The sequence below is a fragment of the Kribbella sp. NPDC003505 genome, assembly GCF_040610875.1.
GTDB lineage: Bacteria > Actinomycetota > Actinomycetes > Propionibacteriales > Kribbellaceae > Kribbella.
The window spans coordinates 662,241-717,951 of the sequence record NZ_JBEXNA010000001.1 but is presented as its reverse complement, the minus strand read 5'-3'; the positions used below and the strand labels follow the sequence as shown (position 1 = coordinate 717,951).

Genomic DNA, 55,711 nt, shown 5'->3' with positions numbered 1-55,711 from the left:
GGGTAGGAGAATGGCAGGCGTGAACCAGTGGCAGCTGCCCCTTGGCGGGCTTGATCAGGCCCGTTCCCTCCACCGCATGCTCATGGAGCGCAAGTTCGACGGCCCGGCCGACGAGTTCTTCGGCAGTCCGCACATCGCGGCCATCCAACACAGCCTCGCCGACATGCTCGCCGCCGCTGAACCCCACAAGGACTGGAACTTGTGGCGTCGAGCCGAGCACCAACCCCACCGCGTGGAGCAGATCCGGGACCACCTCCGGCAGTCAGGGAGTTGGTGGCCAACCATGCAGCCCGAGACCCGCCGCCAGTACGTCCAGGACCTCCTCGCGCCGCTGATCCCCAGCGACGAGCTGCTCGACGAACTCGTCAACATCACCAACTCGTAGGGTCGTCGTCGTGCCGGCACCCGCGACCCGGAGACGCGGAGCCGCTGACATCTCTCCGTTGCTCGGCGTCGCGAACTGCTCCCCGAGCTGGCGGGGTCTCGAGCGTGGGTCAAGGTTCGGACCCCACGTGCGAGGCGCTCTGAACAAGTCCTCAATTCTGCAGATCCGTGCGTTGGCCGCCGCTCCAGGTGTGGTCGCCAGGCTTTCGCCTGTCGCGAATCAGTTGGCAGATGTGTCGTTGATCAACTGGCGGATCACAGACCGGGGAGCTAGGCGGAGTGGCCGAGCGGCACAGCGGCGACCGTCCGCCACTCGTACTTGCGGTTGTCGCGGTGCATCTCGATGAGCGACACGGCGTTGATGGTCAGGTCGGCCGGGTCGGCTGTGACTCGGTTGATCGCGTCGAGTGTGACGCTGGCGGGCTGCGGGGTGCTGACGTACGCAAGGCTGATGTGGGGTTGGTAGTGGTCGGCGTTGTCGGGGACGCCATCCGGGCCGAACACATCGGCCCGGATGGCATCCGGCGGAACGCTGAACACACCTTCTCGGATGAGACTTCGGCGGGGGTCTGGCTCACCCTGAGACAAACTGACCTCATCCGTGGTGAGTGGAACGGTCCTGACCTCGGTCGCATCCCGTTCGGCAACTTCGCGGCGAGCTGGATCGAAGAGCATGTGCTGAGTGAACGCACGCGGGAGTTGTACGCGACCTTGCTGCGGCTCCACATCCATCCGTTCCTCGGGCGGAAGGAACTCGCGGCTATTGGTCCCGAGACGATTCGCAAGTGGCGCAAGGAGCTGGCCGAGGAGGGGCAGTCGGCGGATGCTGTGGCCAAGGCGTACAGGCTGGTTCGGGCAGTCATGGCAACTGCCGTGGATGACGGGAGGATCAAGCGCAACCCGTGCCGTATCAAGGGTGCCGACACCGCCGCCCGGGCTGAGCGACCGGTCGCCAGCGTCAAACAGGTCTACGGGCTGGCTGAGGCGATTGGTCCACGCTTTCGAGCCTTCATCCTGGCTGCCGCGTTCACCGGCCTGCGCTGGGGCGAGCTCATCGCGCTGCGCCGGATCGATGTCGACCTGGACGACGCCAAAATCAGCGTGCACCGAAGCATCGCTGAGCTGAGCGGGGGCCGCCTGGTGGTAAAGCCGCCCATGTCGACAGCTGGTACCCGCAGGTCCCGATCCCGGCTGTGCTCGTTGAAGAGCTGCGGACTCATCTGTCGGAGCACGTGAAGGAAGGGCAGACGGCTCTCGTCTTCACCGGCCCGCGGTGGTCCGCCCAAGCGGGGGAGCTGGCGGTCAACCGTGAAGTGGACGGCCAAGGTCAAAGAGGCGGGCCTACCTGCTGGGTTCCACTTCCATGACCTGCGTCACACCGGTAACCACCTGGCGTCGAAGAGTGGTGCGTCCACCAAGGAACTCATGCACAGGATGGGCCACGGGACGATGCGAGCCGCGCTGATTTACCAGCACGCCACTGATGCACGGGCTCGGGAGATCGCCTCCGCCCTGAATGAGGTGGTTGAACGCGAGAACAGGCGGGATGACGACGACGGTGCCGCCGGGGTGCTGGTGCCGACCCCCTAATTGCACGGTAATTGCACGCGGCCTGATCGGGCCTCAGCGTGAGAGAAGGCCCGTAGCCGCGGATTCCCTGTGGCAACGGGCCTTCTGTCGTTCGAGCGGGTGACGAGAATCGAACTCGCGTAGCCAGTTTGGAAGACTGGGGCTCTACCATTGAGCTACACCCGCGGTGCTCGGACATGATTCCATACGGAGGCCTGGAGACTCAAAACGGGTTTTCGGGGGCCCCGGTGGCGCGAGCACTGGTTCTGGGCGGCTAGACTCGTGCGGTCACTGCGGGGCGTAGCGTAGTGGCTAGCGCGCCTGCTTTGGGAGCAGGAGACCGCAGGTTCGAGTCCTGTCGCCCCGACAAACCCCGTGCAGCACCGGCTGTGGCGTCGGCTGTCCGGCGTCGCAACATGTCACCGAATCAAGGAGAACCGCCACCGTGAAGAGCACCGTCGAGTCCTTGAGCCCGACCAAGGTCAAGCTCATCGTCGAGGTGCCGTTCGAGGAACTCAAGCCGAGCCTCGACGCGGCGTACAAGAGCATCGGCCAGCAGATCGTGGTGCCGGGCTTCCGCAAGGGCAAGATCCCGCCGCAGGTCATCGACCAGCGGGTCGGCCGCGGCCCGGTGCTCGAGGAGGCGATCAACGACGCCCTCCCGAAGTTGTACTCGCAGGCGGTCAGTGACAACCAGGTGAAGGCGATCGGCCGGCCCGAGGTCGACGTGACCGAGTTCAACGACAAGGAGAGCCTGCAGTTCTCCGCCGAGGTCGAGGTCCGCCCGGAGATCACGCTGCCGGACCTGGAGGGCCTGGAGGCCGAGGTCGAGGACATCGCGGTGTCCGACGACGAGGTGACCGAGCAGATCGAGGCGCTGCGCCAGCGGTTCGGCTCGCTGAACCCGGTCGAGCGCGCGGTCGCCGACAAGGACTTCATCACGATCGACCTGTCGGCCAGCAAAGACGGCGAGAAGGTCGAGGAGGCGCAGGCGACCGGCCTGTCCTACCAGGTCGGCAGCGGTCAGCTGCTGGACGGGCTGGACGAGGCGGTCATCGGCCTGACCGCGGGCGAGAAGAAGACCTTCGTCACCCAGCTGGTCGGCGGTTCGCTGAAGGGCGAGGACGTCGACGTCGAGGTGACCGTGACGGCGGTCAAGGAGCAGGAGCTGCCGGAGTTCGACGACGAGTTCGCGCAGACCGCGTCGGAGTTCGACACCGCCGACGAGCTGAAGGCCGACGTGCAGGGCCGGCTGGAGCGAGGCAAGCGGCTCGAGCAGGCCGGCGAGGCGCGCGACGCCGTGCTGGAGAAGATCCTGACGCTGGTCGACGTGCCGGTCCCCGAGGGCCTGCTGACCGACGAGCTGGCCGCCCGCAAGGAGAACCTGGAGCAGCAGCTCGGTTACTCCGGGATGACCATGGAGCAGTTCCTCGAGGGCGAGGAGCAGACCCAGGACGAGTTCGACGAGGACCTGAAGAAGCGCTCCGAGGACGCGATCAAGGCGCAGTTCGTGCTCGACCTGGTGGCCGAGCAGCAGGAGCTGAGCGTCAACGACCAGGAGCTCACCGAGCACATCGTCCGGCACGCGCAGCGTTCCGGCGTCAGCCCGGACCAGTTCGCCCAGCACGCGGTGGAGAACAACCTGGTCCCGAGCCTGGTGTCCGAGGTCGTCCGCGGCAAGGCGCTGGCCTACCTGGTGGAGAACGCCAAGGTCACCGACGCCTCCGGCAACACGGTCGAGCTGAAGACCCTGCAGCCGGACGGCACCTACGCCGACCCGGAGGCCGCCGAGGCCGAGGCCGAGGCGACCGCCGAGGAGCCGGAGCCGGCGAAGGCCTGACCCGCCGCGCGACCCCGCTAGACCGCGCAAGAACCCCGCAAGAACCCAGCAAGACCCCGTACGGCCCGGACCCCAGGTGGGATCCGGGCCGTACGCACGTTCGCCGCACGATCGCGACACGATCGCAAGAAACCTCGCCTACGGTGGCTGGTGAAACGATTTCAGGCGAGGGGACCGGGTGTGGCCGCGCTGCTGCAGGAGCCGGACGTACGACGGGAACCAGACCGGCCGGTGCCGCCGGAAGTACCTGACGAGGCAGCGGCCGACGAGCCCGGATCCGTTGTCCTGTGCGGCTGGTGAACGTGCCCGAATTCGCTCACAGCCGACGAACGGCGGGCGGGCGATGCGCCGTGAGCGAACACCTCCGGCCCAGCCTTAGGTCTGTCGCCGCCGACCAGTAATGTCGGGTTCGTGAACGAGACATTTGCAGCCAGCCCCACCGCCGCGGGCGGCAACGGATCCGGCGGACAAGACGACGACATCTACCGCGAGCTGCGCAAGAATCGGATCATCTTCCTGGGGTCCGAGGTTCGCGACGACAACGCGAACGCGATCTGCGCGCAGATGCTGCTGCTGAACGCGCAGGATCCCAACGCGGACATCTGGCTGTACATCAACTCGCCGGGTGGCTCGGTGGACTCCGGCATGGCGATCTACGACACCATGCAGTGGATCTCCAACGACGTCGCCACCGTCGGGATGGGCCTGGCGGCCTCGATGGGTCAGTTCCTGCTCTGCGCCGGCGCGAAGAACAAGCGCTTCGCGCTGCCGCACGCGCGGATCATGATGCACCAGCCCTCCGGCGGTATGGGCGGAACGGCGTCGGACATCAAGATCCAGGCCGAGCAGTCGCTGCACCTGAAGGCGCTGCTGTTCCGGCTGATCTCGGAGCACACCGGTCAGCCGCTCGAGCAGGTCGAGAACGACGCCGACCGGGACCGCTGGTTCACCGCCGACCAGGCGAAGGAGTACGGCTTCATCGACCACGTGGTCAGCAGCGCCGCTCAGCTCAGCCAGGGCAGCCCGAACTCCTGATCTCCCACTCCGTCAGTTAAGGACGCACCAATGAACTACTTCATCCCGCAGTGGGAGGAGCGCACGTCGTACGGCATGCGCCGGATCGACCCCTACACGAAGCTGTTCGAGGACCGGATCATCTTCCTCGGCACGCCGATCACCGACGAGATCGCGAACGCCGTGATGGCGCAGCTGCTGTGCCTGCAGTCGATGGACTCCGACCGCGACATCAGCATCTACATCAACTCGCCCGGCGGCTCGTTCACCGCGCTGACCGCGATCTACGACACGGTCCGCTACATCAAGCCGGACGTCCAGACGGTCTGCCTCGGCCAGGCCGCGTCGGCCGCCGCCGTGCTGCTCGCCGCCGGTACGCCGGGCAAGCGGCTCGCCCTGCCGAACAGCCGGATCATCATCCACCAGCCGGCCACCGAGGGCACCTACGGCCAGTCGAGTGACATCGAGATCCAGGCGAACGAGATCCTCCGGCTGCGTTCGCTGCTGGAGAAGATGATCTCCGAGGCCAGCGGCAAGGACCCGGAAGAGGTTTCCCGCGACATCGAGCGGGACAAGTTCCTGACGGCCGAGCAGGCGATCGAGTACGGCCTGATCGACGACGTCCTGCAGTCTCTCAAGGCCCCGGTCCCGGCCGGCGTCTGAACAAGTTCAGATCAGGCTCGGCCGGTCTGACCGGCTGTCAAGAGCTTGACGCGTTCGCCACCGGCGTAGTCACAACCCGGTGGCGAGCGCGGTTTTTCGGCCCCGGACGGGGTACCGTCGAAAACGGTCCGACTGCGCATAGAAGGGATCTGTCCCGGTGGCACGCATTGGTGACGGCGGCGATCTGCTCAAGTGCTCGTTCTGCGGCAAGAGCCAGAAGCAGGTCAAGAAGCTCATCGCCGGTCCCGGCGTCTACATCTGCGACGAATGCATCGATCTCTGCAACGAGATCATCGAGGAGGAGCTGAACGAGGGCTCCGAGGTCGGACTCACCGAGCTGCCCAAGCCGCGGGAGATCTACGACTTCCTCAACGCGTACGTCGTCGGTCAGGACGTGGCCAAGAAGGCACTCGCGGTGGCGGTCTACAACCACTACAAGCGGGTCCGCGACGGCCAGGGCGCGTCGAGCGCCGGCCGGCACGCGAAGGACGAGGCCGTCGAGCTGGCCAAGTCGAACATCCTGCTGATCGGCCCGACCGGCTGCGGCAAGACCTATCTCGCCCAGACACTCGCCCGGATGCTGAACGTCCCGTTCGCGATCGCGGACGCGACGGCGCTGACCGAGGCCGGGTATGTCGGTGAGGACGTCGAGAACATCCTGCTGAAGCTGATCCAGGCGGCGGACTACGACGTCAAGAAGGCCGAGACCGGGATCATCTACATCGACGAGGTCGACAAGATCGCCCGCAAGAGCGAGAACCCGTCGATCACCCGGGACGTCTCCGGTGAGGGTGTGCAGCAGGCGCTGCTGAAGATCCTCGAGGGGACGACGGCGAGTGTGCCGCCGCAGGGCGGCCGCAAGCACCCGCACCAGGAGTTCATCCAGATCGACACGACCAACGTGCTGTTCATCGTCGGCGGCGCGTTCGCCGGCCTGGACCACATGGTCGAGCAGCGGGTCGGCAAGAAGACCCTCGGCTTCAACACCAGCCGCGAGCCGGAGAAGCCGAAGGAGCTCGGCGGGTATGCCGACGTCATGCCGGAGGACCTGCTCAAGTTCGGTCTGATCCCCGAGTTCATCGGCCGGCTCCCGGTGATCACGACGGTGTCCCCGCTGGACCGCGAGGCGCTGATCAAGATCCTGTCCGAGCCGAAGAACGCGCTCGTCAAGCAGTACCGGCGGCTGTTCGAGATCGACAACGTCGAGCTCGAGTTCAGCGACGACGCGGTCGAGGCGATCGCGGACCAGGCGCTGCTGCGCGGCACCGGCGCCCGCGGCCTGCGGGCGATCATGGAGGAAGTCCTCCTGAACGTGATGTACGAGGTGCCCAGCCGCGAGGACGTCGCGAAGGTCGTCGTCACCGGCGAGGTCGTCCTGGAGAACGTGAACCCCACGCTGATCCCGCGCGACCAGATCGAGCGCAGCAAGCGCGACCGGCGCGAGAAGAGCGCCTGACACTCTCCACTCAGCGGGAGGCCGGGTCCGCCGTACGGCGGGTTCCCGGCCTCCTTCTCGTGGTGAACGCGACCGGAGGACCGGCTGACGAAGTGACGTGTCTGTACGCCGACGTGTACCCGGACGCGCGCAGGGTGACGGTCGAGGTGACCTGCGCCCAGGATCGCAAGCCGTTCGATCCCGTTCCTACAGGGAGGAAAGCACTGAGTCCGCTGCCGCAATAGTCTCGTCGACCTGGTCCGCGGTGTGCTCGGTGGACAGGAACCACAGCCCGCGCGGGACGATGTTGATCCCGGCAGCGAACAACCCCGCGTGGAACCGAGCCATCGCGGCCCGGTCGCAGGCAGCGAACGACCGATAGTCCGTGACGGCGGCCTGGTCCGTGATGTAGGTCTGGAACACCGGACCAGGTCCGTCGACCAGCAGCGGTACGCCGTGGCGCTCCGCCGCAGTCCGCAGGCCGGCCATCAATCGCTGACCCGTCGAGGTGAGCGGTGGGTAGACCGAGGCACGCTTCTCGTCGAGGTACGTCAGGACGGCGTCCGCCGCGGCCATCGCGACTGGGTGCGAGTTGAACGTGCCCGCATGCGCGACCTTGCCGTCGGCGATCGACCCCATCACCTCGGCCGAGCCGACGAGGGCGGACACCTGCATCCCGCCGGCCATCGCCTTGCCGAACGCGGCCAGATCGGGGACGACGCCGAGCAGCTCGCCGGCTCCGCCCGGAGCGACCCGGAACCCGGTGATGATCTCGTCGAAGATCAGCAACGACCCGTGCTGCCTGGTGAGCTCCCGCAGCCCTTCGAGATAGCCGGGGGCGGGCGTGATGCAGCCGGTGTTGCAGAGCAGCGGTTCGAGGATGACCGCGGCGATCTCGTCCCCGCACTGGTCGAGCACCGCGGCGACGGCGGGAAGATCGTTGTAGGGCAGGACGATCAGGTCGTCGGCGTCGTGGCGCGGCTGACCCGCGGTGCCGCCGACCGCGGTCGGGTGCTTCGCGTCGCCGGCCAGCGCGAGGTCGGGGTGCACGCTGTAGAGGACCGGGTCGAGCCAGCCGTGGTAGTTGCCCTCGAACTTCACGATCTTGGGCCGTCCGGTGTGCCCGCGGGCGAGCCGGATCGCGCCGTGCACCGCTTCCGAGCCGACGCTGTTGAAGCGGACCAGCTCGGCCGCCGGCACCATGTTGCACAGGCGTTCGGCGACCTCGGCCTCCAGTTCGTGCTGCGCCGCGTACGCGACGCCACGGCGTACCTGTGCGGAGACCGCGTCCGCGACGAGCGGGGCGGCGTGGCCAAGCAGGTTCGGGCCCTGCCCCAGCACATAGTCGACGTACCTCTCGCCGTCCACGTCCCACAGCTCGGCGCCACGGGCATGGTCGACGAACAGCGGCTTGTCGGCGCGCCGCGCGTCGCTGGAGACGCCGCCGGCGATCACCTTCTTGGCGCGGGCATAGAGGTGGTCGGCTTGTGTGGGCACAGCGTCCTCCTAGTCGAGCTTCTCGGTCAGTAGCCGGAACTGCTGGCGCGGCCGTCCGCCCCCGGTCGAGCGAGCCGGCGGTAGCGGCCAAGCGAGACCCGCCTCCACCAACTCCTTCAGCATCCGGCGTCCGGTGCGCTGGGTGACCTGCATGATCGCGGCGACGCTCTCGACGTCAACAACGACCTGCCGGCCCGGTGCGGGGCTCATGGCGGAAGCGATCGAGGTGACGATCTCCAGCGCCCGCTGGTCGAGCGGCGACGTACCGTCGACCGGTGCGGCGTCAGTCGTCGCAGGACCGGGCTCCAGGTCCAGCCGGTCGCTGCTGCCGTCCAGATACACCGCTACCTTGCCGCCGGCCGCAACAGATTCCTCAACGGCCATGAGCGCGCTTGCCTCGGCAGCACGGGCAGTCTGACCGGTGCCCGCGCCTACAGCGACAGGCACGCCGAGCTGTGCCGTCAACGTGCCGAGGAAGGGTGCGACGGCGAACTGCTCGGTCAGCCGCAGCAGAGCGCCGTACGTCGTGGTGACGAGGAAAAGTGTGTCGGAGCGACGCGTGACCGATGCACCGACCTGGCGGGCCTCGGACAGCAGCTTCTGGTGCGTCGACAACGCCAGCTCCTGCTGCCAGTAGTCACCTGACTCGGCACCGGACGGAATGACCTGGACGGCGATCATCGCGAGCTGGTGCGCACCCATCCGCGTGCCCTGCCCGAGCAGTACGGCGGTCTCCAGCGCGTCCCGCACACTCGACCGCGTCGGCGCGATCCGCAGCACAGGTACGCCGTCGGCGCGCAGCTGGCGCTCCACGGACAGGATCGTGGTCAGCGCGACGGTGGTGTGCTGACGCTCGAACTTCTCCCGGTGGAACGCCGCGAAGCCGGCCACCGACTCGGGCCCTTCGTACGGGACGTCGTACACCTGCGCTGTGTCGAGGCCGATCTCGCTGTACGCCTCGGAGACGTCCGCGAGGGAGAGCGAGTCGATGCTGACGCGGCTCAGGTCGACGTCCGGGATTGTCAGCGAGGCCCGCAGCAGAGCGGCGTACAGCGCGGCGCCGGTCAGCGGCAGATGCGTCGACGGGACAGTGAGCCAGTGGCCGGTCGTCGCCAGGTCGAACGCCCACGGGCCGGGAAACACCGCCGAGTCGATCCGGTCCCGCAGCCGGAGATAGCGCTCCTCGGCCTCGGACAGGTCGTCGTACCCGCCGGTCAGGAACCGCACGCCGTGCGCGGACCGCTCCGCGACCTCCTGGCCGACCTCCGACATGGTCTTGACCAGCCGGCGCGGCCCGAACAGACCGACCGTCACGGACGGCAGGCGCTCGCCGGACACCTGCTCGGTCTGCTGTGTCTCATCCGTCATAGGTCAACCCCTCGTTCTCCTGGCCCGTCCGGCAACGGCCGCCACCGGAACAGCTTGCGGGCGTTCCCGCTGAGAACATCTTGGCGTTGACTGTCCGACAGTGGTGCGCAGACCACCCGGCCCAGCGACATCCGCTGGTCGATGAACGGGAAGTCCGAACCGAACAGCACCCGGCCGCTGCCCACCTGGTCGACCATCGATCGGATCAGCGGCCCGGTCATCTGCGAACCGCAGACCTCGAGCCAGAGTGAGTCGTGGTGGCTCGCTGCCTCGATCGCCTCGTCCACACCGGCCGGTGTGATGCCGGAATGGCCGAGGATGATCGACGTCCCGGGGTACCGCTCCGCGACGGTCCGGAACAGCGCGGGAGCGTCGTACGGCGACTGGTGCTCGGAGTGGCTGAGGACGGGGCAGCCGGTGGATTCGGCGAATTTCCACACCGCGGCGTACCGCGCGCCGGTGACCGGGTAGCGGTGCAGGCTCGGATGCACCTTGATCCCGACGAACCGGTCGTCGCTCGCGACCCGTTCGAGCTCGCGTTCCGGGTCCTGCCACGGGTTGACGACCGCGTACGCCGCGATCCGGTCCGGGTACGCGTCGACCGCGGCGAGTGACTGGGAGTTGCCCAGGTGTGCGTCCTGCTGGATCGCGCGGTTCGCCGAGAGCACGGTGACGTCGGTGCCGGTCCGGTCCATCACCGCGACCATCGTCGCGGCGTCCGGCTCGGGGATGAAGAACAGCGAGTACGGGCCGAGGTGCGCGTGCACGTCGACGATCCGATGCAGCGGCCGGCGCCCGATCATGAGCGGACCCCGCTCCGGAACAGCCGGCCCGCGGTGCCGGAGCCGACCAGCCGGACCGTCGCGTCGTCGAGGCCCGACCACGCGAGCCGCACCACGCTCTCGCCGGGATCGCGGACGCCGAGACCGGTCGCGAACAGCAGCCGGTCGGCGAGGTTGTTGGCGGCCAGCCATTCGACGCCCTGGTGTGCGGCGAAGTCGACCAGGTCGACGTATACGCCTGCGTGCGCGTCGAGCACGGCCCACAGTTCGCGCAGCTTGCGGTAGCCGAGGTTCGACACGACGATCGGCAACTCCGGGAAGCGGAGCGCGATCCGGGTCAGGTCCGGCCACGGGAGTTCCGCGGCGTCCGCGCACAACGGCAGCTGACGGGCCTGCAGCGCGTCGTACAACTCGTCGAGCAGCGCGGGGGAGAAGCCGTGGGACGCCGGGTGGATCCGGAACGCGGCGACACCGTCGTCGACGGCGCGTTCGACCAGTGCGGCCAGGGAATCGAGCTCTCCCGGCGTCGGCGGGACGGCGGTCCAGCAGGCCAGTACGCCGCGATCGGCCAGGCTGTGCGCGACCGCAGAGGCTTCCGCGTTCCCGCCGACAGGATCGTGCAACCAGGACGCCATTGCGCTCACCAGGGCGCCGGACAGCGCGTACCGGTCGAGATGCGCGGCGATCGCGTCCCGATCGGTGGGCGGGAGCAGCGAGGCCGGGTGCGCGCCGCTGACGATCCGCGCGTCGAACCAGCCCTCAGTCACGTCGTCACCCATGCCACACCCCGTCAACAGTCCAGGGCCCGGCGTACGGGAGGGTGAGGTGAGCCCATTCGTTCTCGGTCGTCGTGTCAATGATCGTGCCGCCGAGCCGGATCTCGCCACCCGCCCGGACCCACAGTCCGCATCGCCCCGAGCAGGTGATCGAGAAACGCACGTGGTCCCCGCTGACCTTGGCGACGACGTCGAGCTCGTCAGTGCTCCGGAGTACCTCGGGCAGCTCCCGGACTCGCCAGCCGGTTGCCCACGACAACTGTCCGTCGACGTTCCGCGTCCAGGTCGACGGGCCGATCCGGTCAACCGTTCTGCCGGCGGTGACGACCAGTTCGCCGTCGATGCTTTGCACTGACACCGCGGGCGGCTCGGCGTCGGCGTGCGGGATCAGTACGGTCGTGAAGTCCCCGGTCGACCGCGTGAGGCCGAGCGAATGCAGCGGGCCGTACTCACCCACTCGACGGCCCAGAACCGGACGACGTGCGATCCCCTCTGAGACCCGGGTGGTGGTTGCTGCCGGGTCGGCCGCCTCCACCAGCAGCAGGCCGGGCCCGTCGGGGCCGGCGGCGTCGTAAGCGAGAGGCCCTACCTGGCGCCATGGATGCAGGGCGTGCCAGTTCGCCTGGAACGTGTAGGGGCCGTCCGCGTGGTCGGTGACGACGACGTACGACGGTTCCTCGCGGACCATCGCGACCGCCCGCGTCTGCTCGAGGCCGTTGCCGTGGTGGCGGGCGGAGAAGATCGCTACGACGTCGGCGTCCACCAGCGAGTCGACGAAGACGCGACGGTCAGTGGACAGCTCATGGTCGTCCACGAGCACCGTGTTGTGACCGCGGCCTGACTGGTACCAGGTCTGATACAGAGGATCGTCGTAGCTCGGGGGACCACCCGCCTCCCAGAGCAACGGCTGTCCCCACCCGTCCAGCACCAGATCCAGTACGGCGCGATGCGAGTGGGACTCCAGCTCGTGCTCGATGTGCGGCCCGTGGTTGATCACCGCACGTACGTCGGGACCGCGCAGGATCGTGTACCCGGACTCGGGCAGCACGGTCGCCGGCGGCAACGCCGGAACCGCTGCCGGCAACAGCCATTCCGCACGGTCCGGCCGCGTCGGAAAGGTCGCCACCTCGGCAGCGAACTCCGAAGGCGACAGCCACTGTCCCGCGATCTGTGCGAGCACCGGGTCGTTCAGCAGGTAACTCCCGCGCAGCAACGACGCTGCCGGCCACTCGATCCCGCTGTCCTGCAGATGCGGCAGCCAGCCGCCGGACGACGCCAGCTCGCACATCCACGTGTGCATGGCGGCGAACCGGGGGTGTGCCGCCACCGCCGGGTCGATCCGCGCAGCGGTCTGCAGTGCCGTCAACACCATCCGGTGGTACCCAGGTGAGCGCTCGTAGTGCCCACCGTCCGGATAGACGTCCAGCACCAGGTGTTCCTCGATCCGCTGCCGCGCACGCTCCGCCCAGGCCGCCGACTCCACCAGCGACGGCAGGACGGCGCTGAGGTGCAGCAGTTCCGTGGCGCACACAAGTTGCCAGTTGCCGTGCCGGAAGACGTCATGCTCGTCGTACGCCCAGCGGGCTCCGCCGACGAGTGTTGCGACCAGCTGGCCCCACACACGGTCGGACAGCGGCGAGTCGGTCAGTACTTCGAGTGCCGGCAGCAGGCTGCGGCAGCGGGCCCAGGTGCCGAGCGAGTACCAGATGACGTCCAACCCCGGCCATTCGCCAGTCACTGTGTCCCGGCGTGACACCCACTCGTCCAGATGCTGCTCAAAAGCCTCCAGGTAGCGCATGTCCCCGGTCAGCTGCCAGGCCTGCACACCAGGAGCCAGCCACCCGAGGTAGTGGAAGCCGTACAGCTGTGACCGACCCAGCCCACTCCCGGTGACGTCCACACCATCCAGCAGCGGAGCAGCTGCAGCCAGGACGGCGTCCGCCGCCGGAGTGGCCCGCGTCGCCGAGGCCCACTCGGGCAACGGCCAGGCAGGCCGCTGCAACTGCCCACCGACAAAGGCACGCAGCCCCGCCAGATCAGTAGCAGGCGACCCGAACGCCTTGATCAGGTCGTCCGTCCCGATCCGATTGATCCGCCCGTCGATGTGCCGCGGCTTCTCAGGACCCTCGCTCATGCGACCAGCATGGATACGTCGACGGGCCGGCGGGTCTGGATGGAGAGGTGCGCGGCTTCCAGTACGGCGGTGACGTTGCGGCTGCTCTCGATGGTGATGAGGGGGTCGCGGCCGGTGCGGCAGCAGTCGACCCAGTGGGCGATCGCGTCGGCGTAGGCGCCGGCGGGGATGCCGTGCATGACGCGTTGCAGCATGTTCCGCGGGTACGTGTAGCCGTCGGGACGAGCCAGTACGACGCTCTCCTTCTGCCGGTCGAGCTGTACGACGCCGTTGTCGGCGACCACCGCGACGTACGAGTCGACCGTCGTCGGGAACGTGTTGGGATAGATCCACGCGGACTCGAACGTTGCCACCGCGCCGCGCGAGTACTCGGCCTGGATCTGGATGGCGTCCGGGGTCTCGATCCCGAGCGACCGGAGCTTGCCCCAGCGTGCGGTCGCGTAGACCCGGCTGACCTGGTCGCGGAGCAGCCAGGAGACCAGATCGATGTCGTGACTGGACAGGAACCAGGCGCAGGTCGTGCGGTCGGCCCAGGACAGCATCTCGGTCGGCACGAAGATCGTGTCGTCCTTGCGGGCGTACGCGACCGCGGCGTCGCCGAGGCCGTCGAGCAGCTCGTAGGCCTGGGCGTACGCCGGCACCCAGCGATGGTTGAACAGGCACATCGCGACCACGCCGTTGTCCCGGATCGCCCTCACGGCCGCGTCCGCCTCCGCGACCGAGGTCGTCATCGGCTTCTCGACCAGGATGTGCTTCCCGGCCTCCGCGGCCCGGAGCATCATCTCGCCGTGGAGGTCGTCGGGCGTGGTCAGCACGACGGCGTCGACGGTGTCACTGGCCAGCAGAGCTTCGAGATCGGGATGGACGACCGGCCGGGCGCCCCGCCCGGCGATCTCGTCGGCCAGCCGCTCGGCCGACTCCGCCGAGCGGCTCGTGACCGCGGTGATCGAGGCGTCCGCCCGGCCGGACAACGACAACGCGTTGCCGCGGCCCATGATCCCCGCGCCGACGATCCCGATCCGCAGTGTGTCCGTCACGTCTACTTACCCTTCGCCAGTGTGTCGTTCCACGCCTTCTCGGCGTCGTCCAGTGCCTGCTTCGCGGTCTTGGTGCCCGACATGTACGCGCGCACCTGGTCGTCGAACAACTGCCGCAGCTGCTCGTCGTTGCCGGAGCCCATCGACGCGTCGACGCTCTGCTTGAACGTGTCGATGAGGATCTTCCGCGCCTGGTCGGCCGGCGTGGTTCCGCTGATGTCGGTGAAGAACGGGTCCGCGAGGGCCTTCACCGACGACGGGTAGATCGGCACCAGCTTGCACAGCGCGAGCTGCTGCTCGGGCGCGGCGACGTACTTCAGCCACGCGGCCGCGGCGGCCTGGTTGTCCGACTTCGCCGGGATCCCCATCACCTGCTGGCCCGGCATGTAGAACTTGCCGTCGGCACCGGTCACCGGTGGACCGACCACGATCGACGAGTAGACGGCCGGCGCGTTCTTCTCGACGTTCAGCAGCGAGCTGGACACGGCCGCCGGGTTGAACGCGATCAGCTTGTTCTCCAGCGACTGCGGCAGGTCCCGCGGGTTCTCGCCGAGGCTGCCGGGCGCGATCGCGCCGGAGCTGTAGAGCGGCTTGAACTTCTCCAGCAGGGCCAGCGTCTCCGGGGTGTTGAACGCGGCCTGCTTGCCGTCCTCGGACAGCAGCGGGATGCCGTTGGCCTGCACCACGCTCGAGTACGCCATGAAGTTGGTCGCCGACTTGCCGGTCGCGTCGTGGTACTTCGTCGCGAGCGCGAGCGCCTCGTCGTACGTCGCCGGCGGCTTGGCCGGGTCGAAGCCCGCCTTGGCCAGCAGGTCCTTGTTGTAGAACGCCAGCGACGTACCGCCGTTGTACCAGGGGATCGCGATGCGCTTGCCGTCGACGACCAGCGGCTCGGTCAGGTTCGGCAGGTACGCCGCCACGTCCTCCTTGCTGAACAACGAGTTCAGGTCGGCCATCGAGCCGGCGAACAACCCGGTCGTGGCCGAGGTGAAGTTGACGACGTCCGGCACCTTGCCGCTGGCGATCGAGGCCAGCAGCTTGGTGGTGATGTCCGCCCCGGGCACGTCCACCCAGTTGATGTGGACCTTCGGGTGCTCCTTCTGGTAGGCGTCGATCCATTTCTGGATGTCCGGCCCGTAGTTCTTCTGCAGGTTGATCGTCCACCACTCGACGTCACCGGAGTAGGCGTCGCCGGACTGTTTCTGGTCGTCGTCACCGCCCGCCGGACTGCCGGACACGCAGCCGGCCAGCGCCAGCACGAGAGTGGCAACAACAGCGAGTCGGAGTCTGAGCAGGGGTCGGGCCATCATCGGCTCCTCAGAACGGAATGTCCTAAACCTGGCTTACAGACACCAGAGTGTTCGCCATCTCTTCGACGGAGTCAACGGAAACTCCCTGAAATTTTCCGGAGTTACCGCTTCCAGCGCTGCGGGTTGTGCGTTACGGTTCCCGTCAGCTTGGTATCTGAAATCTGGGTTTCAGACACGAGGAGCAACATGCCCGGTCTCAAGGGCCGCGTCGTCGGTCAGCACTGGTACACGCCGTATGTGTTCATGCTGCCCGGACTGCTGTTCTATGCGGCGATGTTCGCCTGGCCGGCGGTGATCGCGATCCAGCTGGCGTTCTCCGACTACGACATCGTGCATCCGGTGCGCTTCTCCGGGCTGGACAACTTCGTCCGGCTGGCGCACGACCCGCGGGTCTGGATCGCGCTGCGGAACTCGCTGCTGTTCGTGCTGATGTTCCTTCCGCTGACCGTGGTCGCGCCGCTGTTCCTGGCGATGCTGGTCAACCTCAAGCTGCGCGCGATCCAGGCGTTCCGGATGCTGTACTACCTGCCGGTGATCACGTCGATGGTCGCGGTGGCGGTCGCCTGGCGGTACGTGTTCAACCGCGAGGGCGTCGTCAACTGGCTGCTCGGCCTGTTCGGCGCCGGACCGACCGACTTCCTGCTCGACCGGCACTGGGCGCTGCCGACCGTGGTGCTGCTGGAGGCGTGGAAGAACGCCGGTCTGTTCATGATGATCTACCTGGCCGGCCTGCAGGCGGTGCCGTCGGACCAGCTCGAGGCCGCGACGATCGACGGCGCCAACGCGTGGCAGCGGCTGCTGCACGTCGTCGTACCGTCGCTGCGGCCGACGTTCGCGGTGACGCTGGTGCTCAGCATGCTCGAGGCGATGCGCGCTTTCGAGTCCGTCTACGTGCTGACCCGCGGCGGGCCACTCGACTCCACTCTGACCCTGGGCTACTACATCTGGTCGAAAGCCTTCGAGGACTACGACATGGGCTACGCGAGCGCCGTCGGCCTGCTGTTGTGGGCGATCATGATCGTCCTGGCCGGCTTCAACCTCCTGGTGACCCGGCGGAGGGACGTCTGATGGCCCGCCGGTTGTACCGGCCGAAGCCGCGGATCAACGGCCGCCGGATCGGTCTGTACGTGCTGCTGATCGCGGTCGCGGCGCTGTTCGTCGGGCCGTTCCTGATCCTGCTCAGCGCGGCGACGAAGCCGGCCAGTCAGGACGTGTTCGGCTTCCCGCCCGACCTGATCCCGCGGCCTCCGGTGGCCGACTGGTTCCGCGAAGCCTGGACGACGATCCCGTACGCACGGTTCCTGGTGAACTCGGTGATCTACGTCGGCATCACGATCCCGGTGTACCTCGTGGTGTCCGCGCTGACGGCGTACCCGCTGGCCCGGATCGCGTTCCGCGGCCGCGGGGTGTTCTTCATGCTGTTCCTGTCGATCATGTTCCTGCCCGGCGAGCTGATGCTGATCCCGCGGTTCCTGGTGATGAGCCAGCTCGGCCTGACCGACACGTTCGCCGCGGTGATCCTGCCGGCCGTCCTGTCGTCGCTCGGGATCTTCCTGCTCCGCCAGGCGTTCTCGCAGATCCCGGACGAGATCGTCGAGGCCGCCCGCGTCGACGGGGCGAACGAGTTCGCGATCTTCTGGCGGATCTGCGTGCCGATCGTCGCGCCGACGCTCGCCGTGCTGGCGATCCTCGGTTTCGTCTCGGTGTGGAACAGCTTCATCTGGCCGCTGGTGGTGCTGACCAGCCAGTCCAAGTTCCCGATCGCCCTCGGGATCGCCTACCTCAGCGGCGTCGCCGGCACCGACGTCCGCGGTCTCGCCGCCGGCACCGTGATCTCGCTGATCCCCGTCATCGTCGTCTTCCTGTTCTTGCAGAAACGCATCCTCAACAGCATGGGCGGCGCCGTCAAAGGCTGACCCTCCCTCCACCCCTTGTGAGGCATCAATGCACCCCTCCCGCCGCACGTTCGTCCTCGGAACCACCGCCGGCGGTATCGCCGCCTGGGCCGGTCTTCCCGCCCTGTCCGCTGCCGCCGATCCACTCGTCTACGACTCACCCGAAGCCTTCGACGTCGCGCAGGCGGGGTACCTCGCGTCCAACGCCCAGGACAACGAGGCCGGCCTGTACGCCTGGGGCGAGTCCTACTTCCTGCTCGGCCTGCTCCGGATGTACGAGGCCTACCAGGACGAGAAGTACCTGCGCACGTTCGAGGACCGCGCCCGGCACCTGATGCGGACCACCGACCACGCCCGGAGGGTCAAGGACTACAAGGGCAGGTCCGGCCCGGTCTGGCGGACCGCGGGCAACTACACCGCCGGCCACGGTGTCCTCCCGGACGGGAACGGCGCCCCCGCGGTGCAGCTCCGCTGGGCCGGGACCAGATCGGCCGAGTCGACCGCCGAGGTCCTGAACGTTGCCGAAGGCACCTTCGACCTCGTGCTCCGCAACCCCGCTACCACGACTGTTGTCACGCTGCCGGCGGTCAGCCTCGATCCGGCCTCCCCGGCGTACGTCGTGACCGCGGTCAACAACGCCTACAACGCGTCCCTGCGCTGGACTGCGGTCGACCTTCGCACGGCTCCCGCCGCGGCGCCCGCGCCGGCGGCGACCACGATCGCGTTCACGCCGCAGTACTACGTGTTCGCGGTGCACACCGGAATGATCGCGTTCCCGCTGGCCCGCTACGCCCGGATGGTGTTGCAGTCGGCGAAGCTCCGCGGCGAGCGAGGCGACTTCGCGCGCGAGGTCCTCGATGCGGCCAAGGGGGCCGTGGAGTTCCACGAGCCGGAGTGGGTCTCGCGCGCGGACGGCACCGGCGACTATGTGTGGCCGAAGGGCGCGCCGATCCCGTTCGACGGGACCGTCCAGCCGTACAACCAGAGCCAGGGCATCGGGCAGGTGCTGGTCGAGCTGTTCCGCGTGACCAAGCAGCCGCGCTACCGGACGCGCGTGCTGCAGATGCTGAAGGCGTACGAGCCCGCGCTGCGACTCGTTGGCGAGGCCTACGTCTGGACCTACTGGCCGCCGTACAGCGAGCTGTACGCCGGGTACCCGAAGACCGCGGGGATCTCGGAGTACACGCCGTCGTACCCGGCCTCGAAGCAGATCGAGGACCTGAGCCACGCCGCGATCAGCACCGAGTTCGTGCACGCGGCGTACGACGCGGGGATCGACGGCGGGCCCGCGACCGACATCCAGCGCTTCACGAAGACGTTCACGCAGAAGCTGGTCCGGTCGGCGACGGAGGTCTGGTACCGGGTCGACGGGACAGGTGTCGCGGTTCCGGCGAACGCGGTGCAATGCGCGCGCTGGGGCGAGTACGCCGAGCAGGATCTGCTCGTCTACCAGCAGTCCTTGCGCGTGTACGACGCCGTACAGCTGGTTCCGGTGCAAGGCTCGCACGCGTTGGGGATCGCCTACCTGAATTGGGCCAAGAACTCTGGTTGGAGGAACAAGTGAGACTGCTCCGGATCCACACCGACGACGGACTGCGCGACGCCGTACTGGCCGACGACGGCCGGGTGGTGACGTTGCCGGGAGCGTCCGAGGCGTTCGACTCGGACCGCTGGCGGGAACGCGCCGCCGCGGCCACCGACGCGCCGGTGGAGCTCGGGGCGGTGCGGCTCGCCGCGCCGCTCAACCCCGGGAAGATCGTGTGCGTCGGGCTGAACTACGCCGACCACGCGGCCGAGGGCGGGCAGCAGGCGCCGGCCGAGCCGATCCTGTTCATGAAGGCGCCGGACACCGTGGTCGGTGCGTACGACGACGTGGTGATTCCGCGCGGCGGTGAGAAGACCGACTGGGAGGTCGAGCTCGGCGTGGTCATCGGCCGTACGGCGGCGTACCTGGCCGACGAGGCGGCGGCGCTCGACCACGTCGCGGGGTACGTGCTGGTGAACGACGTGTCCGAGCGGCACTTCCAGTTGGAGCGCGGCGGGCAGTGGGACAAGGGCAAGAACTCGGCCACGTTCTGCCCACTCGGGCCGTGGATCCTGACCGCGGACGAGGTGCCGGACCCGCAACAGCTCAAGCTCGGCCTGGACGTGAACGGCGAGCCGCTGCAGGACAGTTCGACGGCCGAGATGATCTTCGGCGTCGCGCACCTGGTGCACTACATCTCGCAGTTCATGACGCTCTACCCGGGCGACCTGATCAGCACCGGGACGCCGGCCGGTGTCGGCGCGGGCCAGAAACCACCGCGGTACCTGCGCGAAGGCGACGTCCTGCGGGTCTGGGCCGACGGTCTGGGTGAACAACACAACAAGCTCGTCGCGGCGCCGTGACGAGCACCTACCTGACCGCGATCACCGAGCTGCTCGGGCGGATCGAGGCGGAGGAGCAGGAGTCGATCGCGGCGGCCGCGGGTGTCCTCGCCGACCAGATCGCCGCCGACCGGCTCGTCCACGTCTACGGTCCCGGCGGGCATTCGAACCTGGCGGCGCAGGAGATCTTCTTCCGGGCCGGCGGGCTGATGCACGTCGCCGCGATCCTCGACGAGGGCACCCTGCTGTCGAACGGCGCCCTGCGCTCGATGGCGGTCGAGCGTACGCCGGGATACGGCCGGATCGTCATCGACACCGCGAGCCTCGGCGCGGACGACGTTCTCCTGCTGGTGAACGCGTACGGGATCAACGCGGCCCTGATCGACGCGGCGCTCGCGGCGAAGGAGCGCGGCGTACGGACGATCGGGGTGAGCTCACGGCAGCACGCGGAGCGGACCGCGCCGGACCATCCGGCGCGGCACCCGTCGCGGGCGAACCTGCACGACCTCGTCGACGTCGCCGTCGACACCAAGGTGCCGATCGGCGACGCGGTCATCGAGCTCGACGGACTGCCGGAGCGGACCGGCGCGGTCTCCACGTTCGCGAACGCCTTCGCGCTGAACTCGATCGTGCTGCGAACCCTCGAGGAACTCGTCGCCCGCGGCGTCACGCCGCCGATCTGGCGCAGCGGCAACGCCCCGGGCGGCGACGCGGCGAACGCCAGGTTCTTGGAGGACTTCCGGCATCGGGTCAGGTGGCTGTGACGACAGGACGTAGTCGTCTACGTAGACGTCGCCGTGAGCGTGGAACGCGCCGCGAGGACGGGCCGGGACCGGATACCTCCTGTCCTCAGTGCACAGCCGCGGCGATGCTGTCGGCGATCGGGGTGGTGGGCCGGCCGATCAGGCGGGTGAGGTCGCTGCCGCGGCCGGTCAGCAGGCCGCGCTCGACGCCCTTGTCGATGTCGACGAGCAGCTCGGCGAGCGGCTTCGGCAGGCCTGCTCCGGTCAGGATGCCGAGCAGCACCTCGCCGGGCACGTTGTCGTAGGCAACTTCCTTGCCGGTCTGCCGCGAGAGCTCGGCGGCATACTCGCCCAGCGACCAATCGGTGTCGCCGTTCAGCTCGTAGGCCGTCTTGTCGTGGCCGTCCGTGCTGAGGACGACGGCGGCGGCCGTCGCGAAGTCGCGCCGGGAGGCGGTGGCGAGCCGGCCGTCGCCGGTGCTGCCGACGACGCCGTGCTCGAGCTGCGTCGCGAGCTGCTCGGTGTAGACCTCGTTGTAGAAGCCGTTGCGCAGGAAGGTGTAGGTCAGGCCGGAGTCGAGGATCGCCTGCTCGGTCGCCTGGTGGTCGGCGGCGAGAGCGAGGTCGGCGTCCGGGCCGCCGAGGATACTGGTGTACGCGATCCGCGCGACGCCGGCGTTCTTCGCGGCATCGATGACGGCCTGGTGCTGGGCGAGCCGGTTGCCGACCTCGCTGCTGGAGATCAGCAGGACGGTGTCGCCGGGGCCGAAGGCCTTCGCCAGCGCGTCCGGGTCGTTGTAGTCGGCGATCCGGACCTCGACGCCGCGGTCCGCGATCGGGGCCGCCTTCGAGGCGTTCCGCGCGACCGCGACGACCTGCTCGGCGGGCACCCGCTGCAGCAGCTCGTCGATGACGAGCGTGCCCAGGTGCCCGGTGGCGGCGGTGACGACGATACTCATTCATACTCCTTGTCGTTGACGTTCTGTCACCGACATTAGGTCGCAGAAGCGAGCGGATCTATGTCCATGGAGCGCTGATTTATGTCCGATCGTCTTGATCGATGCGCGTATCATGACAGGTATGGATGTGCTCGCCGATGTCGTCGCCGCGATGCGGACCGGTCCGGCCACGTCCGGGCGCACCGACGTCCGGGGTCCGTGGGGGCTGCGCTTCGTGCATTCGTTCGGCGCGACCTTCCACCTGATCCTGCAGGGTACGGCGTGGTTGCTGCCGCCGGACGGCGACGCGATCCCGCTGGGGCCGGGCGACGCGGTGCTGCTGCCGCGGGGCGCCGAGCACGCGCTCGCCGACCACCCCGACTCGCCGCTGGTCGACTTCGACCCGTCGGTCGAGGAGCCGCAGCACGGGCAGGGCGCGCGGTCGCTGCTGTTGTGCGGGACCTACCGGCTCGACCGCGAGCGCCCGCATCCGGTGCTGAGCAGACTGCCCGACGTGGTCGTCGTCCCGGCGAGCCCGGCACGTCACCGGTCGTTGCACACGGCAATCAGCATCCTCGGCGAGGAGCTCGACGCGCAGCGGCCGGGCGCGGCCGCGGTCGTGCCGGCGCTGGTCGACGCGTTGCTGGTGCTGATCCTGCGGGCCTGGTTCGAGAACAACGACTGCCCGACGGATCGCGGCTGGGCACGGGCGCTGACCGATCCGGCGGTCGTGCAGTCGCTGGAGCTGATCCACGAGCAGCCCGGTGCGGCGTGGACGGTAGCCGACCTGGCGTCCGGCGTCGGGTTGTCGCGGGCAGCGTTCGCCCGGCGGTTCACCGAAGCGGTCGGGGAGCCGCCGCTGACCTACCTGTCCCGCTGGCGGATGACGACCGCGGCGCGGTTGCTGCGCGACCACGACCGCCCGCTCGCGGCGGTGGCGAAAGAGATCGGCTACACGTCGGAGTTCGCGTTCGCGAAGGCGTTCAAGCGCGACTTCGGGGTACCGCCAGGGACCTACCGCAAGCAGCTCATTCCGGCCTGAGGGTCGCCACCAGCTCGCCGCGGCTGCGGACGCCGACCTTGGCGAAGGCCGACTTCAGGTGGTCCTGGATCGTGTGCGGCGAGATCGACAGCCGGTCGGCGATCGCGCCGGTGCTGTGCCCGGAGATGACCTCCAGGCAGATCTCCCGCTCCCGCGTGGTCAGGCCGTACGCCGCGAGCAGCATGCCGAGCAGGTGGTGACCGCTCGCCGGCTCGATCGTGACGACGACCTCGTCGGCGGTGTCACCGAGCAGCCGGCTGCCCTGCAGCAGGACCCACTCGCCGGCCGCGGTCTGCACCCGCGCCTGGAACGTCCCGGCCGACGCTGCGCGCGTTCCGGTGACGACGGCCCGCAACAGTACGCCGAAGCGGCCCGGCGCGATCTCGTCCAGCTCGTCCTGCCAGGTCCGGGCGGCCGCGGTGATCGCCCGCGGCTCGCCTGCCGGGCCGGTGACGACGATCGACGGGCCGACCCCTCCGCGGTACCCGTGCGCGTCCGTGCGAACGGCGACCCGCGTCGCCGCGCCGATGACCGGCGCCACCGACCCCAGGAACTCCACCTCCCGGTCACTGAAGTCCGGGCCGCTGCGGACGAATCCGGCCGCGCCCCAGCAGTCCCCGTCGACGACGAACGTCGTCCGGACCTCGTGCTCGATCCCGAGCGGCCGCCACACCTCGTTCAGCCGCCGGTGCCTGACGACCTCGCGGTACGGCAGGTCCGACAGCCGGGCGACCTGGTGGGACGTGCGGGCGAGTTCGGCGAACGAGTTCGGCACCGTTCCGGCGTACTCCGTCTCCGCCAGCAGCGGCTCGTACTCCGGTGGCGTGCGAGCCGCGCCGCTGGTCATCGAGCTGATCACCAGCGTGCCCGGGTCCATCCCGGCCCAGCAGGTGAGCTCGCTGCCGACGACCTGTTCGACCACCTCGATCGCGGCAGCGTGCAGTTCGGCGACCCCCATCCCCGAGGTTGCCAGTGCTGCGATCTCCCGGCGCGCGGCCCGCGCCCGGCCCTCCCACATGCGCTCAGTATGCGCCGCCGTCCCGGTGCCGCCTATCCCTGAAATGTGGGGATTCCGGCGGCCCGGAGGAGCCCGTCCGCACGGGATGCCGCCGGCGTACGTCGCTGTCTACCGTCGCAGCCATGAACGAGACCGTGCACCTCAGCAACGCGGGCAGCGGCGTCGAGTACGTCGCGCCGGACGCGACCGTGACCGTGAAGATCGCTGCCGAGCACACCGGTGGGCAGTACGAGCTGTTCGAGATCGACGCCCCGCGCGCCGACGCCTCGCCGCCGCACACCGAGTCGTGGAGCAAGGCGTTCTACGTCCTGCAGGGCCGAATCCTTGTGCAGGCAGGGGATCAGGGGTACGACCTCGGGCCCGGCGCCTCGATCAGCATCCCGGCCGGCACGGTGAACACCTTCTCCGTGCTCACGCCGTCGGCGAAGTTCCTGGCCATCAGTCAGACCGGCCGGATGGGCGCCTTCTTCGCGGATCTGGCCGGCGCCGATCCCACCGACTACGCCGCGCTCGGAGAGATCACCAACAGGCACGGCGTCAGGGTGTCGCTGTGAGGTCGCTGTGAGCACCGCGGCGCAGGTCCTCGCGATCGTGATCGCGATGCTCCTCGCAGGGGTCTGGCTGATGGAGTCGTTCTTCTACCGCCACCCGCGGCTGTACCCGATGTTCCTGCTGGAGCGCCGGGACTTCGACGCGGTCCGGCTGTGGATCGTGAACCTCGGCTTCTACAACCTCACGACGGGCATCGCGCTGGCGCTCGGCGTCGTCCTCGCCCGGACCGGGCACGTACCGCAGGGCGAGGCGCTGGTCGCATTCACCGCGGGGCAGCACGTCTTTCTGGCTCTCGTGCTGCTCGCAACGGAGCGGCGACTCTGGTTGAACACCCTGCTCGAAGGGGTTCCGACCGCCGCGCTGCTGTTCCTCGTTCTGCTGTAGGAAATTTACCAGTTCTGCGCAATCATGGGCACGGAGCACCACGCGCACTCAAGGTTCCCGAACGGTCACCAGGAGTTCGACCGGTTCGGGAGCCTACCGCCCTGAGTACCCGTGAAGGTGAGGCTCATGAGCCCAATCAGTCGCAGGACCCTTGTTCTCGGCGGACTCGCCGCGGCCGGGGCCGGCGCCCTGCCAGCTGCCGCCCAGTCATCCGTGATCACCGCCACCGCCGCCGTCCCGTACCCCTTCCAACTCGGCATCGCGTCCGGCGAACCCGACGCGAACAGCGTCGTCCTCTGGACCCGTCTGGCCCCCTCACCGCTGAACGCCGACGGCCAAGGCGGGATGGCGAACGCCGACGTCGCCGTCGACTGGCAGGTGTCGACCACCGACACCTTCAGCACCCTGGTCGCATCCGGAACGGTCACGGCGCAGTACGCCGCCGCCCACTCGGTGCACGTCGTCGCCGGCGGTCTCAGCCCGGACGCCGACTACTTCTACCGGTTCCGCGCCCAAGGTCACATCTCGCCTGTCGGTCGCACCCGCACCGCCCCTGCGGTCGGCACCAACGGACGCGATCTCGTCATGGCGTTCACCTCCTGCGCGCACTACGAGGAGGGCTACTACACCGTCTACCGGCGGATGGCCGAGGAGAGCCCGGGCCTGATCCTCTTCCTGGGCGACTACATCTACGAGTACGGCGCCACCACCGGCCGGCCGCGGCTGCACGCCGGGACGACGGAGATCGTGTCGCTAGCGGACTACCGCCGCCGGTACGCGCAGTACAAGTCGGATCCCGACCTGCAGGCAGCGCATGCGGCCGCGCCGTGGATCGTCGTACCGGACGACCACGAGGTGGAGAACAACTACGCGAACATGGTGCGGGCGGACAGTACGCCCTCGCTCACCACGGCGCAGTGGACCGCGCGCCGGACGGCGGCGTACCAGGCGTACTACGAGAACATGCCGCTGCGGCCCGCGCAGGCCAACAGCGGTAACTCGATCCCGTTGTACCGCCGGTTGCGCTGGGGGAGTCTCGCGACGTTCCACATGCTCGACACGCGGCAGTACCGCAACGACCAGGCCTGCGGCGACGGGTGGAAGGTGTGTTCCGACGCCGACCTCGCCACCCGCAGCCTGCCGGGCAACGCCCAGGAGACCTGGCTGCTCGACGGTCTCAACCAGCACTACGGCACCTGGGACATCCTGGGCCAGCAGGTGTTCTTCGCCCGCCGGTTCGACTCGGCCGGCGCCGGGAGTATGGACGCGTGGGACGGCTACCGCGCCTCCAGGGCCCGCATCCAGCAAGGCTGGATCGACCGCGGCACTCGCAACCCTGTAGTGCTGACCGGCGACGTCCACCGGGCTTGGGCCAGCGACCTGAAGGCCGACTACAGCAACGCGAGCTCGGCCGTCATCGGCTCCGAGTTGGTGACCAGCTCGGTCACCTCGAGCGGTGACGGCGACGGGTCCACCACAATCCCGAACCTGGCAGAGAACCCGTGGCTGAAGTTCTACCAGAACCGACGCGGCTACATCCGGACGACGATCAGCCCGACGCAGCTGCGGGCCGACTTCCGTGCGGTCGCGAAGGTGTCGGAGCACGACGCCGCGGTCAGCACGGCGAAGTCGTTCGTCATCGAAGAAGGCCGGCCCGGATTGCAGGCGGTGTGACGATGAAGAGAACTCTGGCGATCACCACACTGGCAGCCACTGCGCTGACCTTCACCGCGACCACGGCCGACGCGCACATTGCCGCGCCCACTTGGGTGACGGCGAACAGTGTGTCCACCGGCGACCAGGACGCCGCATCGGTTGCGATCAACCGGAACGGGTACGTCGCTGTGGCGTGGGAAGACGACCGCGACACGGACAACGCGACCGACCCCGTGCACAGCGAGATCTACCTCCGCCTGTTCCGAAACGGCACATCTGTGTACGAGACGAAGCTGTCGGCGGGCGGCAGCAGCGGTGTGACGAACTGGCGGCACCTGCACCCAGACGTCGGCCTGGACGACAAGGGCAACGCCGTCGTCGTCTGGCAGGACGACCCGGACGGCAACGGGTACTACAACATCCCGTACCGCGTCGTGAACACGGCCGGCACCGTCACAGCCTCCGGCAACGCCAACAGCAGCTCGACCGGTCAGCAGATCAACCCCCGCGTTGCTGTGGACCCGGACGGCGCGCCGTCCGGTGCTGCCGTTGCCTTCACCGTGGTGTGGGAAGACATCCAGACCGGGGCGCAGCCGACCGTCAAGGCGGCTGGGTATACCGGGCCGAGTACACGTGCCTGGCAGGTGACGGCCTCGCAGACGACCGGCCAGCACCACAACCCGGACGTGGCTGTCTCTGCGTCCGGCGATGCCGTCGTCGTGTGGGACAACGACAGCGATGGCAACGGGTACTACCAGATCGGGCTGGTGCGACTCGCCCGCACCAGCGGCGCGCTGACACTGCCGCGACAATCGGCGAACGCTTCGGGCGGCGGTCAGCAAAGGCACGCCGCGGTCGCAGCCGATTTCAACGGCGACTTCGCGGTCGCCTGGGAGTCCGACCACACCGGCACAGCCGGCGTGTGGACACGCTCGTTCACCTCGTCAGGCGCCGGGCGGTACGCGGACACCGAAGTCGCGACCGGCGGGACGGCTCCGTCGATCGGCATCGACGACCAGGCGCAGACCGTTGTCGGCTGGACAGTCCCGGGTGCCGACCCGGACGTCTGGGTGCGCGGGTTCGGCACGGACGGGACCGACACGGGACGCCTGTCGTCGCAGCGGCTCAGCTCGGCGACCGACGGCCGGCAGGAGCAGATGACGCTCGCTGTCTCGCCGTACGCCGAAGTCGCCGTCGCGTACACCGACGACAGCGACGGCAACACTTATGACCAGGTCATCCTGGGTCTGGGAATCTCCAACAACAGCTGGTGATTCAGTGCGTCGTGGGGGATACCGTGCTCAGTACGGTGTCCCCTGCGTCGACGACTTCCAGGTGGTCGATGTCGCCGAGCGGGATCGACGTACTGGCTGGAACCTCGGCCTGGTAGCTGCCGTTCGCGGCCCACCAGCCGGCTGTCTCGACGGTCCCGTCGCGGCCGTGGACGACCAGCGTGCAGTGCTCGTACGGCTTCAGGTCGCTCAGTCGGAGCTGGATGTCGGTACCCCAGCCCCGACTGGTCAGTTTGGCTGTGGTGTCGATTCCACCGATCCCGTCCGTCGCTGTCCAGGTCGCTGACGCCGGTGCGGTCAGCAGACCCCAGCTGAGGACGCCAGTTGTGACCGCTGCCACCGAGGCGGCGATCAGCGCCGACCACCTACGCCGCGGACGTTTCTTGCTCAGCTGGAGCGGCGCAGGCTCCGGCTGATCCGCTTCGATGTCCTCGACCGGCACGGCATGAAGCAGCCCCGGCAGATGCGCGAACTGCAACAGGGTCTCGCGGCACGCCGTACACGACACGAGATGCTCCTCCACCGCACGACGCTCGGACGCCTCCAGCGCACCGAGCACGTAGGTGCCGATCGACATCGTCTCCGGGCACGTCATGATCCGGTCACACCTCGTTCCTCCAGTGCTGCGCGCAGCGCGTGCAGTGCGTAGTAGCTGCGGGACTTCACCGTTCCCGGCGGTACGCCGAGGACGGCCGCCGCCTCGTTGACGGTGCGCCGGCGGTAGAACAGCTCGACGATCACCTGCCGGTGGTCCGGGCTGAGCCCGCGCAGCACGTCGACCACCTGCCAGACCTGCAGCACCCGGTCGATGTCGTCGCCGAGCGCCGGGAACTCGCGGTCGTCGATCGGCACCTCCGTCACCCGGGCCCCCTGCCGGCGCCGCCCGGAGATCACCAGGTTCCGGGCGACCGTGAACAGCCAGCGCCCGGCCCGGTCCGTATCCAGGTCGGCCGCGTGCGTCCAGGCGCGCGTCATCGTCTCCTGCACGATGTCCTCGGCGTGCTGCCGGTCGCCCACCGAGCGCAGGACGTAGCCGAACAACGGCCGCCGGTACTTGTCGTACAGCGCGCGGATCACTGTGTCGTCATCCACATCCAAGGAGTACGCACGGCGGCGGTGGAAGGTTCAGTGGAAGGTTCAACTGAACCGTGGCGCCGGATCCCGCGTATCTGCTGGGGAGAGGAGATCCTGATGAAAACCACAATCTTGTTGCTAGGCGCAACGGTGGCGGCGCTGGCCGGGCTGACTGCCTGCGGCGGCTCTCAGCCGGCTGCGGGAGGCGGCGCGGCGCCGGCCGGGGCCGCGGTCTCGGTCAAGGACGTCAACGGCGTCGGGCAGACACTCGTCGACGCTTCCGGGAAGACCCTGTACTTCGCCGACCAAGAGGCCGGCGGCGCGCTCAAATGCACGGGCAGCTGCCTGAGCTTCTGGATTCCCGCGACCGGGGACTCCCAGGCGGTGCAGGGCCTGGCCACGATCAAGCGGTCCGACACCGGTGCGGAGCAGCTCACGTTCCAGGGCAAGCCGCTGTACACCTTCAAGCTCGACACCGCCGCGGGCGAGGCCAAGGGCAACAACTTCTCCGACGCCTTCTCCGGCGTCGGTTTCACCTGGCACGCTGCCACCACGACGGCGGCCGCAGCCCCGACCAAGGCACCGTCGTCGTCGGGCGGCGGCTACGGCTACTGACGCGCGTAGACCGCGGTCAGCCGGCCGCGGGCGATGCTCTTGCCGTCGATCGCCTCCAGCGCCTCGCCGACGTCGGCGCCGTTGGGAAGACCCGTCGGCCCGGACAACGCATAGACGGTGAAGCGGTAGTGGTGGGTGCCGCTCGGCGGGCAGGGCCCGTAGTACCCGGTCTTGCCGCCGGAGTTCTTCGCCTGCTTCACGCCGGGCGGCACGCCGCCCTCCGCGAGCGAGGCGGCGGTCGCCTCGAGATCCAGCACGACCCAGTGGGTGAACGTACCGCGCGGTGCGTCGGGGTCGTCGACGACCAGGGCCAACGCCGCGGCGTTGGCCGGGATCTGTTTCCAGGTGAGCGGTGGAGCCACGCCAGCGCCGTCGCAGGTGTATTTGCGCGGGATCGTCTCGCCGTCGCGGAACGCCGTACTGGTGACGGTGATGCTGTCCGGTGCGGTCACGGCCGGCTCCTTCCCCGACTGGTCGGCGCCGCAGGCTGCCGCGCTCACCAGCACGGCAGCCCAGAGCACCAGTCGCATACCTTCAACGTACTACCGGTTCACCGACCCGGGACGAAGACGACTGCGTCGCCGACGGCTCGCTCGGCGCCGCCGGTGCTGCTCGGGTGGTTCACGACGGTGCCGTCGCCGAGTGCCATTGCCGTCGAGCCGCCGCCGTCGAGGTTGATGGCGTCGTGCAGGCCGAGCGCGTCCGCGACCGCCGCGGTCTCGGCCATCGTGGTGCCGACGCTCGTGGTCTGCCGGCCGTCGATCGTGGCCAGGACGATGGTCCCGCCGCGCGTGGTCCCGGCGATCGTGCGCGGATTGCGGTCGAAGAAGCTGCCGGTGCCGTCCGGTACGACGATCTCGCCGTTTTTCGTCAGCTGGTAGCGGCCGGTCACGCCGTAGAGTCCGCTGCGCAGCGCGACCTTGCGGCCGCTCTCGTCCGACACCGCGAGGTCCGTGCGGAGGCAACCCTTCGCCAGCTGGCGCAGCGCGACGGTGTCCTGGCCGGTCGCCTGCAATGACGTCTGGCTCGGGCTGAGCGTCGTGCCGCGCGTGGTCGCCGTACGGACGACGCAGCCGCGGCGGTCGAGCACGACCTCGACGCCGGCGCCGGCCGGGGTCGCGGCGCCGAACTCCGGCGTGAACCGCACGACGTCACCCGGCGCCGTGCACGCGGTCTGATCGGGCAGCGTGGCGCACGCCGTCGGGACCACCGGCGGGTGATCGAGGAACTCCAGCGGGAGCTCGGCGCCGGTGGCGCGGCTGCGGACGGCGCCGGTCCAGCGCAGGTGGCCGGTGACGACTCTGTTGCTGTTGGCATCGATCACCAGATTGGCCTCGGTCGGGTCGGTGAGCGGCTCGCTGAGCAGCTTGCCGTCGAAGAGGCCGAGGCCGACCGGATCGCCCGGGTACTGCGGGTTCGCGGTGAACGTGAAGAACGACGCGTTCACGCCGGCCAGGGCGCCGGCCGACTTCACCAGGTCAGAGGTCTTCTCGACGCGGGCCAGGTCGGGCCCGTACGTCGCCTTCAGGTGACCGCGGGCCGTCCGCGGGTCGATGGTGAGCACGTTGACGACCCAGGGGCCGCGCGGCGTCGTGTTGATCTGGTCGGCCGACGCCGGGTCGGTTCCGCGCACGATCCGGGTCAGCGTGACGCCGCGCGCCAGCGTCTGGTCGGTACGCGTCTCGGCCAGATCGGCGTCGCCGAGCGGCAACCCCTGCTCGGCCTGCTCTCCGGCGGGAGCTGCAGTGGCGGCGGGAGCGCCGACGGTCAGGGATCCGAACACCGCGGCCGCTGCCAGCGCGGTCGTGAAGACTCGAGCGGAAGTAGTCATACCCCATCCTGGAAGGATGCGGTGGAATCTTTCCAGACCTCGCCCCGACTCGTAAGCAACTTCCAGGTTACGGTTCAGCGCCGGCTCGGCGCCCCTTCCGGTGTGTGGACGGTGCGGGTCGTGAAGGGGCGGCCGTCCAGGTTGAAGCTCCAGGACACGGTCGGCGTGATCCGCAGGTACGCCGCGGCGCCGAATTGGCCGTCCCGCTCGACGAGTTCCGCCTCGCCGTAGATCCGGAGGTAGCGGGGGATCCACGGGCGGGCCGACACCAGGTCGTCGATCACGAACGCGACCTTCGTGTTCCCGTCGCGGATGTTGCGGTACTTGCGGGTTCGGACCGGGTCGATCCCCCCGATGTAGAGGTGCGTGCCGTCGTACTCGAAGCCGACCGGGACGGCGTCCGGCTGGCCGTCGTTCGCGACGGTGGCGAGCCGGCCCAGGGGCTGGGACCGCAGGTAGGCGGTCTCCGCTTCGCTGAAGGACATCGATCCTCCTCGATAGTTCATCCCATGTACTGTATGTGTCATTAACTATACATCCCCTGTACCATGGAGTGGTGAGTGAGACGAAGACGCCGCCGGACGCGGCCCGCGCGCGGCGCTTCGCCGGATGGGCGCAGGTGCACGGCGCGGACCTGGACCCCGCGGATATGGACGTGGTGACCGGGCTCGTGCAGGTGACCGGTCTGGTGCAGGGCATCTACAGCGGCATCTCCGAGCGCCACGATCTGACGCCACAGCAGGCGAGGCTGCTGTGCGTCCTGCTGGACGGACCCAAGGGCATGGCCGAGCTCGCGCAGTGTTTCGGCGTCGAGAAGGCGGCGCTGACGGGTCTGATGGACCGCGCCGAGAAACGCGGCCTGGCGGAACGGTCGCCTGTTCCCGGTGATCGGCGGGCCGTGCGGGTGACCCTCACCGAGCCTGGCCGCCGTGCCGCCACCGCTTTTCACGCGGAGGTCGGCAAGGCCCTCGACGACCTGGTCGGGCAGCTCAGTGCGGCCGACCGGGAGCACTTCCGGGCAGTCCTGGCCGGGATCGTCGCGAGGTGCCGCACGTCACCGTCCAGCTCCTGAGCATCCGTGTTCTACGGACAGCGCTTACCTCTACCATCGAGTGCGTGTCCAGCTCGCTGAGTACCTGAGATGTCCGCCGTCGTCGGTGCCTTCGGCGCATTGGTCGCGGTGGCCGTGCTCGGGTACGTCGTCGGCGTTCTCGGCGTACTGCGCTCACAGGACGAACTCGTCCTGTCCCGGCTGGCGTTCTTCGTCGCGACGCCGGCGCTGCTGTTCACGACCGTCGCGCGGGCCGACCTGCAGGCGATCTTCTCGGTCGTCCTCGTCACGAACCTGATCAGCCTCTTCGTGGTGCAGGTCGTGTTCCTGCTGGTCGCGGCGGTGATCTGGCGGCGGAGCAGGTCCCAGGCGACGATCGGTGTGCTCGCGTCGTCGTACGTGAACGCGGGCAACCTCGGCGTCCCGGTGGCGGCGTACGTGCTCGGCGACGGTGCGTTGGTCGCACCCATCGTGTTGTTCCAGGTGCTGGTGATGGCGCCGGTCGCGTTCGCCGTACTGGACGGTGACCGGCAGGGGAGCGGGCGGCGCGTGTCGCTGCGGACCGTCGTCACGCGACCGCTGCGCAATCCGCTGACCGTGGCCTCACTGCTCGGACTGCTGGTTTCGCTGCTCGGCGTGAGGTTGCCCGAGCTGGTGATGCGCCCGATCGACCTGATCGCCGCAGCGGCGGTACCGGTCGCGCTGATCGCGTACGGGCTGAGCCTCAGCGCCGGGACGAAGGACTCGATCACCTTGCGGCGCGACGTCGTACTTGCCGTCGGGCTGAAGACGTTCGCGCAGCCGCTGATCGCGTACGCAATCGCACGCTGGGTCCTCGACCTACACGGTCCCGCCCTCCTGGCCCCAACCCTGTTGGCCGCCCTACCTACCGCCCAGAACGTCTACGTCTACGCCGTCCACTACCGAGCCAGCCGCACCCTCGCCCGAAGCGCAGTCCTCCTCAGCACCCTGCTCTCGATCCCGATCATGATCCTCATCGCCGGCCTGCTCACCTGACTCACCGCCAGGCAGACAGCAGCTGCTCCGGACCAACCGCCCGGCCGCGGTCCTCCACCCGGTGCAGCAGCCTGTCTAGGGTCTCAAGCTCGCGGGTCCGGCCGTAGAACTGACTCCAGGCGCACCGTCCGTAAGAGCACCGAGTCAGATACAACCAAAGATGAACGCACCAAACTTGGTTGTCTTCTCGTCTAGCGCATGGCTTTGAAGGCTTCTTCGGCGACGGGGGCTACCTGGTCGACCGTGACGCCTTCGTTGGCGACCTGGGCGATGACGGTGAGGGTGTTGGAGCCGCGGTAGCACTGCGTGAGGAGGTTGCCGACCGCGTCGATACAGGTGGACTGGCCGATCTTCTTGATCTTGTCCGGGCTCGCGCCGGAGTCCGCGACCACCTTGTCGACGTCGACCCGGCCGCGGAGCGCGATCAAGACGAAGAATCGGTCACCTTCGAGGCTGCCGTACGCCTCGACCATCACCTTCTTGCCGTCGTTGATCTGGCTCAGCCGGTCGCGAATCTGATCGAGCTGAGCCTCCGTACGGATCTTCGGATCCGTGATCCGATCCAGTCCCGCGACCTTGGCCGGAGGGGTGATCGCACGCTCGGCGTTCAGCCTGCTCAACGGGCCCAGCCCCCACACATACCCGAGCAGAGCCAACACCCCCAATACCACCACAGCCCCACCAACAGTCACCCAGGGCCCACGAACCCCGAACCGTCGCAGCCCCTTCTTCCCCGCCTTCCCACCCGCAGCCGCCTGTCCGTCCGCCTCCGCAGTCACGGTAGCCACCCCGCCACCACCAGCCCGATTACCCGAACCCGCGCCCGCCGCGCCCACACCCACCGCCTTCCCAGCCGTACCGGCGCCCGCCGTACCGGCATCCGACGTACTTGCTTCTGCCGCGGCGGCGCCTCTCACCGACTGTTCACTTGCAGAGCTGCTGTTTGCTGCAAGCTCGTCCGGTCCGCCGTCTGTTGTTGCCTGCTGGGCGGTGCCGTCGTGTGTCGTGAGCCCGGCCGTCTCGGTTGACGGGGTCTCGGACGGCTCGGGGGAGGCGGGGTCGGTGGCCGGGACTGCGGGCAGTTCGGCGGTGTCGGCGCTGGCGTCGGCCGAGGTATCAGACGAGGCGGTGGCCGGGCTGTCAGACGACGCGGCTTCCGGCGTGCCAGACGGGGTGGTGGGCCGGTCCTTTGGATGCGCCGGGTTGGTGGGGTCGCTCATCGGTTGGCTCCTCGGACGGTCGGGTCACGGGGTGCAGCTCTTGGCTCGCCCCGATGGTTCCACATGATGACAAAGCGATCTCACAGGGTGAGGATTCACCCGGCCGGAACACGAGTGCCCGCCTCCCCGGGCCGGGGCGGCGGGCACTCGGCGGACCGGTCAGAGTGTCGCGACGACCTTGACCGCATCGGAGTCGTCCGCGTTCCAGACGATCTCGCCGGTGATCCGCCCGGCGGCGCGCAGGTCCGGCTCGGCCCGCTCGGCCAGCGACAGCCGCGCCGCGGGACCGGTGACCTCGACCTTGGAGACCTCGGTCTTCATCGAGACCTGCGCCTCGGACTTCGCGCCCCGGATCCCCGCGAGCACCTCGGAGACCGCGTCCAGCACCTCGGGCTCCTGCGCCGCCACTGCGACGTCACCGTCCGGTGTCGGCCAGGACGCCAGGTGGATCGAACCCTCCTGCCACCACGACCAGACCTCCTCGGTCGCGAACGGCAGGTACGGCGCGAGCAGCCGGAGCTGGACCGACAACGCCACCGCCAGCGCGGCCTTCGCGGAGGCCGCCGGCGCCTCGCCCTGCCCGCCGTACGCCCGCTCCTTGACGAGCTCGACGTAGTCGTCGCAGAACGTCCAGAAGAACCGCTCGCTGATCTCCAGCGCGCCGGTGTAGTCGTACCGCTCGAAGGCCGCCGTGGCATCGGCGACGACCGCACGCAGCCGCTGCAGCATCGCGAGGTCGACCGGCTCGGTGACGGCGGACGTGTCGACCGTGGTCGCCCCGAACCCGAGGACGAACTTCGACGCGTTCAGAACCTTGATCGCGAGCCGGCGCCCGACCTTCATCTGCGACTCGTCGAACGGCGAGTCCAGGCCCGGGCGCGCCATCGCCGCCCGCCAGCGGACCGCGTCGGAGCCGAACTTCTCCAGGATCTCCGACGGGACGATCGCGTTGCCCTTGGACTTCGACATCTTCTTGCGGTCCGGGTCGACGACGAACCCGGAGATCATCGACCGCGCCCACGGCAGCGAGCCGTTCTCGAAGTGCGCCCGGACGACCCGGGAGAACAGCCAGGTGCGGATGATCTCGTGCGCGTGCGTGTTCAGGTCCATCGGGAAGGTCCGGCGGAACAGGTCCTCGTCCCGCTCCCACCCGCACGCGATGTGCGGGGTCAGCGACGACGTCGCCCAGGTGTCCATCACGTCGGGGTCGGCCTCGAACCCGCCCGGCTTGCCGCGCTGCGCCTCGTCGTACCCGCGGGGAGCCTGTGAGGTCGGGTCGATCGGCAGCTCGGCCTCGGACGGCATCAGCGGGTGGTCGTAGTCGACCTCGCCGTCGGCGTCGATCGGGTACCAGACCGGGAACGGGACGCCGAAGAAGCGCTGGCGGGAGATCAGCCAGTCACCGTTCAGCCCCTCGACCCAGTTCAGGTAGCGGTGCCGCATGTGCTCCGGGACCCAGGCCAGCTCGTTGCCGCGCTCGATGAACTCCTGCTTGAGGCCCGCGTCGCGGCCGCCGTTGGTGATGTACCACTGCCGGGTGGAGACGATCTCGAGCGGCTTGTCCCCCTTCTCGTAGAAGTTCGCCATCCGCTCGGTCTTCTTCGGCTCGCCGTCCAGGTCGCCGCTGTCGCGCAGCTTCTGGACGATCAGCTCGCGCGCGCTGAAGACGGTCTTGCCGGCGAGCTCGCCGTACAGCTCGGAGCCCTCGAGCCACGCCGGGGTGTCGCGCAGCAGCCGGCCGTCGCGGCCGATGACCGTGCGGACCGGGAGCTGCAGCTCACGCCACCACTGGATGTCGGTCTGGTCGCCGAACGTGCAGCACATCGCGATGCCGGCGCCCTTGTCCATCTCGGCGGCCTCGTGCGCCAGGACCGGGACCTCGACACCGAACAGCGGCGACGTCACCGTCGTCCCGAACAGGTGCTTGTAGCGGTCGTCGTCCGGGTGCGCGATCAGCGCGACACAGGCCGGGATCAGCTCCGGCCGCGTGGTCTCGATGTAGATCGGGCCGTCGGCGCCGTGGAACGAGATCCGGTGGTAGGCGCCCGGATACGGCCGGGCCTCGAGCTCGGCCTGCGCGACCGCGGTCTGGAACGTGACGTCCCACATCGTCGGCGCCTCGGCCAGGTAGGCCTCGCCGCGGGCGAAGTTGCGCAGGAACGCGCGCTGCGACGTCCGCCGGGAGTCCTCGGAGATCGTGGTGTACAGGTGTTCCCAGTCGACGCTCAGGCCGACCCGGCGCCACATCGCCTCGAAGGCCTGCTCGTCGATGTGGGTGAGCTCACCGCACAGCTCGACGAAGTTCTGCCGGGAGATCGGGAGCTGCTTCTTCGGGTCCGGCTTCTCCGGCGGCGTGAAGTCCGCGTCGTAGGGCAGCGACGGGTCGCACTTGACGCCGTAGTAGTTCTGGACGCGGCGCTCGGTCGGCAGGCCGTTGTCGTCCCAGCCGATCGGGTAGAAGACCTTCTTGCCGCGCATCCGCTGGAAGCGGGCGACCAGGTCGGTGTGGGTGTAGCTGAAGATGTGCCCGACGTGCAGCGACCCGGAGACCGTCGGCGGCGGGGTGTCGATGGAGAACACATCGGCACGCTCGGCGGTGCGGTCGAAGGCGTAGGTCTGCTGCTCCTTCCATACGGCAGCCCACTTCTCCTCGAGGCCGTCGAGGCTGGGCTTGTCTGGAACGCGGGACGTCTGGCTCATGCGCACAATGTTAGTGGTTGTCAAGGGGTGCTTCCGACCGGTTGTCCACAGTGCTCTCTAGACTTGGCCTCCTGATGAGCGACCTCTCCTTCGCCGAAGTGTCGGCACGGCTCCAGCAGCGCTGGCCGGAGCACAAGATCGAACCCACCCTGGAGCGCGTCCAGCGGCTCGTCGAGCTGCTCGGCGACCCCCAGAAGGCCTACCCGGTGGTGCACCTGACGGGCACCAACGGCAAGACGTCCACGGCCCGCATGATCGACACCCTGCTGCGCGAGGCCGGGCTGCGTACCGGCCGGTTCACCAGCCCGCACCTGGAGTCGGTGCGGGAGCGGATCACGCTCGACGGCGAGCCGATCAGCGAGGAGCTCTTCGTCGAGGCGTACGAGGAGATCGCGCCGTACCTGGACCTCGTCGACGCCGAGCAGGAGCACCCGCTGACGTTCTTCGAGGCGATGGTCGGCATGGCGTACGCCGTGTTCGCCAACACCCCGGTCGACGTCGCGGTGATCGAGGTCGGCCTCGGCGGGACCTGGGACGCCACCAACGTCGCCGACGGCACGGTCTCGGTGATCACTCCGGTCGCGGTCGACCACGCGCACCTGCTGGGCGCGGATCCGGTCACCATCGCGGGCGAGAAGTCCGGCATCATCAAGCCCGGCGGTACGGCGGTGATGGCGCAGCAGAGCCTGGACGTCTTCGAGGTCCTGCTCCGCCGGTCCGCCGAGGTGGGCGCGCAGGTGGCCCGCGAGGGGATCGAGTTCGGCGTCGTCAGCCGGACGCTCGCGGTCGGCGGCCAGGTCGTCTCGATCAAGGGCCTCGGCGGTGAGTACGACGAGCTGTTCCTCCCGCTCCACGGCGAGTACCAGGCGCACAACGCCGCCACTGCGGTCGCGGCCGTCGAGGCCCTGCTCGGAGCGAGTCCGGAGACCGAGGGCCGGGTCACGACCGAGCTGCTCCAGGCGGGGTTCGAGCAGGTCACCAGCCCGGGGCGCCTCGAGGTGGTCCGGCAGAGCCCGACGATCGTGGTCGACGCCGCGCACAACCCGCACGGCGCCGAGGCGACCGCGGCGGCGGTGTCGGAGGCGTTCCAGTTCCAGCCGCTGATCGGCGTCCTCGGCTGTATGAAGGACAAGGACGTGTACGGCGTCCTCGAGGCCTACGAGCCGATCATGGAAACCGTCGTCTGCACCCGGAACAGCTTCGTCGAGCGGTCGATGCCGGCCGAGGAGCTCGGCGAGCTGGCGGCCGAGGTGTTCGGCGAGGAGCGGGTGCTGGTCCGCCCGCACCTGATCGACGCGATCGACGACGCGATCCGCCTCGCCGAGGAGAACGCGGTCGCGCTCGGCAGCGGCGGCGTCCTGATCACCGGCTCCGTCATCACCGCCGGTGAGGCGCGGGCGCTGCTGGTCCGCAAGGGCAAGGATCAGACATGAGGTCGCTCGCGTCGATCGTGCTCGCGTTCGAGTCGGTCGTCCTGGCCCTGGTCACCCCGGTGATGATCTCGGTCGCCGACGTCCGCCCCGCGGTGGCCGTCCCGGTCTGCCTCGGGTTGTTCGCGCTGGCGCTCGTCGCGACCGGTCTGCTCCGCTTCCGGGCCGGGTACGTGCTGGGCTCGCTGGTCCAGGTCGGCGCGGTCGGGCTCGGCTTCGTCGTCCCGGTGATGTTCGTCCTCGGCCTCGCCTTCGCGGCCTTCTGGGTCGCGGCGATCGTCCTCGGCCGCCGCATCGAGGAGACCAAGAGAGCGCAGGAGCAGCTAGGCTCAGCCGGCCAGACCACTTCGAGAGAGAGTTGACAGATGTCGCAGCGCACCCTGGTCCTGCTCAAGCCCGACACGGTACGCCGTGGCCTGATCGGTGAGGTGCTGGGCCGGTTCGAGGCCAAGGGGCTCCGGATCGTCGCCATGGATCTGCGCACGATCGACGGCGAACTGGCCGACCAGCACTACGCCGAGCACGTCGAGAAGGCCTTCTACCCGCCGCTGCGGGACTTCGTGGTCAGCGGCCCGATGGTCGCGATGGTCCTCGAAGGCGACGAGGCCATCGAGGTCGTCCGCGCGCTGAACGGCGCCACCGACGGCCGCAAGGCCGCCCCCGGCACGATCCGCGGCGACCTGTCGCTGTCCAACCGCGAGAACCTCGTGCACGGCTCCGACTCCGCGGAGTCCGCCGCCCGCGAGATCAAGATCTGGTTCCCCGACCTGCCGTGAACCTGTCCGAAGTCCCCGACCCCGGTGTGCTGCACCCGATGCCCGGGCAGTCCCGGGTGGTGCTGCTCAAACCCCTGGTGACCTCGCCGCTGATCGAGGTCGGGGAGTTCTCGTACTACGACGACCCGGACGACCCGACCGCCTTCGAGACCCGCAACGTGCTGTACCACTACGGCCCGGAGAAGCTGGTCATCGGCAAGTTCTGCGCCCTGGGCGAAGGCGTCCGTTTCGTCATGAACGGCGCCAACCACCGGATGGACGGCCCGTCGACGTTCCCGTTCCCGATCATGGGCGGCTCCTGGTCCGAGCACTTCGACCTGATCACGGGTCTGCCCGGCCGCGGCGACACCGTGATCGGCAACGACGTCTGGCTCGGTTACCAGACCCTGATGATGCCTGGCGTGCGGATCGGCCACGGAGCGATCGTCGCCTCCGGCTCCGTCGTGACGACCGACGTCCCCGACTACGGCATCGCCGGCGGCAACCCGGCCAAACTCATCCGCCGCCGCTACAGCGACGCGGACGTCGACCGCCTCCTCACGATCGCCTGGTGGAACTGGCCCCTCGACCACCTCACCAAGCACCTCCCAACCATCATGTCCGGCACCGTCGACGACCTGGAGAAGGCGGCCGAATCGCTGTAATTGCAAGGCCGTTGCGGACTGCAGGTGCTCGGACCGATACGATCTGTCTTGGGCGGACGGGTCGTGTCGGTCCACGGGCTGTGCGCGGGCGGCGCTTAGCCTGGTCGGGGGTCGAGTGGGAGGTGCCGCGGTGGCGAACAGCATGCTGGGCCGCGACATGGCGGTTGATCTCGGGACGGCGAACACGCTGGTGTATGTGCGTGGCCGGGGCGTCGTGCTGAACGAGCCGTCCGTGGTGGCGACCCGGACCGACGAGCCGCAGGAGGCGGTCGCGTTCGGTCACGAGGCGAAGAAGATGATCGGGCGGACGCCGGGCAACATCACCGCGATCCGCCCGCTGAAGGACGGCGTGATCGCCGATTTCGACGCCGCCGAGCAGATGCTGCGGTACTTCATCCAGCGCGTCCACCGCCGGCGGTACTTCGCGAAACCGCGAATCGTGGTCTGCGTGCCGTCCGGGATCACCGCGGTCGAGCAGCGCGCGGTCCGCGACGCCGGGTACATGGCCGGCGCCCGCAAGGTGTACATCATCGAGGAGCCGATGGCCGCCGCGCTCGGATCCAATCTCGAGGTCCGCGACGCGACCGGCAACATGGTCGTCGACATCGGCGGCGGGACGACGGAGGTCGCGGTCATCTCGTTCGGCGGCATCGTGACGAGTCAGTCGATCCGGGTGGCCGGCGACGCCATCGACAAGGCGATCGTGAACTACTGCAAGAAGGAGTTCTCGCTGCTGCTCGGCGAGGCCACCTCGGAGCAGATCAAGATGACGATCGGGTCGGCGTTCCCGACCACCGACGGTCCGGACAGCGAGATCCGCGGCCGGGACATGGTCTCCGGCCTGCCGCGCACCGTGAAGGTGTCGTCGGCGGACATGCGGCAGGCGATCGAGGAGCCGATCACCGCGATCGTCGACGCGGTGAAGGCGACGCTGGACAAGACCCCGCCGGAGCTGGCCGGCGACATCGTCGACCGGGGCATCGTGCTGACCGGCGGCGGCGCGCTGCTGAAGGGCATGGACGAGCGGCTGCGGCACGAGACCGGCATCCCGATCCACGTCGCCGAGAACCCGCTGGACGCCGTCGTGCTCGGCGCCGGCAAGTGCGTCGACAACATCGAGACCCTCAACCGCATCCTGGTCACCGACAACCGGCGCTGAGGTAGCAGGCGATGCTCAAAGACCTCGGTACGCCGTCGACCCGGAGCGCGTTCCGCTCGGCAGGGGAGGCCCCGCTGCGTTCGGCGGGTACGCCGCGCGAGGTGCGCCGCCGCCGGACCGTTCTGCTGCTGGTGGTCCTGGCCTGTTTCACGCTGATCGTGCTGGACGCCCGCCGCTCGGCCGGATCGCCGGTCGAGCCGTTACGGGAGGCCGCGGCCGGGGTCTTCGGCCCGCTCGAGTCCACCGCCACCTCGGCGCGGCAGCCTGTGGACAACCTCCGCGACCGCTTCGCGGAAATGGATAGGTTGAAAGCAGAGAACGAAAAACTGAAGAAGGACAACGAGGACCTGACCAGGGAGCTGAACACCTCCGACTACGCCCGCAACCGGGCGCAGGAGTTGGACAAGCTGCTCAAGGTCGCCCCGGCGTACACGATGACGCCGGCCCGGGTGATCGGCATCGGTGGCGCGCAGAACTTCAGCCACACGGTGACGATCGACGCCGGGACGGCGGACGGTGTGCGCACCGACATGACGGTGCTGAACGGGACCGGTCTGGTCGGCCGGGTGGTGCGGGTCACCCAGGGGACCGCGACCGTGCTGCTGATCGGCGACCGCAACTCGACCGTGGGCGGCCGGCTGAACGCGACGATGGCGCTCGGTTTCGTCTCCGGGCGCGGAGACGTGGCCGGCACCCTCGACTACAAGCTGGTCGACCCGAAGGCGCGGCCGAAAGTCGGCGACCGGATCGTCACCTGGGGCTCGAGCGGCAACGCGCCGTACGTGCCGGGTGTCCCGATCGGTGTCGTCACCTCGGTGACGCCGAACCAGGGCGCCCTCGGGTCCACCGCGACCGTCAAGCCGTATGTCGATCCGACCCGGATCGACACCGTCGGCGTGGTGACCGGGCCTCCCGCCCGGCCGCCGCGCACACAAATCACCGGGAAGGGGAACTGACGTGATTGCACTGCGCATCGGGTTGGCTGCCCTGTTCCTGATGATCGCCGTCACCGTGCAGACGTCCGTGCTGACGAACATCGCGGTCGCCGGCGTGACCTGCGACCTGACGCTGATCGTGGTGATCGCGCTGGCGCTGTCCCGCGGCCCGGAGTGGGGTGCGATCGCGGGGTTCGCCGGCGGCCTGATGCTCGACGTCGTGCCGCCGGCCGACCACACCGCCGGCCGCTGGGCGCTGGGCCTGGCCATCGCCGGCTACGTCGCCGGGCTGATCCGCCGCGAGACGTCCGGCAGCCCGGTCGGGCCGCTCGGTGTCGCGTTGACGGTCGTGCTCGGGACCGCGATCTCGTTCTTCCTGTACTGCGCCACCGGATCGCTGCTGCACGACCCGACCGTCGACTGGAGCGAGTTCGGCGTCCGTCTCGGCATCGCCGCCGGGTACGACGTGGTCGGCGCGATCGTCGTGATCCCGCTGGTCATGTGGCTCATGGGCCGCGTCAAACCGGTCCGCGAACGCAGCAGGCGAGTCGCACCATGAACGAGCGAAGCGGGTTCATCATCAAACACAGTGCGTCTCGTGCCTCATCCGCGCCCGGAGCGAAGCGAGGACGCGGATGAGCTGGGACGGCTTCGAGGCGCCGTTGAAGGCGCGGCTGCGGTTGTTCGTGATCGGGGTGCTGGTCTTCTCTTTGCTGTGCACGCTGTTCGGCCGCCTCTGGTACATGCAGGTGATGTCGAACGCCGACTACAGCCAGGCGGCGACCCAGCAGCACATCCGCCAGGTCCTGATCCCGGCGCCGCGCGGCACCGTCGTCGACTCGCAGGGGCGGACGCTGGTCGGCAACCGGGTCTCGGTGGTGATCACGGTCGACCGGTCCGTGCTCGCCAAGCTCCCGGACAGCCAGCAGAACGTCGTCCTCGCCCGGCTCGCGAAGGTGCTCGGCCAGAAGCCGAAGGACCTGAAGGCGCGCACGATGCTGTGCGGTGAGCCGGGCGCGTCCAAACCGCCCGCCTGCTGGAACGGCACGCCGTACCAGCCGATCCCGGTCGCGAAGGACGTCAGCGAGCAGGTCGCGATCGAGGTGATGGAGCGCCGCGAGGACTTCCCCGGGATCGCCGCCGACTCGCAGACGCTGCGCGCCTACCCCTCGCCGTTCAAGGTGAACGCGGCGCACATCCTCGGCTACCTGTCGCCGATCACGACCGAAGAGCTCGAGGACATGGACAAGGCCGGGCAGGACTCGGTCCCGCACCGCTCGGACCTGGTCGGCCGGGCCGGCGTCGAGCGGTCGTACGACAAGCTGCTGCGCGGCACGCCCGGGGAGAAGGACGTGATCGTCGACGCGGTCGGGTACACCACCGGCATCAAGAAGCAGACCGCCCCGGTCCCGGGCGCCACGCTGGTCACCACGATCGACGCGCGGATCCAGGCCTCGGTCGAGGCGCAGCTGAAGAACGCGATCATGACCGCCCGGAAGCAGTACGACAAGATCACCAAGAAGAAGTACGTCGCGGACTCCGGCGCCGCGGTCGTGATGGACACCAAGACCGGCCGGATCGTCGCGATGGCCAGCTACCCGACGTACGACCCGGGCGTCTGGGTCGGCGGCATCACGCAGCGCGAGCTGGACGCGCTCTACTCGACCAAGTCCGGGACGCCGCTGGTGTCCCGCGCGCTGCAGGGCCAGCTGGCGCCCGGGTCGACGTTCAAGCCGATCACCACGGCCGCGGCGATGAGCGCCGGGTACAGCCCGAAGACGCGGCTCGACTGCTCGTCGTTCTTCGAGGTCGGCAACCGCCGGTTCAAGAACTACGAGTCCGCGTCCTACGGCATGATCGGCTTCGACCAGGCGCTGGCGCTGTCCTGCGACACGTTCTTCTACCGGATCGCGTATGCGCTCTGGCTCAAGGAGGGCGGCAACTCCAGCGACCTCACGACCCGCGACCCGCTGGTCGAGATGGCGCAGAAGTTCGGGCTGGGCAAGCCGACCGGGATCGACCTGCCCGGCGAGGTCAGCGGCCGGATCGCGGACCGCAAGTGGAAGAAGACGTACTACGACGCGCAGAAGGACTACTACTGCAAGATCGCGGACAACCCGCCCGCCGGGACGTCGGCGTTCCTGAAGCAGTTCTCCCGCGAGTTCTGCGTCGACGGGTACAAGTACCGCGCCGGTGACGCGGTGAACTTCGCGATCGGCCAGGGCGACACCACAGTCACCCCGCTGCAGCTCGCGACCGTCTACTCGGCCCTGTCCAACGGCGGCACGCTTTACGAGCCGCGAGTCGTCCAGTCGTGGGTCGGCGCGAACGGCAAGCCGCACGAGATCAAGCCGGTCGTGAAGGCGAAGCTCCCGGTGCCGCGGAACACCTTGAAGTACATCGACACCGCGCTGAAGCAGACCACGGTGTCGGGTACGGCGGCGTGGAAGTTCCAGGGCTTCCCGCTCGACAAGATCCCGGTCCGCGCCAAGACCGGGACGGCCGAGGTCTACGGGAAGCAGACCACGTCGTGGCTCGCGTCGTACACCGATCGGTATGCCGTGGTGATGATGATCAGCCAGGCCGGTACCGGTTCGGGCGCCGGCGGTGACGCGGTGCGCAAGATCTACGAGACCTTGTACGACATCAAGCCGGCGCCGCCTGCCCAGCAGAAGCCGGGGCAGTGAGATGGCACTCCTGACTCCGATCCGGACCCGGCCGCGGATGGACCGCCGGTCGACGGTCTGGCACGTCGACTGGGTCCTGGTCCTGAGCGTGGTTGCGCTGTCGTTCCTCGGCGCGATGCTGATCTGGTCCGCGACCCACAACCGGACCTCGCTGACCGAGGGCAACCCGGACGCGTTCCTGGTCCGGCACGCGCTGAACTTCGCGATCGGCCTGGTGCTCGCGGTCGGCGCCGCGGTCACCGACCACCGCCGGGTCCGGATCCTCGCCCCGCTGCTGTACGTGGCCTCGGTGATCGGCCTGATCCTGGTGCTGGTGCCGGGCGTCGGCTCGACGATCAACGGGTCCCGGTCGTGGATCCAGCTGCCGTTCATGTCGATCCAGCCGAGCGAGTTCGCCAAGCTCGCGGTGATCGTCGGCATGGCGCTGCTGATCGCGGAGAAGAGCGAGACCGACCGTCACGAGGACGCCCGCACCCTCGACGTCGCACAGGCGGTCGCGGTCGCCGCCGTGCCGGTGGTGCTGGTGATGCTGCAGCCGGACCTCGGCACGGTGATGGTGCTCGGGTCGATCGTCTTCGGGATCATCGCGGTCTCCGGCGTCCCGAAACGCTGGATGCTGGGGCTGCTCACCGCGGGCGTGCTGGTCGCGGCGATCGCGATCAAGCTGCAGGTGCTGAAGGAGTACCAGATCGCCCGCTTCACCGCGTTCATGCACCCGTCCTCGGACCCGCAGGGCATCGGGTACAACGTGAACCAGGCGCGGATCGCGATCGGCAACGGCGGCGTGTTCGGGCAGGGCCTGTTCCACGGCGGCCAGACGCAGAACGCGTTCGTCCCCGAGCAGCACACCGACTTCGTGTTCACGGTCGCCGGCGAGGAGCTCGGGCTGATCGGCGCCGGCGCGATCATCGCGCTGTTCGCGATCATCCTGTTCCGCGGGTTGCGGATCGCGGTGAACGCGCGGGACGTGTTCGGGCGGCTGGTGGCGACCGGGATCGTCTGCTGGTTCGCGTTCCAGGCCTTCGAGAACATCGGGATGACGCTCGGCATCATGCCGGTCACCGGCCTGCCGCTGCCGTTCGTGTCGTACGGCGGTTCGTCGATGTTCGCCTGCCTGCTCGCGATCGGCCTGCTGCAGAACATCCACCTCCGCTCGCACCGCTACTGAGTCGTCGACTGAGCTGTCAGGTAGGCTGCTCGGGCTCGGCCCCCGCCCAGAGCTCGGAAGGCCTCATGACCAGGTCCCTGTCGGTTCCGCTCGCCCTTGCTGCCGCCCTGACGTTGTCCCTTGCCGCCTGCGGTGGTGAGGACGAGAAGGCTGCCGCCGGTCCACCTGCGACCACGCCGACGCCGAGCGCGACGGCGTCGACGCCCGCCGCGCCCGTCACGCGGACGAGCGCCGAGCTCACCAAGGCGCTGCTGGAGCTCGCCGACCTGCCGAGCGGCTTCGCCGAGGACAAGGAGGAGCCCGACGAGGACGCCAAGCCGTTCTCCTCGCCGAGCAGCCGCTGCAAGACGCTCGTGAAGTACCTGAACGCCACCAAGGCGCCCGGCTCGAAGGCCAGCGTGGCGCGGACGTTCACCGGCGGCCAGGAAGGCCCGTACATCGACTTCGGCCTCGACTCGATGAGCACCGCCGAGAAGGCCGCCGAGCTGCGCGACTCGTACGCCGAAGCGGTCGAGTCGTGCCCGAAGGTGACGCTCAAGACCGACGGCGCCGGCAGCACCTCGATGAAGGTCGAGACGATCCCCGCCCCGGAGTACGGCTCGAAGCCGTTCGCCTTCCGGCTCACCGGCACCAGCGGACCGAAGCGCGGACTCGAGTACGCCGCTGTCGTGACCGGCGTCGACGACGTGATCGTGTCGGTCGGCGTCCTCGCCGGCCAGGGCACCGAGCTCGACGCGGCCACCGAGGCAGCGGTCACGAAGGCCCGTCACGTGCTGAAGCCGGCGTGACCGGCGTCACAACCCTCGTCGTCACGCCGCCGGTGGCGCGGACCGTCGTGTTGGCATGGAACAACGGATGGATTTCAGCAGGATCGCCCCGGCCGCCTTCCGGGCCGTGTTCGGCGTGGAGAGCTATGCGCAGAGCCAGGTCGACCACACGCTGCTGCACCTGATCAAGGTGCGTGCGTCGATGGTCAACGAGTGCTCGTTCTGCGTGGACATGCACACCACCGACGCTCTCAAGGACGGCGAGACCACGCAGCGCCTGTTCGGGCTGGCCGCGTGGACCGAGTCGCCCTTCTACGACGAGCGCGAGCGGGCTGCCCTGGCCCTGACGGACGCGGTCACTCTGCTCGGGCGGGGCGGTGTGCCCGATGACGTGTGGGACGCCGCGGTCGCGCAGTTCGGCGACGAGGGCACCGCGCACGTGCTGCTGGCGATTGGCATGATCAACCTGTGGAACCGCCTGATGATCGCGACCCGGAAGCTGCCGGAGGTCACGGGCTGACGGGCACGCTGACCGAGTTCGCGTCGGCGCGCGGGATGCTCGCCGGGCTCGCGTACCGGATGCTGGGGAGCTGGCACGACGCGGAGGACGTGCTGCAGGACGCGTACGTCCGTTGGTCGGCCGCGGACCGTACCGACGTGGCTGAGCCGCGCCGCTACCTGACCCGCGTGGTGACGCGGCTGTCGGTCGACGTACTGCGAACCCGGCAGGCGCGCCGCGAGAGCTACATCGGCGAGTGGCTCCCCGAGCCGGTGCCGGCCGACGCCCTCGAGCTGGACGACGTGTCGCTGGCGCTCCTGCACCTGATGGAGCGACTCACTCCTCCGCAACGCGCCGTCTATGTGCTGCGGACCGCGTTCACCCTCCCGTACGACGAGATCGCCGAGATCCTCGACCGTACGCCGGAGGACTGCCGCCAACTGCACCGCCGGGCCCGGCAGGCTCTGGACGACGACCGGCCGCGGTTCCGCCCGTCCGCGGCCGAGCAACGCCGCCTGCTCCTGGACTTCGTGGCCGCCGCCCGCGAGGGTGACCTCGCACGTCTGGAGTCGATGCTCAAGGACTCTGTGACGTCCTGGACCGACTCCGGCGGGCGCCTCCGCGCCGCCCGCAAGCCAGTCATCGGCCGTGCGAAGGTCGCGCACTTCTTCGCGCACATCTACACCCGCCCCGGCTTCACCGTCACCGCGGTGGACCTGGCCACCGGGCCTGCCTTGAAGGTCCTCGTCCGCGGCGAGCCCCACGTCCTCACCGTGCAGACCGACGGCGCCGGGATCACCGCGATCCACCTCCAGGCCAACCCGGAGAAGCTGTCAGCGGTAGAGCGGTAGGGCGCCCGTGAGCGAGTCGATCGACTGGCGCGGGCCGTAGAGGGCGAGGCCCAGGTACTGGATGTCCTCGGGCTTCGTGCCGGCGAGCGTGCTGGACATCTGCTCGTAGGTGCGCGCCCTCTGCGCGACCTGGTGCATGTCGTGGACGGTCACGTCCGGGCGGGCGGCCGCCTTCGCGCGGAGGGCCTGCAGGTCGTCCCCGCGGAGGATCGGGATCGGGTGGGCGCACATGCCGGTGTGGACACCGCCGGACGCGTCGGCGGTGTCGGGGCCGACGGTGTCGTCGTGGTGGCTGCCCAGGCCGACACCGAGCAGGGCGGCGGTGTTGAGGGCGACGCCGATGGGAGCATCGGCCGCGATGATCACGACCATCTTGTTCGTCAGCACGGCGAGAACCGTAGCCCGTTGAACGGAGATTCGCGGCTGATCCCGAACATCATTCGGCGGATCTGCGAAACTGGGCGGCATGGACGAACTTGATACGGCGCTGCTGCGGATGCTGCAGAACGACGCCCGCCGGACCAACCGGGACATGGCGGCCGAGTTGAAGATCGCGCCGTCGACCTGCCTGGAGCGGATCCGTGGGCTGCGCGACCGCGGCGTGATCAGCGGGTACCACGCGGCCGTCGACCTGAAGGCGATCGACCGCTCCACCCAGGCGATCATCTCGATCAAGCTCCGGCCACAGGCGATGGCGGTGGCGACGGCCTTCCAGGCGTACGTGATGGACCTGCCGCAGACTCTGGACATGTTCATGGTCTCCGGCGGCGCCGATTTCCTCGCCCACGTCGCCGTCAAGGACACCGAGGCACTCCGCGACCTGGTGCTGGCCCTCGCCAAACGTCAGGAGATCGCCGACATCCGCAGCTCGGTCGTCTTCGAACACCACCGCCGTACGACGATCATGCCGCTACCAGACCGCTGACCGCGTGCGGCCGGAGCGGGCCTGACGATAGCCCGCGGGGTGTGGGAACAGGAAATAGCCTGTCTCGCGCCCCCGTAGCTTGTCTCCTCATCAACCAGCCGGGTCTCCGCGGCGGATCACGGTGGTGTCACGGTGGGTGGGTTTTCGTAGGGTGGTGGGCATGCGACTGAATTACGTGGAGACCGGTTCGGCCGATGCGCCCGTCGTACTGCTCGGGTCGTCGCTCGGGGCGAGCCAGGCGATGTGGGCACCGCAGGTCGACGTACTGGCGCAGCGGTTCCGGGTGATCGCGTTCGACCACCGCGGGCACGGCGGATCCGACGTACCCGATGGGCCGTATGCGATCGAGGACCTCGGCGGCGATGTCGTCGAGTTGCTGGACACGCTCGAGGTCGAGCAGGCGTCGTACGTAGGGATCTCGCTCGGCGGCGCGGTGGGCCTGTGGCTCGCGCAGAACGCCCCGGACCGGTTCCATCGCTTCGCGCTGCTCTGCCCACCGTCCAACCTGGCCGAGAACCCGCAGCCGTGGACCGACAGGGCCGCGCAAGTACGCGCCGAAGGCACCCAAGCCATCGTCGACGCGACTCTCGGCCGGTGGTTCCTCCCGGAGTTCACCGACACCGACCCGATCCGCCAGATGCTCCTGGCCTGCCCCGCCGAGGGGTACGCCGCCTGCTGCGAGGCGCTGAGCACCCTCAACCTCATCCCCGGCCTGGGCACCATCACCGCCCCCGTCCTCCTGATCACCACCGACTCCGACACCTCCGTCCTGCCGGAAACCGTCGTCCCGCTGGCCGGCCAGATCCCCGGCGCCCACCTCGAAGTCATCGAGAACGCCGCCCACCTGGTCACCTACTCCCACCCCGACGTCATCAACCCCCTCCTCCTCGCCCACCTCGCCTGAAGGCCATAGGCTGCACCTTCCTGAGGTGGGGAGGAACGGTGAACATCACCATCGCGGTGACGGTGACGGCCGCATCACGCATGCGCAACGTGCGGCTGGTCAACCGCTGGATTGGATGGGTGACGGGACTCGTCGGTTTCGCCTACCTGATCTGGTGGCTGTCCGATCCCTGGAATCTGGCCGGGTTGCTCTTCGGGGTCATCTTCCTGGTCTTTCCGGAACTGCTCGGCCTGATCAGGCATGCTCTGACCCGCCGGTACGGCCGCGTCTTCACGTACACGCTGACCGATGCGGGTGTCCGGGCGCGGAGCGCCGTCACCAGTCTCGAGTTCGACTGGAACGCGGTGACGTCGATCCGGGAGGTGAGGCCCGGCTGGGTCGTCCGGCTCCCTGCCGGCGGCGGCTTCGTGCTCCCGGAACGCGCGATGACACCGGACCAGATCACCGAGTGGCGCGCCTTCCTGGCCGCCCGCTCCGGCGCCCCGGCCTGAGCGCGATTCCGGCGTCGGCGTACTGCGGCGTTAGGCTGGTAGGCGCTCCGAATCGCTGACTGGAAGTTGTCTATGACTGTGGAATCCCTGTTCCCGCGCCTGGAGGCGTTGCTGCCGAGTGTGCAGAAGCCGATCCAGTACGTCGGTGGTGAACTGAACTCGGTCAGCAAGGAGTGGGACTCGGTCAGTGTCCGGTGGGCGCTGATGTACCCGGACGCGTACGAGGTCGCGCTGCCCAACCAGGGCGTGCAGATCCTGTACGAGGTGCTGAACGAGCGGGACCACATCCTGGCCGAGCGGACGTACTCCGTCTGGCCGGACATGGAGAAGGTGATGCGGGACAACGCGATCCCGCAGTTCACGCTCGACAGCCACCGGCCGGTGCGGGCGTTCGACGTGTTCGGGCTGTCGTTCTCGACCGAGCTCGGGTACACGAACATGCTGACCGCGCTCGACCTGGCCGGCATCCCGCTGCACGCCGCGGATCGGACCGACGAGGACCCGATCGTGCTGGCCGGCGGGCACGCCGCGTTCAACCCGGAGCCGATCGCGGACTTCATCGACGCCGCGGTGCTCGGTGACGGTGAGGAGATCGTGCTCGCGATCTCCGAGGTGATCCGGGAGTGGAAGGACGAGGGCCGCCCCGGCGGCCGCGACGAGGTGCTGCTCCGGCTGGCGAAGTCCGGCGGTGTGTACATCCCGAAGTTCTTCACGGTCGACTACCTCGCCGACGGCCGGATCCAGCGCGTGACGCCGAACCGGCCGGGCGTGCCGTTCCGGACCGCGAAGCACACGGTCATGGACCTGGACGCGTGGCCGTACCCGAAGAAGCCGCTGGTCCCGCTCGCCGAGACCGTCCACGAGCGGTACTCGGTGGAGATCTTCCGCGGCTGCACCCGCGGCTGCCGGTTCTGCCAGGCAGGCATGATCACCCGGCCGGTGCGCGAGCGCAGCATCACCACGATCGGCGACATGGTCGACAACGGGCTGAAGCAGTCCGGGTTCGAGGAGGTCGGCCTGCTCAGCCTGTCGAGCGCCGACCACAGCGAGATCGCCGACGTCGCGAAGGGCCTCGGCGACCGGTACGAGGGCAGCAACGTCTCGCTGTCGTTGCCGTCGACAAGGGTCGACGCCTTCAACATCACGCTGGCCAACGAGTTCTCCCGCAACGGCCGGCGCAGCGGCCTGACGTTCGCGCCCGAGGGCGGCTCGGACCGGATGCGCAAGGTGATCAACAAGATGGTCACCGAGGAGGACCTGATCCGCACCGTCGCGGCGGCGTACAGCCACGGCTGGCGGCAGGTGAAGCTGTACTTCATGTGCGGGCTGCCGACCGAGACCGACGAGGACGTGCTGGCGATCGCCGACCTGGCGAAGAAGGTGATCGCGACCGGGCGGGAGGCCTCCGGCCGGCGCGACATCCGCTGCACGGTGTCGATCGGCGGATTCGTGCCGAAGCCGCACACGCCGTTCCAGTGGGCCGCCCAGCTCGGCGCCGAGGAGACCGATGCACGGCTGGCGAAACTCGGCGCGGCGATCCGCTCCGACAAGGGCTACGCGAAGGCGATCGGTTTCCGGTACCACGACGGCAAGCCCGGCATCATCGAAGGCTTGCTGTCGCGCGGTGACCGGCGCGTCGGCCGGGTGATCGAGGCAGTCTGGCGCGACGGCGGCCGGTTCGACGGCTGGAGCGAGCACTTCTCGTACGACCGCTGGGTCGAGTGCACCGAGAAGGCCCTCGCCGACGAGCCGGTCGACCTCGCCTGGTACACGACGCGCGAGCGTGAGTACGCCGAGGTGCTGCCCTGGGACCACCTGGACTCCGGGCTGGACCGCGACTGGCTCTGGGAGGACTGGCAGGACTCGCTCGAGGAAGACGGCGCGATCGAGGTCGAGGACTGCCGCTGGACCCCGTGCTTCGATTGTGGCGTGTGTCCGCAGATGGGCACGGAGATCCAGATCGGCCCGACCGGGAAGAAGCTCCTCCCGCTCTCAGTCGTCTAGCTAGTTGCAGTAGTACGCCGGGGTCGGCGTCGTCTCGGTCTGGTCCTGCCAGTGCGCGACGCCGACGTAGTACCCGCAGCCGGTGCCTTCGTCGAACCAGGCCCCGCCGCCGGAGTAGGCGTACGTCTCCGCGACGGTGGTGAACGGGCCGGACGCGCTCGAGCCCTTCTGCAGTTCGACCCGGACCTCGGTCACGCTGTTCGAACACCCCTCCAGGCCGACGGCGACGTACAGCATCAACGCCGAATACCCGACCGACTTGGCTGTCACCAGATCGCACGCCTGCGTACCGGAGGTCGAGGCCTGGGCCGGCGTCGCCACGGCCAGACCGGCGACGGCGGCGCCAGCGGCCGCGACCGCACCAACGAGTTTCCGCATCTGAGCACCCTTCAGTTGGAAACCTACAGAGTGTCAGCAGATTAGGTCACTCAGTTACAACCGTCGAGCCCTTCGGCGTGGCGTGGAGCAGCAGTTCGGTGAGCAAAAGATCGTCAGCGCTGCCCAGAACGAGGTCGGCGGCCGCCACCGCGGCGGCCTGCACGTACGGATTGGGGATCGCGACCGTGAACATCCCGGCCGACTGCGCCGCCGCGACACCGTGCGCCGTGTCCTCGACCGCGATCGCCCACCCTACGCCGAGCCGCCGCAGGGCCAGCTCGTAGATCGCCGGGTCGGGCTTGTGCGCGGCCACCTCGTCGCCGGTGACGATGTGGTCGAACAGGTCGACCGCGCCCACCCGCTCCAGGTGCGGCAGCACCCACGTGCGCGGTGAGCTGCTGGCGATCGCGACCTGGAGGCCCAGCTCGCGCGCGGTCGCGATCCAGTCCCGGATTCCGGCCCGGAAGTCGAGCTCGGCGTGCAACCGGTTCCGGTGCGCGACGCGGCGGGCGTGGCTCGCCGTACGGTCGAAGCCGGCGCCGACAGCCGCAGCGAGGACGGCGTACCGCTCCTCGGTGATGTCGCCGCCGTGGCCGGGCCAGAAGCCGGTCAGGTCGAGCTCCAGGCCGTGGTGGGCCCACTCGGCCTGCCAGCTCTCGACCATCGTGGTCTCGGTGTCCATCAGCAGGCCGTCGAAGTCGAAGACGATCGCCGGTACGTCGACCGGCACCAGCCGGGTCGCCAGCCGGTGGATCTGGGCCGCGCTCAGCCCCAGCCAGGACAGGTATGCGCGCACGCCGCCGAGGTCGTCGAGATGCTCGAGCGATCCGATGATCGTCTCCGGGCGGGTCCGCGAGAACTCGGGCCCGTCCTGCGTGTTGAGGTGGACCTCGCTGATCGCGTAGTCGGCGGCGATCTCGGCGCGCGGTACGCCGGCCAGCTCGAGCAGCACCGCGACGGTCAGACCGGTCCGGTCCTTGCCCGCTTTGCAGTGCACCACGACCGGCCGGTCCGCGGGCGCGTCCGCGATCGCGGCGAAGATCCGGCCGACGTGGGCGGCGTTCCGCGTCAGGCTGTTGCGGTAGACGTCGAGCAGCCGCGGCTCCGCCGCCGGATTCCGCAGCCGCTCGGCGTCCGGGTCGATCCAGGGGATCCGCCGGTACGCCGGTGTGCCGTCGAGCGGATGTGGCTGTTTCAGCTCCCAGTCGGACCGCAGATCGAGGACGAGCCCCGCATCGAGAGCGACGAGTTCCTCGTGCACGACGTCGAGCGCATCGGTCCGGACCAGCGCCCGCGAGCGCGTCGGTACCCCGTACCGTGTCGGAAGTCCGCCAACGTCACGCGCATTCGGGCTCCACATGCCCGTCAGCTTAGGACAACGCCTCCCAAGGACTCGACGTCGTGCCAGCTTCCGTCGAACGCCTTGTGGATCAAGGCGGAATCCGTGCCGACCGCGAAGACGTCGAGCCGGCCGGGACCCCAGGCGACCACGGAACCCGCCGGCTGCGGGCGCCGGCGCGCGGCGGCGGGCTCCAGCCAGCCGGCCAGCGCGGCGATGTTCATCCGCAGGATCTCGGCGGCGAACGCCCAGTCGACGAAGGCGAGCGTGTCGTTCGCGGAGTGGATATGGCCGTTCGCGCTGTCGCCGCCCTCGATCGTCAGCACGGCGGGTATCCCCGCGGTGATGAACGGGACGTGGTCGCTGGCGAACGGGTTCAGCGAGGTCTCGACGTGCAGGCCGGTGTACGTCGCGGCGGCGGTCGCCAGCGCGCCGATCTGCGCGGACGACACCGCCGCGCCCTCGAGCAGGACGGTCGGTGTCGCGGTGTTCCGGGTGCCGATCATGTCCATGTTCAGGACCGCGCGGACGCGGGTCCGCTCGGCCGGCGGCAGCGCCGCGACGTACTGCTTGCTGCCGAACAGGCCCTCCTCCTCGCCGCCGAACAGGATCAGCCGGAGGTCGTGCTGCCAGGAGCGGCCCGCGAGCAGCCGGCCGAGTTCGAGCACACCGGCCGAACCGCTCCCGTTGTCGTCGGCTCCCGGCGCCGCCGCGGCCGAGCCGCCGGCGAGGTTGATCGAGTCCAGGTGCGCGGTGACGATCACGAGTCCGCGGTTGGCGCCGACGCCGGGCCGGTCGCCGACCAGGTTCGCCGACTGCCCGGCGCCGACCGTGATCGGCGTCCGGCCGGTCTGGTAGCCGAGGGCAACCATCCGGTCGGCGGCGAAGTCCATCGCCTGGGTGAATCCGGCGCTCAGCGAGTGCCTGGTCGGCAGGTTCGCGAGCCAGGTCAGGTCGTTCTGGTACGACGCCGTCGACACGTCGGCGACCAGGTCCGCGACGAGCGGATCCGCGCGTGCGGGCACGACGGGAGGGACGTCGACGACCGTGGTGCCGGCGCGGAGAGGCTCGATCCGCCAGCAGTTGTTGGACCGTCGACGCGGCTTGTCGGCGGCCGAGATCACCAGGTGCCGGCCGTGATCGAGCACGGGGGCGACGTCCGGGTAGTCGTTCTGGAAGCTCCGGCCCATCTGCGTGACGAGCAGCAGGCCGGGCGCGGTGCGGGATGCGCGGCCGAGGCGCTGGTCCGCGGGCACCCAGAGCAGGGTCTTGTCCCCGAACCGCGCCGCCCGCGCCCCTCCCGCGGCATCCGCGGTCGGTACGACGAGATAACGCACAGGTCCTGTGCTCATGTCACTCCTCGTCCATCCCCGAGATCGGGGAGGATTTCTGCCCTGGTCGGGAGGGAGATCCTCCCCGACCCGGGACTTCAGTGCTGCCAGGTGATGTCGAGGCGGTCGGCGGTGGTGGTGAAGTGGGCGAGGTCACCGGAGGCGCGGGTCAGGCGGCCGTTGGTATCCCAGCGACCCGTCGGCCCTGCCTCGGGGGCGT

The 55,711-nt window shown here is 69.0% G+C and carries 58 protein-coding genes and 2 tRNA genes (1 of these 60 running past the window's edge); 38 read left to right on the top strand and 22 right to left on the bottom strand.

Features of this window, described 5'->3' with window-relative positions; genetic code table 11:
- The first annotated feature begins 76 nt into the window (after positions 1-76).
- From ABZX12_RS03405 to ABZX12_RS03395, 3 genes are all read left to right on the top strand, one after another.
- Entirely contained in the window at positions 77-385 is a 309-nt protein-coding gene (locus ABZX12_RS03405) for a hypothetical protein (protein ID WP_355689398.1), read from the top strand.
- A 278-nt stretch (positions 386-663) separates the two neighbouring features.
- Entirely contained in the window at positions 664-1,620 is a 957-nt protein-coding gene (locus ABZX12_RS03400; protein WP_355689397.1) for a site-specific integrase, read from the top strand.
- Between the two features lie 72 nt (positions 1,621-1,692).
- Entirely contained in the window at positions 1,693-1,974 is a 282-nt protein-coding gene (locus tag ABZX12_RS03395) for a tyrosine-type recombinase/integrase (RefSeq protein ID WP_355689395.1), read from the top strand.
- 94 nt (positions 1,975-2,068) lie between these two features.
- Here the strand turns inward: ABZX12_RS03395 and ABZX12_RS03390 are convergent.
- Positions 2,069-2,139, bottom strand: a tRNA-Gly gene (locus tag ABZX12_RS03390).
- Between the two features lie 108 nt (positions 2,140-2,247).
- Between ABZX12_RS03390 and ABZX12_RS03385 the strand changes: the two genes are divergently transcribed.
- The 6 genes from ABZX12_RS03385 to clpX all read left to right on the top strand — a co-directional run bounded on the left by ABZX12_RS03385 (position 2,248) and on the right by clpX (position 6,926).
- Positions 2,248-2,320 (top strand) — tRNA-Pro (locus ABZX12_RS03385).
- Between the two features lie 78 nt (positions 2,321-2,398).
- A complete protein-coding gene (gene tig / locus ABZX12_RS03380) occupies positions 2,399-3,793 on the top strand; it encodes a trigger factor (protein WP_355689393.1) in 1,395 nt (464 codons plus the stop codon).
- Between the two features lie 150 nt (positions 3,794-3,943).
- On the top strand, positions 3,944-4,093 hold the full coding sequence (locus ABZX12_RS03375; protein WP_355689391.1) for a hypothetical protein: 150 nt from the start codon (positions 3,944-3,946) through the stop codon (positions 4,091-4,093).
- 111 nt (positions 4,094-4,204) lie between these two features.
- Positions 4,205-4,828, top strand: coding sequence for an ATP-dependent Clp protease proteolytic subunit (locus tag ABZX12_RS03370; protein WP_355689390.1), 624 nt, complete (start codon positions 4,205-4,207; stop codon positions 4,826-4,828).
- Positions 4,829-4,858: 30 nt separating this feature from the next.
- Positions 4,859-5,470, top strand: coding sequence for an ATP-dependent Clp protease proteolytic subunit (locus tag ABZX12_RS03365; protein ID WP_355689388.1), 612 nt, complete (start codon positions 4,859-4,861; stop codon positions 5,468-5,470).
- Positions 5,471-5,627: 157 nt separating this feature from the next.
- Complete coding sequence (gene clpX, locus ABZX12_RS03360) at positions 5,628-6,926, top strand: ATP-dependent Clp protease ATP-binding subunit ClpX (RefSeq protein ID WP_350277727.1); 1,299 nt, start codon at positions 5,628-5,630, stop codon at positions 6,924-6,926.
- Positions 6,927-7,112: 186 nt separating this feature from the next.
- Here clpX and ABZX12_RS03355 read toward each other — a convergent pair whose 3' ends face one another.
- The 7 genes from ABZX12_RS03355 to ABZX12_RS03325 are packed head-to-tail and all read right to left on the bottom strand — an operon-like array spanning position 7,113 to position 15,806.
- A complete protein-coding gene (locus ABZX12_RS03355; RefSeq protein ID WP_355689386.1) occupies positions 7,113-8,402 on the bottom strand; it encodes a glutamate-1-semialdehyde 2,1-aminomutase in 1,290 nt (429 codons plus the stop codon).
- 9 nt (positions 8,403-8,411) lie between these two features.
- A complete protein-coding gene (locus ABZX12_RS03350; RefSeq protein WP_355689385.1) occupies positions 8,412-9,770 on the bottom strand; it encodes a hypothetical protein in 1,359 nt (452 codons plus the stop codon).
- Positions 9,767-10,573: an amidohydrolase family protein gene (locus ABZX12_RS03345; RefSeq protein WP_355689384.1), complete on the bottom strand. Its 807-nt coding sequence runs from the start codon at positions 10,571-10,573 to the stop codon at positions 9,767-9,769. Before ABZX12_RS03345 ends, ABZX12_RS03350 begins: the two co-directional genes overlap by 4 nt.
- A complete protein-coding gene (locus ABZX12_RS03340) occupies positions 10,570-11,331 on the bottom strand; it encodes an amidohydrolase family protein (RefSeq protein ID WP_355689382.1) in 762 nt (253 codons plus the stop codon). Before ABZX12_RS03340 ends, ABZX12_RS03345 begins: the two co-directional genes overlap by 4 nt.
- The gene (locus ABZX12_RS03335; RefSeq protein WP_355689381.1) at positions 11,324-13,462 is read right to left on the bottom strand and encodes a heparinase II/III family protein; all 2,139 of its coding nucleotides are present in this window, start codon (positions 13,460-13,462) and stop codon (positions 11,324-11,326) included. The genes ABZX12_RS03340 and ABZX12_RS03335 overlap by 8 nt, the downstream gene beginning before the upstream one ends.
- Positions 13,459-14,499, bottom strand: coding sequence for a Gfo/Idh/MocA family oxidoreductase (locus ABZX12_RS03330; protein ID WP_355689379.1), 1,041 nt, complete (start codon positions 14,497-14,499; stop codon positions 13,459-13,461). Before ABZX12_RS03330 ends, ABZX12_RS03335 begins: the two co-directional genes overlap by 4 nt.
- Before the next feature lie 2 nt (positions 14,500-14,501).
- Positions 14,502-15,806 (bottom strand): sugar ABC transporter substrate-binding protein, encoded by a 1,305-nt coding sequence (locus ABZX12_RS03325; protein ID WP_355689378.1) that lies wholly within the window; start codon positions 15,804-15,806, stop codon positions 14,502-14,504.
- Between the two features lie 189 nt (positions 15,807-15,995).
- On the opposite strand from ABZX12_RS03325, the gene ABZX12_RS03320 reads away from it, so the two are divergent.
- From ABZX12_RS03320 to ABZX12_RS03300, 5 genes are read left to right on the top strand one after another with little or no spacing between them, the layout of a single operon-like run.
- Positions 15,996-16,877: a sugar ABC transporter permease gene (locus ABZX12_RS03320; protein ID WP_355689376.1), complete on the top strand. Its 882-nt coding sequence runs from the start codon at positions 15,996-15,998 to the stop codon at positions 16,875-16,877.
- Complete coding sequence (locus ABZX12_RS03315) at positions 16,877-17,725, top strand: carbohydrate ABC transporter permease (protein ID WP_355689374.1); 849 nt, start codon at positions 16,877-16,879, stop codon at positions 17,723-17,725. The genes ABZX12_RS03320 and ABZX12_RS03315 overlap by 1 nt, the downstream gene beginning before the upstream one ends.
- Before the next feature lie 28 nt (positions 17,726-17,753).
- On the top strand, positions 17,754-19,268 hold the full coding sequence (locus ABZX12_RS03310; RefSeq protein ID WP_355689372.1) for a hypothetical protein: 1,515 nt from the start codon (positions 17,754-17,756) through the stop codon (positions 19,266-19,268).
- Positions 19,265-20,092 carry a fumarylacetoacetate hydrolase family protein gene (locus ABZX12_RS03305; protein WP_355689371.1) on the top strand — a complete coding sequence of 276 codons (828 nt, stop codon included), beginning with the start codon at positions 19,265-19,267 and terminating at the stop codon, positions 20,090-20,092. The genes ABZX12_RS03310 and ABZX12_RS03305 overlap by 4 nt, the downstream gene beginning before the upstream one ends.
- Positions 20,089-20,835 (top strand): sugar isomerase domain-containing protein, encoded by a 747-nt coding sequence (locus ABZX12_RS03300; RefSeq protein ID WP_355689369.1) that lies wholly within the window; start codon positions 20,089-20,091, stop codon positions 20,833-20,835. Before ABZX12_RS03305 ends, ABZX12_RS03300 begins: the two co-directional genes overlap by 4 nt.
- Before the next feature lie 85 nt (positions 20,836-20,920).
- On the opposite strand, the gene ABZX12_RS03295 is transcribed toward ABZX12_RS03300, so the two are convergent.
- Positions 20,921-21,772 carry an SDR family oxidoreductase gene (locus tag ABZX12_RS03295; protein ID WP_355689367.1) on the bottom strand — a complete coding sequence of 284 codons (852 nt, stop codon included), beginning with the start codon at positions 21,770-21,772 and terminating at the stop codon, positions 20,921-20,923.
- 121 nt (positions 21,773-21,893) lie between these two features.
- Between ABZX12_RS03295 and ABZX12_RS03290 the strand changes: the two genes are divergently transcribed.
- Positions 21,894-22,793, top strand: coding sequence for an AraC family transcriptional regulator (locus ABZX12_RS03290; RefSeq protein ID WP_355689366.1), 900 nt, complete (start codon positions 21,894-21,896; stop codon positions 22,791-22,793).
- Here the strand turns inward: ABZX12_RS03290 and ABZX12_RS03285 are convergent.
- Positions 22,780-23,811: a helix-turn-helix transcriptional regulator gene (locus ABZX12_RS03285; protein WP_355689364.1), complete on the bottom strand. Its 1,032-nt coding sequence runs from the start codon at positions 23,809-23,811 to the stop codon at positions 22,780-22,782. The genes ABZX12_RS03290 and ABZX12_RS03285 overlap by 14 nt on opposite strands.
- A gap of 122 nt (positions 23,812-23,933) precedes the next feature.
- Between ABZX12_RS03285 and ABZX12_RS03280 the strand changes: the two genes are divergently transcribed.
- From ABZX12_RS03280 to ABZX12_RS03265, 4 genes are all read left to right on the top strand, one after another.
- A complete protein-coding gene (locus ABZX12_RS03280; RefSeq protein ID WP_355689362.1) occupies positions 23,934-24,365 on the top strand; it encodes a cupin domain-containing protein in 432 nt (143 codons plus the stop codon).
- Positions 24,366-24,372: 7 nt separating this feature from the next.
- The gene (locus ABZX12_RS03275; RefSeq protein ID WP_355689361.1) at positions 24,373-24,747 is read left to right on the top strand and encodes a DUF1304 family protein; all 375 of its coding nucleotides are present in this window, start codon (positions 24,373-24,375) and stop codon (positions 24,745-24,747) included.
- A 126-nt stretch (positions 24,748-24,873) separates the two neighbouring features.
- On the top strand, positions 24,874-26,421 hold the full coding sequence (locus tag ABZX12_RS03270) for an alkaline phosphatase D family protein (protein ID WP_355689360.1): 1,548 nt from the start codon (positions 24,874-24,876) through the stop codon (positions 26,419-26,421).
- A gap of 2 nt (positions 26,422-26,423) precedes the next feature.
- The gene (locus tag ABZX12_RS03265; RefSeq protein ID WP_355689358.1) at positions 26,424-27,677 is read left to right on the top strand and encodes a hypothetical protein; all 1,254 of its coding nucleotides are present in this window, start codon (positions 26,424-26,426) and stop codon (positions 27,675-27,677) included.
- A 1-nt stretch (position 27,678) separates the two neighbouring features.
- Here the strand turns inward: ABZX12_RS03265 and ABZX12_RS03260 are convergent, their stop codons facing one another.
- Both ABZX12_RS03260 and ABZX12_RS03255 read right to left on the bottom strand, forming a co-directional pair.
- On the bottom strand, positions 27,679-28,290 hold the full coding sequence (locus ABZX12_RS03260) for a zf-HC2 domain-containing protein (RefSeq protein WP_355689357.1): 612 nt from the start codon (positions 28,288-28,290) through the stop codon (positions 27,679-27,681).
- A complete protein-coding gene (locus ABZX12_RS03255) occupies positions 28,287-28,769 on the bottom strand; it encodes a sigma-70 family RNA polymerase sigma factor (RefSeq protein WP_355689724.1) in 483 nt (160 codons plus the stop codon). Before ABZX12_RS03255 ends, ABZX12_RS03260 begins: the two co-directional genes overlap by 4 nt.
- Before the next feature lie 117 nt (positions 28,770-28,886).
- On the opposite strand from ABZX12_RS03255, the gene ABZX12_RS03250 reads away from it, so the two are divergent.
- On the top strand, positions 28,887-29,384 hold the full coding sequence (locus ABZX12_RS03250) for a hypothetical protein (protein WP_355689356.1): 498 nt from the start codon (positions 28,887-28,889) through the stop codon (positions 29,382-29,384).
- Here ABZX12_RS03250 and ABZX12_RS03245 read toward each other — a convergent pair.
- The 3 genes from ABZX12_RS03245 to ABZX12_RS03235 form a co-directional block, all read right to left on the bottom strand.
- Positions 29,378-29,914 (bottom strand): YbhB/YbcL family Raf kinase inhibitor-like protein, encoded by a 537-nt coding sequence (locus tag ABZX12_RS03245; protein ID WP_355689355.1) that lies wholly within the window; start codon positions 29,912-29,914, stop codon positions 29,378-29,380. The genes ABZX12_RS03250 and ABZX12_RS03245 overlap by 7 nt on opposite strands.
- 20 nt (positions 29,915-29,934) lie before the next feature.
- Positions 29,935-31,215, bottom strand: a complete 1,281-nt coding sequence (locus ABZX12_RS03240; protein ID WP_355689353.1) for a phosphodiester glycosidase family protein — start codon at positions 31,213-31,215, stop codon at positions 29,935-29,937.
- 74 nt (positions 31,216-31,289) lie between these two features.
- Positions 31,290-31,700: a PPOX class F420-dependent oxidoreductase gene (locus ABZX12_RS03235; protein ID WP_355689351.1), complete on the bottom strand. Its 411-nt coding sequence runs from the start codon at positions 31,698-31,700 to the stop codon at positions 31,290-31,292.
- 71 nt (positions 31,701-31,771) lie between these two features.
- Between ABZX12_RS03235 and ABZX12_RS03230 the strand changes: the two genes are divergently transcribed.
- Positions 31,772-32,287: a MarR family transcriptional regulator gene (locus ABZX12_RS03230; RefSeq protein WP_355689350.1), complete on the top strand. Its 516-nt coding sequence runs from the start codon at positions 31,772-31,774 to the stop codon at positions 32,285-32,287.
- 69 nt (positions 32,288-32,356) lie between these two features.
- Entirely contained in the window at positions 32,357-33,283 is a 927-nt protein-coding gene (locus ABZX12_RS03225) for an AEC family transporter (protein WP_355689348.1), read from the top strand.
- A 191-nt stretch (positions 33,284-33,474) separates the two neighbouring features.
- Here ABZX12_RS03225 and ABZX12_RS03220 read toward each other — a convergent pair whose 3' ends face one another.
- Positions 33,475-33,942, bottom strand: a complete 468-nt coding sequence (locus tag ABZX12_RS03220) for a hypothetical protein (RefSeq protein WP_355689346.1) — start codon at positions 33,940-33,942, stop codon at positions 33,475-33,477.
- A gap of 720 nt (positions 33,943-34,662) precedes the next feature.
- Entirely contained in the window at positions 34,663-37,203 is a 2,541-nt protein-coding gene (valS, locus tag ABZX12_RS03215; RefSeq protein ID WP_355689345.1) for a valine--tRNA ligase, read from the bottom strand.
- A 74-nt stretch (positions 37,204-37,277) separates the two neighbouring features.
- Between valS and ABZX12_RS03210 the strand changes: the two genes are divergently transcribed.
- From ABZX12_RS03210 to ABZX12_RS03155, 12 genes are all read left to right on the top strand, one after another.
- On the top strand, positions 37,278-38,636 hold the full coding sequence (locus tag ABZX12_RS03210; protein WP_355689344.1) for a folylpolyglutamate synthase/dihydrofolate synthase family protein: 1,359 nt from the start codon (positions 37,278-37,280) through the stop codon (positions 38,634-38,636).
- Positions 38,633-38,995 carry a DUF4233 domain-containing protein gene (locus tag ABZX12_RS03205; protein WP_355689342.1) on the top strand — a complete coding sequence of 121 codons (363 nt, stop codon included), beginning with the start codon at positions 38,633-38,635 and terminating at the stop codon, positions 38,993-38,995. Before ABZX12_RS03210 ends, ABZX12_RS03205 begins: the two co-directional genes overlap by 4 nt.
- Positions 38,996-38,998: 3 nt before the next feature.
- Positions 38,999-39,409, top strand: coding sequence for a nucleoside-diphosphate kinase (ndk, locus tag ABZX12_RS03200; protein WP_355689341.1), 411 nt, complete (start codon positions 38,999-39,001; stop codon positions 39,407-39,409).
- On the top strand, positions 39,406-40,053 hold the full coding sequence (locus ABZX12_RS03195; protein ID WP_355689339.1) for a CatB-related O-acetyltransferase: 648 nt from the start codon (positions 39,406-39,408) through the stop codon (positions 40,051-40,053). Before ndk ends, ABZX12_RS03195 begins: the two co-directional genes overlap by 4 nt.
- Positions 40,054-40,195: 142 nt before the next feature.
- Positions 40,196-41,212, top strand: a complete 1,017-nt coding sequence (locus ABZX12_RS03190; RefSeq protein ID WP_167219028.1) for a rod shape-determining protein — start codon at positions 40,196-40,198, stop codon at positions 41,210-41,212.
- A gap of 11 nt (positions 41,213-41,223) precedes the next feature.
- The gene (gene mreC / locus ABZX12_RS03185) at positions 41,224-42,168 is read left to right on the top strand and encodes a rod shape-determining protein MreC (RefSeq protein WP_355689338.1); all 945 of its coding nucleotides are present in this window, start codon (positions 41,224-41,226) and stop codon (positions 42,166-42,168) included.
- 1 nt (position 42,169) lies between these two features.
- On the top strand, positions 42,170-42,706 hold the full coding sequence (gene mreD, locus ABZX12_RS03180; RefSeq protein WP_355689336.1) for a rod shape-determining protein MreD: 537 nt from the start codon (positions 42,170-42,172) through the stop codon (positions 42,704-42,706).
- Positions 42,707-42,782: 76 nt separating this feature from the next.
- Positions 42,783-44,834, top strand: coding sequence for a penicillin-binding protein 2 (gene mrdA, locus ABZX12_RS03175; RefSeq protein WP_355689334.1), 2,052 nt, complete (start codon positions 42,783-42,785; stop codon positions 44,832-44,834).
- A gap of 1 nt (position 44,835) precedes the next feature.
- Positions 44,836-46,002 (top strand): rod shape-determining protein RodA, encoded by a 1,167-nt coding sequence (gene rodA, locus ABZX12_RS03170; RefSeq protein ID WP_355689332.1) that lies wholly within the window; start codon positions 44,836-44,838, stop codon positions 46,000-46,002.
- A gap of 65 nt (positions 46,003-46,067) precedes the next feature.
- Positions 46,068-46,790: a hypothetical protein gene (locus ABZX12_RS03165; RefSeq protein ID WP_355689331.1), complete on the top strand. Its 723-nt coding sequence runs from the start codon at positions 46,068-46,070 to the stop codon at positions 46,788-46,790.
- A 67-nt stretch (positions 46,791-46,857) separates the two neighbouring features.
- The gene (locus ABZX12_RS03160; RefSeq protein WP_355689330.1) at positions 46,858-47,289 is read left to right on the top strand and encodes a carboxymuconolactone decarboxylase family protein; all 432 of its coding nucleotides are present in this window, start codon (positions 46,858-46,860) and stop codon (positions 47,287-47,289) included.
- Positions 47,238-48,119: a sigma-70 family RNA polymerase sigma factor gene (locus ABZX12_RS03155; RefSeq protein WP_355689329.1), complete on the top strand. Its 882-nt coding sequence runs from the start codon at positions 47,238-47,240 to the stop codon at positions 48,117-48,119. The genes ABZX12_RS03160 and ABZX12_RS03155 overlap by 52 nt, the downstream gene beginning before the upstream one ends.
- Here the strand turns inward: ABZX12_RS03155 and ABZX12_RS03150 are convergent.
- Entirely contained in the window at positions 48,102-48,506 is a 405-nt protein-coding gene (locus ABZX12_RS03150) for a DUF2000 domain-containing protein (protein ID WP_355689328.1), read from the bottom strand. The two genes, ABZX12_RS03155 and ABZX12_RS03150, sit on opposite strands and share 18 nt — an antisense overlap.
- Positions 48,507-48,585: 79 nt before the next feature.
- On the opposite strand from ABZX12_RS03150, the gene ABZX12_RS03145 reads away from it, so the two are divergent.
- The 4 genes from ABZX12_RS03145 to ABZX12_RS03130 all read left to right on the top strand — a co-directional run bounded on the left by ABZX12_RS03145 (position 48,586) and on the right by ABZX12_RS03130 (position 52,443).
- Positions 48,586-49,044: an Lrp/AsnC family transcriptional regulator gene (locus ABZX12_RS03145; RefSeq protein ID WP_355689327.1), complete on the top strand. Its 459-nt coding sequence runs from the start codon at positions 48,586-48,588 to the stop codon at positions 49,042-49,044.
- 160 nt (positions 49,045-49,204) lie between these two features.
- On the top strand, positions 49,205-49,948 hold the full coding sequence (locus ABZX12_RS03140) for an alpha/beta fold hydrolase (RefSeq protein ID WP_355689326.1): 744 nt from the start codon (positions 49,205-49,207) through the stop codon (positions 49,946-49,948).
- A gap of 38 nt (positions 49,949-49,986) precedes the next feature.
- Positions 49,987-50,439, top strand: coding sequence for a YcxB family protein (locus ABZX12_RS03135; RefSeq protein ID WP_355689325.1), 453 nt, complete (start codon positions 49,987-49,989; stop codon positions 50,437-50,439).
- A 72-nt stretch (positions 50,440-50,511) separates the two neighbouring features.
- Positions 50,512-52,443, top strand: coding sequence for a TIGR03960 family B12-binding radical SAM protein (locus tag ABZX12_RS03130; RefSeq protein ID WP_355689323.1), 1,932 nt, complete (start codon positions 50,512-50,514; stop codon positions 52,441-52,443).
- Here the strand turns inward: ABZX12_RS03130 and ABZX12_RS03125 are convergent, their stop codons facing one another.
- From ABZX12_RS03125 to ABZX12_RS03110, 4 genes are all read right to left on the bottom strand, one after another.
- Positions 52,444-52,821: a hypothetical protein gene (locus ABZX12_RS03125; protein WP_355689321.1), complete on the bottom strand. Its 378-nt coding sequence runs from the start codon at positions 52,819-52,821 to the stop codon at positions 52,444-52,446.
- A 46-nt stretch (positions 52,822-52,867) separates the two neighbouring features.
- Positions 52,868-54,181: an HAD-IA family hydrolase gene (locus ABZX12_RS03120; protein ID WP_355689320.1), complete on the bottom strand. Its 1,314-nt coding sequence runs from the start codon at positions 54,179-54,181 to the stop codon at positions 52,868-52,870.
- Between the two features lie 5 nt (positions 54,182-54,186).
- Complete coding sequence (locus ABZX12_RS03115; protein ID WP_355689318.1) at positions 54,187-55,512, bottom strand: M20/M25/M40 family metallo-hydrolase; 1,326 nt, start codon at positions 55,510-55,512, stop codon at positions 54,187-54,189.
- Positions 55,513-55,589: 77 nt separating this feature from the next.
- A protein-coding gene (locus ABZX12_RS03110) for a hypothetical protein (RefSeq protein WP_355689317.1) crosses the window boundary here: on the bottom strand, positions 55,590-55,711 show its 3' portion. The gene runs 52 nt beyond the window's last position; the window shows 122 of its 174 coding nt (coding positions 53-174); the start codon falls outside the window, past its right edge; it ends in the stop codon at positions 55,590-55,592.

Bases quoted from the DNA above. Each gene is read 5' to 3' on its own strand.
- ABZX12_RS03405 (WP_355689398.1), top strand. From the start codon at position 77: ATGCTCATGGAGCGCAAGTTCGACGGCCCGGCCGACGAGTTCTTCGGC.
- ABZX12_RS03365 (WP_355689388.1), top strand. From the start codon at position 4,859: ATGAACTACTTCATCCCGCAGTGGGAGGAGCGCACGTCGTACGGCATG.
- ABZX12_RS03350 (WP_355689385.1), bottom strand. From the start codon at position 9,770: ATGACGGATGAGACACAGCAGACCGAGCAGGTGTCCGGCGAGCGCCTG.
- ABZX12_RS03345 (WP_355689384.1), bottom strand. From the start codon at position 10,573: ATGATCGGGCGCCGGCCGCTGCATCGGATCGTCGACGTGCACGCGCAC.
- ABZX12_RS03340 (WP_355689382.1), bottom strand. From the start codon at position 11,331: ATGGGTGACGACGTGACTGAGGGCTGGTTCGACGCGCGGATCGTCAGC.
- ABZX12_RS03335 (WP_355689381.1), bottom strand. From the start codon at position 13,462: ATGAGCGAGGGTCCTGAGAAGCCGCGGCACATCGACGGGCGGATCAAT.
- ABZX12_RS03325 (WP_355689378.1), bottom strand. From the start codon at position 15,806: ATGGCCCGACCCCTGCTCAGACTCCGACTCGCTGTTGTTGCCACTCTC.
- ABZX12_RS03320 (WP_355689376.1), top strand. From the start codon at position 15,996: ATGCCCGGTCTCAAGGGCCGCGTCGTCGGTCAGCACTGGTACACGCCG.
- ABZX12_RS03315 (WP_355689374.1), top strand. From the start codon at position 16,877: ATGGCCCGCCGGTTGTACCGGCCGAAGCCGCGGATCAACGGCCGCCGG.
- ABZX12_RS03310 (WP_355689372.1), top strand. From the start codon at position 17,754: ATGCACCCCTCCCGCCGCACGTTCGTCCTCGGAACCACCGCCGGCGGT.
- ABZX12_RS03295 (WP_355689367.1), bottom strand. From the start codon at position 21,772: ATGAGTATCGTCGTCACCGCCGCCACCGGGCACCTGGGCACGCTCGTC.
- ABZX12_RS03290 (WP_355689366.1), top strand. From the start codon at position 21,894: ATGGATGTGCTCGCCGATGTCGTCGCCGCGATGCGGACCGGTCCGGCC.
- ABZX12_RS03285 (WP_355689364.1), bottom strand. From the start codon at position 23,811: ATGTGGGAGGGCCGGGCGCGGGCCGCGCGCCGGGAGATCGCAGCACTG.
- ABZX12_RS03280 (WP_355689362.1), top strand. From the start codon at position 23,934: ATGAACGAGACCGTGCACCTCAGCAACGCGGGCAGCGGCGTCGAGTAC.
- ABZX12_RS03270 (WP_355689360.1), top strand. From the start codon at position 24,874: ATGAGCCCAATCAGTCGCAGGACCCTTGTTCTCGGCGGACTCGCCGCG.
- ABZX12_RS03265 (WP_355689358.1), top strand. From the start codon at position 26,424: ATGAAGAGAACTCTGGCGATCACCACACTGGCAGCCACTGCGCTGACC.
- ABZX12_RS03260 (WP_355689357.1), bottom strand. From the start codon at position 28,290: ATGACGTGCCCGGAGACGATGTCGATCGGCACCTACGTGCTCGGTGCG.
- ABZX12_RS03250 (WP_355689356.1), top strand. From the start codon at position 28,887: ATGAAAACCACAATCTTGTTGCTAGGCGCAACGGTGGCGGCGCTGGCC.
- ABZX12_RS03245 (WP_355689355.1), bottom strand. From the start codon at position 29,914: ATGCGACTGGTGCTCTGGGCTGCCGTGCTGGTGAGCGCGGCAGCCTGC.
- ABZX12_RS03240 (WP_355689353.1), bottom strand. From the start codon at position 31,215: ATGACTACTTCCGCTCGAGTCTTCACGACCGCGCTGGCAGCGGCCGCG.
- ABZX12_RS03235 (WP_355689351.1), bottom strand. From the start codon at position 31,700: ATGTCCTTCAGCGAAGCGGAGACCGCCTACCTGCGGTCCCAGCCCCTG.
- ABZX12_RS03225 (WP_355689348.1), top strand. From the start codon at position 32,357: ATGTCCGCCGTCGTCGGTGCCTTCGGCGCATTGGTCGCGGTGGCCGTG.
- valS (WP_355689345.1), bottom strand. From the start codon at position 37,203: ATGAGCCAGACGTCCCGCGTTCCAGACAAGCCCAGCCTCGACGGCCTC.
- ABZX12_RS03210 (WP_355689344.1), top strand. From the start codon at position 37,278: ATGAGCGACCTCTCCTTCGCCGAAGTGTCGGCACGGCTCCAGCAGCGC.
- ABZX12_RS03205 (WP_355689342.1), top strand. From the start codon at position 38,633: ATGAGGTCGCTCGCGTCGATCGTGCTCGCGTTCGAGTCGGTCGTCCTG.
- ndk (WP_355689341.1), top strand. From the start codon at position 38,999: ATGTCGCAGCGCACCCTGGTCCTGCTCAAGCCCGACACGGTACGCCGT.
- ABZX12_RS03190 (WP_167219028.1), top strand. From the start codon at position 40,196: ATGCTGGGCCGCGACATGGCGGTTGATCTCGGGACGGCGAACACGCTG.
- mreC (WP_355689338.1), top strand. From the start codon at position 41,224: ATGCTCAAAGACCTCGGTACGCCGTCGACCCGGAGCGCGTTCCGCTCG.
- mrdA (WP_355689334.1), top strand. From the start codon at position 42,783: ATGAGCTGGGACGGCTTCGAGGCGCCGTTGAAGGCGCGGCTGCGGTTG.
- rodA (WP_355689332.1), top strand. From the start codon at position 44,836: ATGGCACTCCTGACTCCGATCCGGACCCGGCCGCGGATGGACCGCCGG.
- ABZX12_RS03165 (WP_355689331.1), top strand. From the start codon at position 46,068: ATGACCAGGTCCCTGTCGGTTCCGCTCGCCCTTGCTGCCGCCCTGACG.
- ABZX12_RS03160 (WP_355689330.1), top strand. From the start codon at position 46,858: ATGGATTTCAGCAGGATCGCCCCGGCCGCCTTCCGGGCCGTGTTCGGC.
- ABZX12_RS03145 (WP_355689327.1), top strand. From the start codon at position 48,586: ATGGACGAACTTGATACGGCGCTGCTGCGGATGCTGCAGAACGACGCC.
- ABZX12_RS03140 (WP_355689326.1), top strand. From the start codon at position 49,205: ATGCGACTGAATTACGTGGAGACCGGTTCGGCCGATGCGCCCGTCGTA.
- ABZX12_RS03130 (WP_355689323.1), top strand. From the start codon at position 50,512: ATGACTGTGGAATCCCTGTTCCCGCGCCTGGAGGCGTTGCTGCCGAGT.
- ABZX12_RS03125 (WP_355689321.1), bottom strand. From the start codon at position 52,821: ATGCGGAAACTCGTTGGTGCGGTCGCGGCCGCTGGCGCCGCCGTCGCC.
- ABZX12_RS03120 (WP_355689320.1), bottom strand. From the start codon at position 54,181: ATGTGGAGCCCGAATGCGCGTGACGTTGGCGGACTTCCGACACGGTAC.
- ABZX12_RS03115 (WP_355689318.1), bottom strand. From the start codon at position 55,512: ATGAGCACAGGACCTGTGCGTTATCTCGTCGTACCGACCGCGGATGCC.